This is a genomic window from Hoeflea sp. AS60 (genome assembly GCF_038900115.1).
GTDB lineage: Bacteria > Pseudomonadota > Alphaproteobacteria > Rhizobiales > Rhizobiaceae > Hoeflea.
Genome location: NZ_JBBMQP010000002.1, coordinates 1,193,975 through 1,250,386 on the forward strand (window position 1 = coordinate 1,193,975; position 56,412 = coordinate 1,250,386).

The 56,412-nt window shown below is 57.9% G+C and carries 55 protein-coding genes and 1 tRNA gene (2 of these 56 only partly in view); 21 read left to right on the forward strand and 35 right to left on the reverse strand.

The genetic code is table 11. The features are described from left to right. From dnaE to clpP, 5 genes are all read right to left on the reverse strand, one after another. Window positions 1-861 carry the start of a DNA polymerase III subunit alpha gene (gene dnaE / locus WNZ14_RS16065; RefSeq protein WP_342869628.1) on the reverse strand. 2,703 nt of this gene lie to the left of the window's left edge, so only the first 861 of its 3,564 coding nucleotides appear in the window; its start codon is at window positions 859-861; the stop codon falls past the left edge of the window. 602 nt (window positions 862-1,463) lie between these two features. Further along, entirely contained in the window at window positions 1,464-1,736 is a 273-nt protein-coding gene (gene hupB / locus WNZ14_RS16070; RefSeq protein WP_342869629.1) for a DNA-binding protein HupB, read from the reverse strand. A 287-nt stretch (window positions 1,737-2,023) separates the two neighbouring features. Further along, the gene (gene lon / locus WNZ14_RS16075; protein WP_342869630.1) at window positions 2,024-4,456 is read right to left on the reverse strand and encodes an endopeptidase La; all 2,433 of its coding nucleotides are present in this window, start codon (window positions 4,454-4,456) and stop codon (window positions 2,024-2,026) included. Window positions 4,457-4,819: 363 nt separating this feature from the next. Beyond that, a complete protein-coding gene (gene clpX / locus WNZ14_RS16080; RefSeq protein WP_342869631.1) occupies window positions 4,820-6,100 on the reverse strand; it encodes an ATP-dependent Clp protease ATP-binding subunit ClpX in 1,281 nt (426 codons plus the stop codon). 318 nt (window positions 6,101-6,418) lie between these two features. Next, window positions 6,419-7,045, reverse strand: coding sequence for an ATP-dependent Clp endopeptidase proteolytic subunit ClpP (gene clpP, locus WNZ14_RS16085; protein WP_342869632.1), 627 nt, complete (start codon window positions 7,043-7,045; stop codon window positions 6,419-6,421). A gap of 531 nt (window positions 7,046-7,576) precedes the next feature. Here clpP and WNZ14_RS16090 point away from each other — a divergent pair. Then, window positions 7,577-8,170: a hypothetical protein gene (locus WNZ14_RS16090; protein ID WP_342869633.1), complete on the forward strand. Its 594-nt coding sequence runs from the start codon at window positions 7,577-7,579 to the stop codon at window positions 8,168-8,170. Window positions 8,171-8,394: 224 nt separating this feature from the next. Further along, window positions 8,395-9,522: a cytochrome P450 gene (locus WNZ14_RS16095; protein ID WP_342869634.1), complete on the forward strand. Its 1,128-nt coding sequence runs from the start codon at window positions 8,395-8,397 to the stop codon at window positions 9,520-9,522. A 12-nt stretch (window positions 9,523-9,534) separates the two neighbouring features. Here the strand turns inward: WNZ14_RS16095 and WNZ14_RS16100 are convergent, their stop codons facing one another. The 3 genes from WNZ14_RS16100 to WNZ14_RS16110 form a co-directional block, all read right to left on the reverse strand. Next, entirely contained in the window at window positions 9,535-10,548 is a 1,014-nt protein-coding gene (locus tag WNZ14_RS16100) for an NAD(P)H-binding protein (RefSeq protein ID WP_342869635.1), read from the reverse strand. A gap of 19 nt (window positions 10,549-10,567) precedes the next feature. Further along, a complete protein-coding gene (locus WNZ14_RS16105) occupies window positions 10,568-10,912 on the reverse strand; it encodes a cupin domain-containing protein (RefSeq protein ID WP_342869636.1) in 345 nt (114 codons plus the stop codon). A 99-nt stretch (window positions 10,913-11,011) separates the two neighbouring features. Further along, window positions 11,012-11,305, reverse strand: coding sequence for a hypothetical protein (locus tag WNZ14_RS16110; protein WP_342869637.1), 294 nt, complete (start codon window positions 11,303-11,305; stop codon window positions 11,012-11,014). Between the two features lie 287 nt (window positions 11,306-11,592). Between WNZ14_RS16110 and WNZ14_RS16115 the strand changes: the two genes are divergently transcribed. Next, window positions 11,593-12,543, forward strand: coding sequence for a formate/nitrite transporter family protein (locus WNZ14_RS16115; protein ID WP_342869638.1), 951 nt, complete (start codon window positions 11,593-11,595; stop codon window positions 12,541-12,543). A 200-nt stretch (window positions 12,544-12,743) separates the two neighbouring features. Here the strand turns inward: WNZ14_RS16115 and WNZ14_RS16120 are convergent, their stop codons facing one another. The 3 genes from WNZ14_RS16120 to WNZ14_RS16130 form a co-directional block, all read right to left on the reverse strand. Beyond that, window positions 12,744-14,027: an O-acetylhomoserine aminocarboxypropyltransferase gene (locus tag WNZ14_RS16120; RefSeq protein WP_342869639.1), complete on the reverse strand. Its 1,284-nt coding sequence runs from the start codon at window positions 14,025-14,027 to the stop codon at window positions 12,744-12,746. 246 nt (window positions 14,028-14,273) lie between these two features. Then, window positions 14,274-14,711 carry a hypothetical protein gene (locus tag WNZ14_RS16125; RefSeq protein ID WP_342869640.1) on the reverse strand — a complete coding sequence of 146 codons (438 nt, stop codon included), beginning with the start codon at window positions 14,709-14,711 and terminating at the stop codon, window positions 14,274-14,276. A gap of 206 nt (window positions 14,712-14,917) precedes the next feature. Continuing rightward, on the reverse strand, window positions 14,918-15,454 hold the full coding sequence (locus WNZ14_RS16130; protein ID WP_342869641.1) for a CoA-binding protein: 537 nt from the start codon (window positions 15,452-15,454) through the stop codon (window positions 14,918-14,920). Between the two features lie 138 nt (window positions 15,455-15,592). Between WNZ14_RS16130 and WNZ14_RS16135 the strand changes: the two genes are divergently transcribed. Beyond that, window positions 15,593-15,973, forward strand: a complete 381-nt coding sequence (locus WNZ14_RS16135; RefSeq protein WP_342869642.1) for a hypothetical protein — start codon at window positions 15,593-15,595, stop codon at window positions 15,971-15,973. 21 nt (window positions 15,974-15,994) lie between these two features. Here WNZ14_RS16135 and WNZ14_RS16140 read toward each other — a convergent pair whose 3' ends face one another. Both WNZ14_RS16140 and WNZ14_RS16145 read right to left on the reverse strand, forming a co-directional pair. Continuing rightward, window positions 15,995-16,429 carry a VOC family protein gene (locus WNZ14_RS16140; protein ID WP_342869643.1) on the reverse strand — a complete coding sequence of 145 codons (435 nt, stop codon included), beginning with the start codon at window positions 16,427-16,429 and terminating at the stop codon, window positions 15,995-15,997. 132 nt (window positions 16,430-16,561) lie between these two features. Then, complete coding sequence (locus WNZ14_RS16145; protein ID WP_342869644.1) at window positions 16,562-17,386, reverse strand: enoyl-CoA hydratase; 825 nt, start codon at window positions 17,384-17,386, stop codon at window positions 16,562-16,564. 161 nt (window positions 17,387-17,547) lie between these two features. Here WNZ14_RS16145 and WNZ14_RS16150 point away from each other — a divergent pair, with 161 nt between their 5' ends. The 3 genes from WNZ14_RS16150 to rpsI all read left to right on the forward strand — a co-directional run bounded on the left by WNZ14_RS16150 (window position 17,548) and on the right by rpsI (window position 19,206). Continuing rightward, window positions 17,548-17,985 (forward strand): PaaI family thioesterase, encoded by a 438-nt coding sequence (locus WNZ14_RS16150; protein ID WP_342869645.1) that lies wholly within the window; start codon window positions 17,548-17,550, stop codon window positions 17,983-17,985. 271 nt (window positions 17,986-18,256) lie between these two features. Continuing rightward, a complete protein-coding gene (gene rplM / locus WNZ14_RS16155) occupies window positions 18,257-18,721 on the forward strand; it encodes a 50S ribosomal protein L13 (protein WP_339761625.1) in 465 nt (154 codons plus the stop codon). Window positions 18,722-18,723: 2 nt separating this feature from the next. Continuing rightward, window positions 18,724-19,206 (forward strand): 30S ribosomal protein S9, encoded by a 483-nt coding sequence (gene rpsI / locus WNZ14_RS16160; RefSeq protein ID WP_342869646.1) that lies wholly within the window; start codon window positions 18,724-18,726, stop codon window positions 19,204-19,206. Between the two features lie 227 nt (window positions 19,207-19,433). Here the strand turns inward: rpsI and WNZ14_RS16165 are convergent, their stop codons facing one another. The 3 genes from WNZ14_RS16165 to WNZ14_RS16175 form a co-directional block, all read right to left on the reverse strand. Further along, window positions 19,434-19,652 (reverse strand): LuxR C-terminal-related transcriptional regulator, encoded by a 219-nt coding sequence (locus WNZ14_RS16165; RefSeq protein WP_342869647.1) that lies wholly within the window; start codon window positions 19,650-19,652, stop codon window positions 19,434-19,436. Window positions 19,653-19,780: 128 nt separating this feature from the next. Continuing rightward, a complete protein-coding gene (locus tag WNZ14_RS16170; protein WP_342869648.1) occupies window positions 19,781-22,012 on the reverse strand; it encodes an EAL domain-containing protein in 2,232 nt (743 codons plus the stop codon). Window positions 22,013-22,664: 652 nt separating this feature from the next. Further along, a complete protein-coding gene (locus WNZ14_RS16175) occupies window positions 22,665-23,762 on the reverse strand; it encodes an acyltransferase (protein ID WP_342869649.1) in 1,098 nt (365 codons plus the stop codon). A gap of 193 nt (window positions 23,763-23,955) precedes the next feature. Here WNZ14_RS16175 and speB point away from each other — a divergent pair, with 193 nt between their 5' ends. Then, window positions 23,956-24,906, forward strand: coding sequence for an agmatinase (gene speB, locus WNZ14_RS16180; RefSeq protein ID WP_342869650.1), 951 nt, complete (start codon window positions 23,956-23,958; stop codon window positions 24,904-24,906). An 88-nt stretch (window positions 24,907-24,994) separates the two neighbouring features. Beyond that, window positions 24,995-25,924 (forward strand): N-acetyl-gamma-glutamyl-phosphate reductase, encoded by a 930-nt coding sequence (gene argC / locus WNZ14_RS16185; protein WP_342869651.1) that lies wholly within the window; start codon window positions 24,995-24,997, stop codon window positions 25,922-25,924. Between the two features lie 6 nt (window positions 25,925-25,930). Here argC and WNZ14_RS16190 read toward each other — a convergent pair whose 3' ends face one another. Beyond that, window positions 25,931-27,067, reverse strand: a complete 1,137-nt coding sequence (locus WNZ14_RS16190) for a COX15/CtaA family protein (RefSeq protein ID WP_342869652.1) — start codon at window positions 27,065-27,067, stop codon at window positions 25,931-25,933. Window positions 27,068-27,253: 186 nt separating this feature from the next. Here WNZ14_RS16190 and WNZ14_RS16195 point away from each other — a divergent pair, with 186 nt between their 5' ends. Next, window positions 27,254-27,472 (forward strand): DUF2842 domain-containing protein, encoded by a 219-nt coding sequence (locus tag WNZ14_RS16195; protein WP_342869653.1) that lies wholly within the window; start codon window positions 27,254-27,256, stop codon window positions 27,470-27,472. A 159-nt stretch (window positions 27,473-27,631) separates the two neighbouring features. Beyond that, entirely contained in the window at window positions 27,632-28,858 is a 1,227-nt protein-coding gene (locus WNZ14_RS16200) for a GNAT family N-acetyltransferase (RefSeq protein WP_342869654.1), read from the forward strand. Between the two features lie 39 nt (window positions 28,859-28,897). Here WNZ14_RS16200 and WNZ14_RS16205 read toward each other — a convergent pair whose 3' ends face one another. Further along, window positions 28,898-30,994, reverse strand: coding sequence for a Wzz/FepE/Etk N-terminal domain-containing protein (locus tag WNZ14_RS16205; protein ID WP_342870258.1), 2,097 nt, complete (start codon window positions 30,992-30,994; stop codon window positions 28,898-28,900). Window positions 30,995-31,254: 260 nt separating this feature from the next. Here WNZ14_RS16205 and WNZ14_RS16210 point away from each other — a divergent pair, with 260 nt between their 5' ends. From WNZ14_RS16210 to WNZ14_RS16225, 4 genes are read left to right on the forward strand one after another with little or no spacing between them, the layout of a single operon-like run. Further along, a complete protein-coding gene (locus WNZ14_RS16210) occupies window positions 31,255-31,830 on the forward strand; it encodes a polysaccharide biosynthesis/export family protein (protein ID WP_342869655.1) in 576 nt (191 codons plus the stop codon). Window positions 31,831-31,834: 4 nt separating this feature from the next. Next, window positions 31,835-33,016: a glycosyltransferase family 4 protein gene (locus tag WNZ14_RS16215; protein ID WP_342869656.1), complete on the forward strand. Its 1,182-nt coding sequence runs from the start codon at window positions 31,835-31,837 to the stop codon at window positions 33,014-33,016. A 48-nt stretch (window positions 33,017-33,064) separates the two neighbouring features. Beyond that, on the forward strand, window positions 33,065-34,630 hold the full coding sequence (locus WNZ14_RS16220) for an undecaprenyl-phosphate glucose phosphotransferase (protein WP_342869657.1): 1,566 nt from the start codon (window positions 33,065-33,067) through the stop codon (window positions 34,628-34,630). 59 nt (window positions 34,631-34,689) lie between these two features. Then, a complete protein-coding gene (locus tag WNZ14_RS16225) occupies window positions 34,690-35,895 on the forward strand; it encodes an O-antigen ligase family protein (RefSeq protein ID WP_342870259.1) in 1,206 nt (401 codons plus the stop codon). Window positions 35,896-35,949: 54 nt separating this feature from the next. Here the strand turns inward: WNZ14_RS16225 and WNZ14_RS16230 are convergent. Then, window positions 35,950-36,026: transfer RNA gene (locus WNZ14_RS16230), tRNA-Pro, on the reverse strand. 90 nt (window positions 36,027-36,116) lie between these two features. Next, complete coding sequence (locus WNZ14_RS16235; protein WP_342869658.1) at window positions 36,117-36,794, reverse strand: nitroreductase; 678 nt, start codon at window positions 36,792-36,794, stop codon at window positions 36,117-36,119. Between the two features lie 209 nt (window positions 36,795-37,003). Here WNZ14_RS16235 and WNZ14_RS16240 point away from each other — a divergent pair, with 209 nt between their 5' ends. Continuing rightward, window positions 37,004-38,872, forward strand: a complete 1,869-nt coding sequence (locus tag WNZ14_RS16240; protein ID WP_342869659.1) for a pilus assembly protein — start codon at window positions 37,004-37,006, stop codon at window positions 38,870-38,872. Between the two features lie 175 nt (window positions 38,873-39,047). On the opposite strand, the gene WNZ14_RS16245 is transcribed toward WNZ14_RS16240, so the two are convergent. Then, window positions 39,048-39,314, reverse strand: coding sequence for a hypothetical protein (locus WNZ14_RS16245; protein ID WP_342869660.1), 267 nt, complete (start codon window positions 39,312-39,314; stop codon window positions 39,048-39,050). Window positions 39,315-39,327: 13 nt separating this feature from the next. After that, window positions 39,328-40,467, reverse strand: coding sequence for a GNAT family N-acetyltransferase (locus WNZ14_RS16250; RefSeq protein ID WP_342869661.1), 1,140 nt, complete (start codon window positions 40,465-40,467; stop codon window positions 39,328-39,330). Between the two features lie 167 nt (window positions 40,468-40,634). On the opposite strand from WNZ14_RS16250, the gene WNZ14_RS16255 reads away from it, so the two are divergent. Then, a complete protein-coding gene (locus tag WNZ14_RS16255) occupies window positions 40,635-41,633 on the forward strand; it encodes a LysR family transcriptional regulator (RefSeq protein ID WP_342869662.1) in 999 nt (332 codons plus the stop codon). Next, window positions 41,630-41,833 carry a hypothetical protein gene (locus tag WNZ14_RS16260; protein WP_342869663.1) on the forward strand — a complete coding sequence of 68 codons (204 nt, stop codon included), beginning with the start codon at window positions 41,630-41,632 and terminating at the stop codon, window positions 41,831-41,833. Before WNZ14_RS16255 ends, WNZ14_RS16260 begins: the two co-directional genes overlap by 4 nt. A 46-nt stretch (window positions 41,834-41,879) precedes the next feature. On the opposite strand, the gene WNZ14_RS16265 is transcribed toward WNZ14_RS16260, so the two are convergent. The 6 genes from WNZ14_RS16265 to WNZ14_RS16290 form a co-directional block, all read right to left on the reverse strand. Beyond that, the gene (locus WNZ14_RS16265; protein ID WP_342869664.1) at window positions 41,880-42,419 is read right to left on the reverse strand and encodes a MerR family transcriptional regulator; all 540 of its coding nucleotides are present in this window, start codon (window positions 42,417-42,419) and stop codon (window positions 41,880-41,882) included. 285 nt (window positions 42,420-42,704) lie between these two features. Then, window positions 42,705-43,028 carry an integration host factor subunit alpha gene (locus WNZ14_RS16270; RefSeq protein ID WP_342869665.1) on the reverse strand — a complete coding sequence of 108 codons (324 nt, stop codon included), beginning with the start codon at window positions 43,026-43,028 and terminating at the stop codon, window positions 42,705-42,707. A 172-nt stretch (window positions 43,029-43,200) separates the two neighbouring features. Beyond that, window positions 43,201-44,172 (reverse strand): beta-ketoacyl-ACP synthase III, encoded by a 972-nt coding sequence (locus WNZ14_RS16275; RefSeq protein WP_342869666.1) that lies wholly within the window; start codon window positions 44,170-44,172, stop codon window positions 43,201-43,203. Window positions 44,173-44,181: 9 nt separating this feature from the next. Continuing rightward, window positions 44,182-45,240 (reverse strand): phosphate acyltransferase PlsX, encoded by a 1,059-nt coding sequence (gene plsX / locus WNZ14_RS16280; RefSeq protein ID WP_342869667.1) that lies wholly within the window; start codon window positions 45,238-45,240, stop codon window positions 44,182-44,184. A gap of 96 nt (window positions 45,241-45,336) precedes the next feature. Next, window positions 45,337-45,900: a DUF177 domain-containing protein gene (locus tag WNZ14_RS16285; RefSeq protein WP_342869668.1), complete on the reverse strand. Its 564-nt coding sequence runs from the start codon at window positions 45,898-45,900 to the stop codon at window positions 45,337-45,339. Next, window positions 45,900-46,448: a ubiquinol-cytochrome C chaperone family protein gene (locus WNZ14_RS16290; RefSeq protein WP_342869669.1), complete on the reverse strand. Its 549-nt coding sequence runs from the start codon at window positions 46,446-46,448 to the stop codon at window positions 45,900-45,902. The genes WNZ14_RS16285 and WNZ14_RS16290 overlap by 1 nt, the downstream gene beginning before the upstream one ends. A 136-nt stretch (window positions 46,449-46,584) precedes the next feature. On the opposite strand from WNZ14_RS16290, the gene WNZ14_RS16295 reads away from it, so the two are divergent. Then, window positions 46,585-47,097: an outer membrane protein assembly factor BamE gene (locus WNZ14_RS16295; protein WP_342869670.1), complete on the forward strand. Its 513-nt coding sequence runs from the start codon at window positions 46,585-46,587 to the stop codon at window positions 47,095-47,097. A 237-nt stretch (window positions 47,098-47,334) separates the two neighbouring features. On the opposite strand, the gene WNZ14_RS16300 is transcribed toward WNZ14_RS16295, so the two are convergent. The 4 genes from WNZ14_RS16300 to ribH all read right to left on the reverse strand — a co-directional run bounded on the left by WNZ14_RS16300 (window position 47,335) and on the right by ribH (window position 51,957). After that, window positions 47,335-49,488, reverse strand: a complete 2,154-nt coding sequence (locus WNZ14_RS16300) for a sodium-translocating pyrophosphatase (RefSeq protein WP_342869671.1) — start codon at window positions 49,486-49,488, stop codon at window positions 47,335-47,337. 257 nt (window positions 49,489-49,745) lie between these two features. After that, complete coding sequence (locus WNZ14_RS16305; protein WP_342869672.1) at window positions 49,746-50,984, reverse strand: MFS transporter; 1,239 nt, start codon at window positions 50,982-50,984, stop codon at window positions 49,746-49,748. Window positions 50,985-50,989: 5 nt separating this feature from the next. Beyond that, the gene (nusB, locus tag WNZ14_RS16310; RefSeq protein WP_342869673.1) at window positions 50,990-51,505 is read right to left on the reverse strand and encodes a transcription antitermination factor NusB; all 516 of its coding nucleotides are present in this window, start codon (window positions 51,503-51,505) and stop codon (window positions 50,990-50,992) included. Beyond that, complete coding sequence (gene ribH / locus WNZ14_RS16315; RefSeq protein ID WP_342869674.1) at window positions 51,502-51,957, reverse strand: 6,7-dimethyl-8-ribityllumazine synthase; 456 nt, start codon at window positions 51,955-51,957, stop codon at window positions 51,502-51,504. Before ribH ends, nusB begins: the two co-directional genes overlap by 4 nt. A gap of 269 nt (window positions 51,958-52,226) precedes the next feature. Between ribH and WNZ14_RS16320 the strand changes: the two genes are divergently transcribed. Together WNZ14_RS16320 and WNZ14_RS16325 are read left to right on the forward strand one after the other, a co-directional pair. After that, on the forward strand, window positions 52,227-52,943 hold the full coding sequence (locus WNZ14_RS16320; RefSeq protein ID WP_342869675.1) for a DUF2161 family putative PD-(D/E)XK-type phosphodiesterase: 717 nt from the start codon (window positions 52,227-52,229) through the stop codon (window positions 52,941-52,943). Window positions 52,944-53,081: 138 nt separating this feature from the next. Beyond that, window positions 53,082-54,467: an O-antigen ligase gene (locus WNZ14_RS16325; RefSeq protein WP_342869676.1), complete on the forward strand. Its 1,386-nt coding sequence runs from the start codon at window positions 53,082-53,084 to the stop codon at window positions 54,465-54,467. Window positions 54,468-54,496: 29 nt separating this feature from the next. Here WNZ14_RS16325 and WNZ14_RS16330 read toward each other — a convergent pair whose 3' ends face one another. The 3 genes in view from WNZ14_RS16330 to nrdR are tightly spaced (at most 4 nt apart) and all read right to left on the reverse strand, a layout consistent with a single transcriptional unit that may run on beyond the window. After that, window positions 54,497-55,111 carry a riboflavin synthase gene (locus tag WNZ14_RS16330; RefSeq protein WP_342870260.1) on the reverse strand — a complete coding sequence of 205 codons (615 nt, stop codon included), beginning with the start codon at window positions 55,109-55,111 and terminating at the stop codon, window positions 54,497-54,499. Between the two features lie 4 nt (window positions 55,112-55,115). Beyond that, window positions 55,116-56,219: a bifunctional diaminohydroxyphosphoribosylaminopyrimidine deaminase/5-amino-6-(5-phosphoribosylamino)uracil reductase RibD gene (gene ribD, locus WNZ14_RS16335; RefSeq protein ID WP_342869677.1), complete on the reverse strand. Its 1,104-nt coding sequence runs from the start codon at window positions 56,217-56,219 to the stop codon at window positions 55,116-55,118. A 4-nt stretch (window positions 56,220-56,223) separates the two neighbouring features. After that, window positions 56,224-56,412, reverse strand: partial view of a transcriptional regulator NrdR gene (nrdR, locus tag WNZ14_RS16340; RefSeq protein WP_342869678.1) — the end only. The gene runs 294 nt beyond the window's last position; 189 of the gene's 483 nt are visible here — the last part of the coding sequence; the start codon falls outside the window, past its right edge; it ends in the stop codon at window positions 56,224-56,226.

Sequence of the window (56,412 nt, forward strand, 5' to 3'; positions counted from 1 at the left end):
TTCGAAACGGGACTTGAGGCAATTGTCGACGCTGAGCCGAGGGCGGCGGTCGTCCGACATGACGGCATTGGATGCCACAGCCATCAACGCATCATGGGCTTCAAAATCATCGGGCGTGGGGAAAAAAGCCTCGTTGGTGGCCACGAGCGGAACTTCGGCGTCATAGGCGAGTGCGATCATCTTGGCTTCATGAGCCCGATCGTATCCACCTTGGCGCTGCAACTCAAGATAAAGCCGGTCACCGAAAACCTGTTTGAGTGTATCGAGACGCGCCCTCGCCTGTTCGGGGTGCCCTTCGCGCACGGCATGATCGACCGGGCCGCCAGCAGATCCGGTGAGCGCTATCAGTCCTTCGGCGCCCTCCTGCAGCCAGGACAGCATGATATGCGGGCGGTCGCTGTTGTCACCGCCAAGATAGGCCTGACTAACAATGGCCACGAGCCGGTCATAACCGGCGGGCGTTGCGGCGTACAAGACAATGGATGGAGCCTTCTGCAGGTGATCGCGGTGAGACCGGCGATCGCCGGATTGACCGTCCTCCATATCGATATCAAGCTGGCATCCAATCAGCGGCTGAATACCCGCTTCCATGGCCTTGATCGAAAACTCGAGCGCCCCGAAAAGATTGTTGGTGTCGGTGATCGCAAGCGCCGGCTGGTCATCGGCTACCGCCCGCTTGAGCAGTGTCTTGATCGGAAGCGCGCCTTCGAGCAGCGAATAGGCGGAATGTACCCGCAGATGAACGAAGCCAGGCCAACTCCCTGCTCCACGTTCGTCAGCCTGCTTGGCGCGCCCGCGCGCCTGCCCTGTTCCCGCAGCCAGATTGGCCAGCAGTTTCGCCGACTTGTTTTCGCGTGCCATTGATGCCCTCTGCCGTCTGATCCGCAGTCCTTCACCGCAACAGTGCGACCGAAGACTCAAACTTCAATTGTGAGGACCCGGACCATAAAGTCCAGAGCACGCGCGCCTAAATCAGCAGCGGTTTATAGTTCAGTGGTATTGCATTTTCATCGAGGACCGGAACGCGCCTTACGTAAAGCGGGAAACTCCCAAACCCTCACCACCATTCAAATGCGGCGCTTGGCTTGCCGCGCAACAGTCTACAGCAAACCAGCATCAAATTTCAGCGCAATCAGAACGCCATTGCGAGAACGGCGAAGCTCGCTACGAACAGGGACATGGAAACGAATGCGGCAATGTCACGGGCAAATGCGGTCATGATCAACTCCTGTTAATTCCCTCTATGTATTACTTATGTTCCATATTTGTTCTCTTGTCAATTGCATTAACGTGATTTTTCCGCACCTGAAGTTTCCACTGTTTTCGACTCGTGGATACCGTCAGCGTGCCCGTGGCGCCCCTCGCAGTTCGGCTTTCAATTGCGCCGCACAGCCATGATCAGCCCAGCAAAAAGCCCGGACGCTGGCGCCCGGGCTCTCAAGTGTTGTGCTTGAAAAAGCAGCTTAGTTGCAAGCGTCCTTGAGACCCTTGCCGGCCGAGAACTTCGGCACGTTACGTGCAGGAATATCGACTTCCTTGCCGGTCTGCGGGTTGCGGCCCTTCGAGGCTTCGCGACGCGAAACGGTGAAGTTGCCGAAGCCGATCAGACGCACGTCGCCGCCATTCTTGAGCTCTCCGGTGATGGTTTCGAAAACTGCTTCCACAGCCGAAGTTGCATCGCCCTTGGTGAGGCCTGACTTTTCGGCAACAGCTGCCACGAGTTCATTCTTGTTCATTTCCGTCCCTTTCTGGCGTTATGTCGACTCATTTCGTTCGATGCGGTGATCCTACGCATCTCGACGTCCCGCGCAACCAAACTCCCCGGAAACCCGGGCTTTATAAAGGCTTTTCACAGGGAATTCGTTACTTTGAGGTTCGCCGAAAGGGCGAAACCCTCTTAAACCCTGTTGCGTTCCTCAAAGGCGTCCTCATTTGGAACATTGCTCTTGGGAATGGCGGCCCGAGATAAAAATACGGGCGGAAGATTCTCCCGCCCGTTTCATCTTTTTACTGCAACCAAAAGCTAGTGCGCGATGGTCGCCCCACCGTCTTCGCCGGCATCTGCTGAAATCGGGGTCTCCGGCTTGGCGTCGGGATCCCAGGTAATCGCCTCCGGCATTCTGACCAGCGCGTGGCGCAGCACATCGCTCATTTTCGCAACGGGAATGATTTCCAGTCCGTTCTTGACGTTGTCAGGAATCTCGGGGAGATCCTTGGCATTGTCTTCCGGGATCATCACGGTCTTGATGCCACCGCGGAGTGCTGCGAGCAACTTCTCCTTGAGGCCGCCGATCGGAAGCACCCGGCCACGAAGCGTGATTTCGCCAGTCATGGCCACATCACGGCGCACCGGAATGCCGGTCATGATCGACACGATCGCCGTCGCCATGCCCACGCCTGCCGACGGACCATCCTTCGGCGTAGCGCCTTCGGGAACGTGAACGTGGATGTCGCTCTTGTCGAACAATGGCGGCTCGATGCCGAAATCAACAGCACGCGAACGGACATAGGATGCCGCAGCGGAAATTGATTCCTTCATCACGTCGCGCAGATTGCCGGTCACGGTCATCTTGCCCTTGCCAGGCATCATGACACCTTCGATGGTCAGCAATTCGCCGCCAACTTCGGTCCATGCAAGCCCGGTGACAACGCCAACCTGGTCGTCAAACTCGGCTTCGCCGTAGCGGAAGCGGGGCACGCCGAGATAATCGGACAGATTTTCGGCAGTCACGCTGACCTTCTTGACCCCGGTCTTGAGGATCTCGGTCACAGCCTTTCGCGACAGCTTCATCAGCTCACGCTCGAAGTTACGAACACCGGCTTCGCGGGTGTAGGTCCGGACGATCTGCAACAGGGCTTCGTCGGTGACGTCGAATTCCTCGGGCTTGAGCGCATGATCGCGAACGGCCTTAGGAAGCAGATGTCTGCGGGCGATCTGCTGCTTTTCATCTTCCGTGTAACCAGCGATGCGGATCACTTCCATGCGGTCCATCAGAGGCGCCGGAATGTTGAGCGTGTTGGCCGTGGTGATGAACATCACGTTGGACAGGTCATACTCAACTTCGAGATAGTGATCCATGAAGGTCGAGTTCTGTTCCGGATCGAGCACCTCGAGGAGAGCCGATGACGGGTCGCCACGGAAGTCCTGACCCATCTTGTCGATCTCGTCGAGAAGGAACAGCGGGTTGGTCTTCTTGGCCTTCTTCATCGACTGGATGACCTTGCCGGGCATCGAGCCGATATAGGTGCGCCGGTGACCGCGGATTTCGGCCTCGTCTCGGACGCCGCCCAAAGCCATGCGAACGTATTCGCGGCCGGTCGCCTTGGCGATCGATTTGGCGAGCGAGGTCTTGCCGACGCCAGGAGGTCCGACGAGGCAGAGAATGGGCCCCTTGATCTTGGCAGACCGTGCCTGCACCGCAAGGTACTCGATGATCCGCTCCTTGACCTTTTCCAGGCCAAAGTGATCGACTTCAAGCACCTGCTCGGCCGCATTGAGGTCAATCTTGATGCGGGACTTCTTGCCCCAAGGCAGACCCAGCAGCCAATCGAGATAGTTGCGCACGACCGTGGCTTCCGCCGACATCGGGCTCATCTGCTTGAGCTTCTTGAACTCGGCATCAGCCTTTTCGCGGGCTTCCTTGGACAGCTTGGTCTTGGCGATGCGGCCTTCCATTTCGGCCATCTCGTCACGGCCGTCCTCGCCGTCGCCGAGCTCCTTCTGGATCGCCTTCATCTGCTCGTTCAGATAATACTCGCGCTGGGTCTTCTCCATCTGCCGCTTGACGCGGGAACGGATGCGCTTTTCGACCTGCAGAACCGAGATCTCGCCTTCCATGAAGCCGAGCGACTTCTCGAGGCGGCCCTTGACCGAAACGGTCGAGAGCATGTCCTGCTTCTCAGGGATCTTGATCGACAGGTGCGATGCGACGGTGTCAGCTAGTTTCGAGTAATCATCAATCTGGCTGGCAGCACCGACAACTTCAGGCGAAATCTTCTTGTTGAGCTTGACGTAATTTTCGAATTCGGAAACCACGGAGCGCGACAGGGCTTCGATCTCGACAGGATCTTCCTCGGGCTCTGCGAGCTCGACGGCGCGGGCTTCATAATAGTCTTCGCGATCGGTGTACTCCACGATCTCGGCGCGTGCGCGCCCCTCGACCAGTACCTTCACAGTACCGTCAGGCAGCTTCAGCAGCTGCAGCACATTGGCAATGGTGCCGATCTGATAGATGCCAGCGGGTTCGGGATCGTCGTCGCTTGCATTGATCTGGGTGGCAAGCATGATCTGCTTGTCGGAACCCATGACTTCCTCAAGTGCGCGGATCGATTTCTCGCGACCGACAAACAGCGGCACGATCATGTGCGGGAACACAACGATGTCGCGCAAAGGAAGAACGGGATAGGTACCTGCCTCTTCGGGGGCCTGTGATGAACTCACCTTTTTATCCGGCATGTATTTTCCTTTCGTGGTCTGTTCCGACCGATTGGCAACGCGGCACACGGCCCCGGTTCATCCAGCAACCGCCATTTGCGTCCTTGTAAGAGGCACAAAGCCCTTTCCAGTCTAATTGGAGAACCGGCGCCCCGGTTTCAAGTCAGATCAACTCCGATGAATTGTTTCATCACCGATTCGTGACACTATTAGAGAACGAAAGTGGCGGGAAGCTGGATTGACAGGGAAAACGCTGACGGAAGGGCCCGCCCGAAACGACACGGCGCCCGCCCCACCCTGGCCCCGTATCAGAGTATTTCGAATGCGAACGGGCCCCGAAGGGCCCGCTCAAACTGATCTCAAACGTGTCTTGCCAACGTCAGATCATGCTGACGCTGAATCCTTGGTCTCGCCATCGCGCTCCGCATAGATGTAGAGGGGCCGGGCATTGCCGGTGACAACCTCGTCGGAGATGACAACTTCGCGCACCCCTTCCAGGGTCGGCAGTTCGAACATGGTGTCGAGCAGGATCTTCTCCATGATCGAGCGCAATCCACGTGCGCCTGTCGCCCGGATGATGCCACGCTTGGCGATTTCCTTCAGAGCGGTCTCGTGGAAGGTGAGTTCCACATCTTCCATCTCGAACAGGCGCTGATACTGCTTGACCAGAGCGTTCTTCGGCTGGGTCAGGATCTGGATCAGAGCGTCTTCATCAAGATCTTCCAACGTTGCAAGCACCGGCAGACGACCGATGAATTCCGGGATCAGACCGAACTTGACCAGATCTTCAGGCTCGAGTTCGCGCAACACCGCGCCAACACGACGTTCGTCCTGGGCACGTACATTGGCACCGAAGCCGATCGAGGTTTTCTCGCCGCGTGCGGAGATGATCTTGTCGAGCCCGGCAAATGCGCCACCACAGACAAACAGGATGTTGGTGGTGTCGACCTGCAGAAATTCCTGCTGCGGATGCTTGCGACCGCCCTGCGGAGGCACGGAGGCAACGGTGCCTTCCATAATCTTCAGCAATGCCTGCTGCACGCCCTCGCCCGATACGTCTCGGGTGATCGACGGATTGTCCGACTTGCGAGAGATCTTGTCGACCTCGTCAATGTAGACGATGCCGCGCTGGGCGCGTTCGACATTGTAGTCCGCCGATTGCAGCAGCTTGAGAATGATGTTCTCGACATCCTCACCGACGTAACCGGCTTCGGTCAGCGTCGTCGCATCTGCCATTGTGAACGGCACATCAATGATCCGCGCCAGCGTCTGAGCCAGGTAGGTCTTGCCGCAGCCGGTGGGGCCGACGAGCAGGATGTTGGACTTGGCCAATTCCACATCACCGGACTTCGATGAGTGGTTGAGGCGCTTGTAGTGGTTGTGAACAGCCACCGACAGGATCTTCTTGGCCTGATGCTGGCCGATAACGTACTCATCCAGAGTGGCAATAATTTCTTGCGGGGATGGCACACCATCGCTGGACTTCACCATCGAGGATTTGTTTTCCTCGCGAATGATATCCATGCACAGTTCCACGCATTCATCGCAGATGAACACTGTGGGACCGGCGATAAGTTTGCGCACTTCATGCTGGCTCTTGCCGCAGAAAGAGCAATAAAGGGTATTCTTTGAATCGCCGCCGTTGCTGCCGCTGACCTTGCTCATTTCACTTTCCTTCCCGCAATCCAGACATCAAGGCCTGGATGTATGGCGCCTGACCACCCCAACGCCGTGACGTTAAGGCTTACAGGCAATTTCGGGGTACAATCCCGGCTAAACAGGTAACCAGTCCTGAGGCCGGTGGCAACGAATCCCCGTCAATCTGACGATGCTACGCCAGAGAAATTGAACATAGACTTAACGTCCATACTAGCGTGCTCTCGCACTTGCGCCACCCCAGACACATGGAAACATGTTGCAGGAGTAGCGCAATGGCCTTGAAAACGACGCCAGTTTAGAGACAAAAAGGCTAAATCCCGTATGTTAAGAGTCCGTCTCGATGTATTCGCGCTTGTCGATAACGCGGTCAATCAGACCAAATCCAAGCGCTTCGTCCGCTGTCATGAAGTGATCACGATCCAGCGTTTTCTCGACTGTTTCATAATCCTGACCGGTATGGGTCACGTAGATATCGTTCAAGCGACGCTTCATCTTGATGATGTCCTGCGCGTGGCGCTCGATATCGGACGCCTGCCCCTGGAACCCGCCTGAAGGCTGGTGCACCATGATGCGGGCGTTGGGCGTTGCAAAACGCATATCCTTGTGACCGGCACACAAGAGCAGCGATCCCATGGACGCAGCCTGACCGATGCAAAGTGTCGACACCGCAGGTCTGATGAACTGCATGGTGTCGTAAATCGCCATACCCGCAGTCACCACGCCACCGGGCGAGTTGATGTAGATCGCGATTTCCTTTTTCGGATTTTCAGCTTCTAGAAACAGAAGCTGGGCGCAGACAAGCGTCGCCATGTGATCTTCGACCGGGCCGGTGATGAAGATGATCCGCTCCTTGAGGAGCCGCGAATAGATATCGTAGGACCGTTCGCCGCGGTTTGTCTGTTCAACGACCATGGGCACCAGGGCCATGGCGTTATCAACTGTATTTTTCATTGCGCTTCCCTTGTCAAACGGCCCGGCAGACGCCACGGTCCACAGGGAATCAGTCTCTTTGAACCCACTACATAGAGTGTGCCCCCCCGCCGCTTCAAGACGCAAGGCGTCGAAACAGCTCCGGGGAGTTGTTCACGACTGACGTTAAAGTGAAGTTACGGTTTTGAAATTGTCTTCAATTCCGCACCATTTATCCCGCTTGACCGCTCGCCTGTGCGCAACTCGCCGGGTGCGAACCCTAGAAATCGTCAAAATCCGCCGGTCAAAGGCTTGGCCCGATAGCGCGGGTATTGCCGGCAAGCTCGTCATAGCCGAACCCCCTGGGCGCAGGATGATTACTCTGCCCTGCCGCTGGCTCATCGCCGCATTCTCTGACCCAAATTCATTTCATCCGCTCTCAACATAGATTTCAGCGAATGAGCAAAAGTTAACGTTTTACTTTCCTTGGGCGCAAGAGTGAGTCACACTCATTGTCATATGTCGCGGAGACGGCCCCAAGAATGCCGCTGCCGCAACAAGGGAGCGTGTATCATGTCTGAGTTCTTGCCTATTCGCCGCGGCATTCTTGCAGCCCTTCTTGCTGTATCCGTCGCTTCGCCTGCCCTTGCTGGCAACAATACACTGGCCTGCTATCAGCAGGTTCATCAACCCGCAGTCTACAAGACCGTACATCAGCAAGTGGTTGTCAGACCGGGCGGCGTGGTCCACGAAACCATTCCCGCCCGTTATCAGCAGGTCACCGAACAGGTTCTGGTTTCGCCAGAGCAGGTCATCGCGCGCCATGTTCCGGCTGTGACCAGAACAGTGCATCAGAAGGTCATGGTTCGGGCACAATCGGTCGGCTGGGAGTGGCGCCATGTCCACGGGGTCAAGACGCTGTGCAAGGTGGTTCGTCCTGCGCAGTACGCCACCCGGGCTCAGACCGTGATTGTGCAGCCCGCGCGCACCGTGCATGAGCGGGTTCCCGCGCGGTACGCCCACCGCACCCGCACTGTGCTGGTTCAGCCCGAGCGCACCATCGCCCGTCAGATCCCGCCTGTGATCAAGACGGTGGCACGCACGGTCGAGGTTCGCCCGGCATCAGCCGGTTGGGTGCAGGTCTCAGGCAAACGCCGCTGCAATTGATGTCCTTGATCAAACAGCAGTGATGACAAGACGCCGCCTTGGGTCGAACCGGGCGGCGTTTTTCGTGGATTATCCCCCGGGATTTGAAGCCAGGCGCCCTGCATCGCATTTTCCTCTGCGCTTATCCCCGATAAGTCTGTCCCATGACCACACACCACCTCTCCGTTTCGTAGGATCCCCGGGCATCTGACTTCGTTCAGGACCCTTACGCTTTTTACGATCGCATGCACCGCGCCTCACCGGTCTTTCTCTGGCGGGAATACGGCATGTGGTGCGTGGCGGGCTATGATCAGGTCAATGCGCTCCTGCGCGACCGGCGTCTGGGCCGGGAGAACCGTTGGGGGGCGCCGCTGAACCCGGTCGAGGGCCGCGGCCACCTCACCGACTTTGACAGGATCGAAAGCGGATCGCTGCTCGAACGCGAACCGCCAGCCCACACGAGATTGAGGACGCTGGTCAATCGCGCCTTTGTTTCGCGTTCTGTGGAGAGGCTCCGTCCGCGGATCAATGCCCTCGCCCATGACTTGATCGACGCCTTGCCCACCGATCAGCCGTTCGACCTTCTGCCGTCTTTCGCAACACCTATCCCGCTTACCGTGATTTGCGAGTTGTTGGGTGTGCCGGTTGAGCGGAGCACTGATCTGCTCTCGTGGTCGCATGCGATGTGCGAAATGTATGTTCCGCAGCGCTCGCGAGAAACCGAGGACAAGGCCAACCGCGCCTCGGCCGATTTCGGCGCATTTTTGACCACGCACATCGAAGAGCACAGACACAATGGCGCCGATGACCTCTTGTCGGCGCTGATTGCGGTGCGCGACACCGGTGAAAAACTCTCTGATGCAGAACTTATCTCCACTTGCGTGCTGCTGCTCAATGCCGGGCACGAGGCAACCGTGCATCAGACCGGCAATGCGGTGAAATCCATTCTGGATCAGGGCGGCGACCCACGGCGCTTTTTCGCCACGCCGGAACTTGCGGCAGCGAGCGTCGAGGAAGCACTCAGGTTTGACGCGCCGCTGCACATGTTCACCCGCTACGCCTATGAGGCGGTCGATCTGGGACCCGTCACGCTGAAGCCGGGCGAACAGGTTGCGCTATTGCTCGGGGCCGCCAATCGCGATCCGTCGGTCTTCGAAGTACCGAATGAATTCCGCCCCGGTCGGGCTGACCAGAAAAATGTCAGTTTCGGTGCCGGCCTGCATTTCTGCATCGGCGCGCCGCTGGCGCGGCTCGAAATGCAGGAATCGCTGTCAGTGTTTTTTTCCCGCCTGCCCGAGCTCAAATTGAACGCCGCGCCGCGTTATCGCGACAGCTATCACTTTCACGGACTTGAGAGCCTGATGCTCAGGTAGCCCATTCGGCTTTCAGAACACCGCGTGATCGCCGCGATCCACCACGGCTTCGCCGCTGATCAGCTTCTCGTAGAAATCAAACAGGGTTTCCGAGCCATAGGACGGTGTGGCGTCCGCCTCATAGCGGCCGCTTGCGGGATCGAGAACCAGCATGGATTCTGTCGCATAATAGCGGCCGATCCGCGCCAGTTCCGCCTTGTCCTTCAGGCGCGGCACTACTCGCCCCAAGGCGCCAAGCGTAAAGATGATGGTGTCAAGCAGCGCCACTGGAACGTGCTTGAATTTGGGCTCCCGGCCCAGCAGTCGAAATAAACGCTCCCCCTGCTCGCGCGGCGTGATCGCATCGCCCGGACCGCCGATCGGCAGGATCCGGTTTTGACGATCCTTGTCATCAAGACATCCGGCAATGAAGCGGCCGAGATCGGCGTCGCTGATCGGCTTGCAGGCGGTAAGCGTACCGTCGCCAAAAACCAGAAACGGCTTGCCGAGTTTGACCCGGTCGATCTGCCCGGACAGCGACTTGAAGAAGGCAGTCGCCCTGACGATGGAATAGGTCATCCCCGAAGCAACCAACTCGGCCTCAAAGGCAAGTTTGGCCTTCTGAAACGCGAGCAGCGGCCTTTGCACACAGATCGCCGAGAGAAGCACCATGTGCTTGACGCCAGACACCTTGGCAGCCGTCAGGGCATGGGAATGAGCCTGGTAATCGATCGCCCAGGCGTCGCTCGGCGAGCCGGTGCGAGACGCAAGGCAGGATACCAGAACGTCAAATTTCTCCCCGTGAAAGCCGTCACGCATCAGAGAACCCGGATCTGTCACATCGCCAAAGCGAAGTGCGGCGCCATGTAGGAGCCTTGATGGCTCGTCAGCTTTGTGGGTGCCTCCAAAGCCTGCGCCGGAGCGCACGAAACACACCACTTCGTGGCCGCAATCCACCAGCGCCCTGACCGTTGCGCGACCGATTGTACCGGTCCCCCCAAGGACAAGAACCCGTTTGGGATCCGGCGATCGGTCGACTTCGGGCATGGCAGTCAAATCGCCAGCCTCACAGCCTGATCACGTAGTCTTTGCGAGTCGTTTCAAGCACTTCCCAGCTTCCCTTGAAGCCTGGCCTGAGGATGAAACTGTCTCCGGCCTTGACCGTGACAGCCTCGCCGCCGTCCTCGGAAATCACCGAAACACCTTCCAGAATATGGCAATATTCCCATTCGTCGTACGAGATCCGCCATTTGCCGGGCGTCGCCTGCCAGATGCCGCAGTAGAGCCCGTCACGCTCTTCAAGGTTCCAGGTGGTGTGCACCGGATCGCCAGCAAGGACTTTCTCGGGATCAGGTCGTGAGACTTCAGGCTCTACCGAGGGGCTGACGGAGATGAGATTTGCGGTGGCCATAATAACTCGCGGTAGCTGGACTGGCCTTCAAGAATGCCCCGATGTGGCTCAACAAAGCAATCCCAAGTTCACTCACTCCAGCTTGGAGTGGCATGCCGCCTAGCAGACCTGGGTGCCGCACTCACTGATGGTGAAATTGTCAGCAGGATCGGTCAGCGATCCATCAAACTGACGGCCGTCGGCACACTGGGCGCGAGCCTCGAGGGTTAGCCGTCCTGCCAGTTCGCCCTCTTTCATATTGACATAATATTCGACGGAGCAATCCTTCTCGACGGCCAGTTGCCGGGAGAGCTGGTCGACCCAGGCAGGGTTGGCGGATTGGCCGAACACAGCCGTCGTCAAGGCCAGCGTTGTTGCGGCAGTGAGAAGAATTCGAAGATTGTTGCGTGGCATAAGGGCCTCCACTGAATGAGTTCAGTCAAAGCCTAATGCTTCGCAATCATGGGTGTATTGTTCGAGATCAATTTGGCGCGAATGATGTATCATGGGATTTTCTTAGGAATAGCCAATGAGCGCTTTCCGTTCGGATTTCAAAATTGATGGAACAACAATACGTCGAGAGTGTTTATTATCTCGCCTGCACTAATTGACTGGTTTCGGCGCGCCTTCGTGGAGACCAGCTGTCTCCGGAAACGCCCACCCGCTTAACTATTGAAGTATCGAGGCGACAGGAGAGTGCCATGATCGACGACAATCAAAACCGATCCCCATCGTCAGATGCCTCAACAAGGACCAAGGAACAGGACGCCGAAATTCGTGCCAATCTAGAGGCGCGGGAGGCTCGCGAAAATACACCGACGCAGACAGAGAAATCACTCACCCGTGAAGAACGGCAAGAGGTGGCCGCAAACGGCAGGCTCTCGGCCCTGACAGTCTACTCGATCATTTTGCGCGAGGGCGAAGAGGAGCTGCATCGCCCGAAGACCTCGCTTTGGTGGTCTGGTGTTGCCGCCGGCATCGGAATTTCGACTTCGGTTCTCGCCGAGGGTATCATTCGCACCGGCGTCGGGGCTGACGCACCTTATCTCTCGATTATCGAAAGCATTGGCTACACCTTAGGGTTCGTGCTGGTGATAATGTGCAGGCTTCAGCTGTTCACCGAAAACACGATCACGGTCGTGTTGCCAGTTCTCACCAGCCCCAACCGGCACAAATTTTTCCTGACTGCACGTCTGTGGGCTATCGTGTTTGCAGCAAACATGTTCGGCACGTTTGTCACAGCGGCTCTCGCTGTTCATGGCGGCATCCTGACCGATGAAATCCTGTCTTCGATTTTCGAGATATCGCGTCACGTGGCGGAAGTGCCGCCGATGGAAGCTCTGTTGCGGGGCATTCCAGCGGGTTTCTTCATTGCCGCACTCGTCTGGATGCTACCCTCTGCCAAGGGCTCGGAAGTCATCGTCATCATGCTGTTTACCTGGCTGATTGCGGCAGGTGAGTTTACTCATGTGATTGCAGGGTCAAACGAATTTTTCAACCTGGTGATGATCGGTGAGATGGGTATCGTTTCCGCTTTCACACATCATATCTTCCCGATCCTCATTGGCAATATTCTGGGTGGAACGGGCCTGTTTGCAGTCCTTGCCTATGGCCAGGTTAGCCAGGAAATCCAAGGCGACGGTCAACCCTGATGAGGCAGAAGTCCGCTAAGGTTGGCATCATATCGCCTATCTGATTGTGATTGATTCCGACACGCCACACCAGTGGTTCCAAATGAAAGCAACTGCGGGATCACCAGGAAAGTCTTTGAGGCCCGGCAAGACCCGGATCAAACGCGAACGGCCCGGCAATTCTTGCCGGGCCGTTGAGTTCCATTCGTCAGACCAAGACCTCAGGCCTTTGCGAGCGACTGCTCCAGATCGGCGATGATGTCATTGACGTCCTCGATGCCGACCGACAGACGCACAACGTCCGGGCCTGCGCCGGCTGCAACCTGCTGTTCAGGCGTCAGCTGGGCGTGGGTGGTCGAGGCTGGGTGGATGACCAGCGAGCGCGTGTCGCCGATATTGGCCAGATGCGAGAACATCTCAAGGCCTTCCACGAACTTGACGCCCGACTCGTATCCGCCCTTGAGGCCGAAGGTGAAGACCGCGCCGCCGCCCTTGGGAGCATAGCGCTGCTGCAAGGCGTGGTTTTCGTGCTCCGGACGACCGGCATAGGACACCCAGCTGACCTTGTCGTGCTGGGCAAGCCAGTTGGCGACTGCGAGCGCGTTGTCGGAATGACGCTGCATGCGCAGAGCCAGGGTCTCGACGCCGGTCAGGAGCATGAAGGCGTTGAACGGCGAGATCGCCGGGCCAAGGTCACGCAGGCCGAGCACGCGGCAGGCGATGGCAAAGGCGAAATTGCCAAAACTCTCGTGCAGCACGATGCCTCCATATTCCGAACGCGGCTCGGAGAGCATCGGGTATTTGCCGGATTTGGACCAATCAAACGATCCGCCATCGACAATCACGCCACCCATCGAGTTGCCGTGGCCACCGATGAATTTGGTCATCGAATGAATGACGATGTCGGCGCCATGCTCGATCGGCTGGGTCAGGTAGGGCGAGGCCATGGTGTTGTCGACGATCAGCGGCAAGCCGTGCTTGCGGGCGACTTCGGCAATGGCATTGATGTCAACGAATGTGCCGCCCGGATTGGCCAGGCTTTCGATGAAGATCGCCTTGGTGCGATCGTCGATCTGGCTCTCGATGCTCGACATGTCGGCCGGATCAGCCCAGCGCACCTGCCAGTCGAACGACTTGAACGAATGGCCGAACTGGTTGATCGAACCGCCATAGAGCCGGTTTGCCGCGATGAAATTGTCGCCAGGGCTCATCATGGTGTGGAATACCAGCAACTGGGCTGCGTGACCGGACGCCACTGCAAGGGCCGCGGTACCGCCTTCAAGTGCGGCAATCCGCTCCTCAAGCACAGCCTGGGTCGGGTTCATGATGCGGGTGTAGATGTTGCCGAATGCCTTCAGGCCAAACAGCGAGGCTGCATGATCCGCGTCGTCAAAGACGAAGCTGGTGGTCTGATAGATCGGTGTGGTGCGTGCGCCCGTTGCAGGATCCGGCTGGGCCCCCGCGTGAATCGCAAGCGTATTGAAACCTGGCTGATTGTTCGGCATGGACCTCTCCCCTTTGCCCGAGATAACTGTGGAAGCGGTTATCTCGCATGTGCGCGTCGGGGTCAAAGAAGAATTTTGCGCCGCGGGGCCTGAGAAACGCTCATGACTGTTCCATTTGGCATCAAGAATGAAAAATCATTCCACCTACCACGAGGCCTGCGAAACAATCAAACAGCCGGCCGACTGGCACCGGAGACACAGCAATCCATATCAACGGTCTGGTAATTTCGCTCTCATGTGCCCAAGCTAGCAGCTCGGCACGCGAGACAGCAGCCAGTCCCGCGAAGGCCGAACCGTCTCGGGCAAATCCTGCAGCACATCATCAATCACTTCCGCTGACACCGTGCCCACCTCGCAACCATAGTCCTCGATATCGCCTTCAGGGTGATCCGTCTGCCATTCAAGATAGTCCTGGCGCTCAAAGGCAACGGCGGCGGCAATGCCGGCGATGGGGACCACCACCAGCGCACGGCGCAACCGCGCCTTGGCCTTGGTGCGCAGTACTGCTGCGGCAATTGCTTTTCGATTGGCGATGGCTGCGGCGGCGGCACTTGCAGTCATGGTTGTGACCTGCGCGGTCAGTGAAACCGCCCAGATCCCCATGCTGATCGCGGTTGTCGCGAGCGAAACGGAAAGCACCGCGAGAAAGCTTGCTGTGCGCAGAAATGCAAAAATCCGCCTCATGATGATCAACCTGCATCCCGCATTGCATTGCTCCACCTGAACACCGGACCGGCGAACCTTCTGGATCTCATTGTTCAATTCAATAAATCAGAAGTGTGGCGGCTCTTCATGCCGACAGCCTTGCAGACTTCCTGCCATCCGATCGATGCATCTGCGAGCCTCACTCATCGTCCACTGGGAATTCAAAAACCGACAATCGTCCTGCGCTAGTCCTTGCCCTCAGGTGGAACCCGCAGCCCATAACTTTGGTATCCGGACCGCATTACAGGCTTGCGCGATGAGATGAGACCAGAATTCACCCCGTTCCAGCCTATTTCACCCGACAGGCGCGCATACTCGATCTTCGGGCAGCGGTTCATCACCACCTTAATGCCTGCGGCTTCGGCGCGGGCGGCGGCCTCATCGTGGCGGACGGTCAGTTGTGTCCAGATCACCTTGGGCAATGGGTCAAGCGCCAGCGCTTCCTCGACTATGGCGGGCACTGCGTCGGAGGCGCGGAAAACGTCGACCATATCGATAGCAACGGGAATGTCGGCAAGCCGAGCATAGGTCATCTGACCAAGGATCTCACGGCCTGCCTGCCCAGGATTGACCGGAATGATCTGGTAGCCCTTTGCCAGCATGTATTTCATCACGAAATAGCTCGGCCGGACATCGTTGGCCGAGGCGCCGACGACGGCAATGGTTTTGACCGACTGCAGGATACCGGAAATATAGGTGTTGTCGTAGCTGTCGTGGTTCATCTCAGGTTTTCCGGACTGTTGGTCCTTGCGTTGTCGCAACGCGCATGTGTGACGTCAAGCACCGTCCATCTTGCCTTCGTCCTGATACGCGCCACAATTGTCCTTATGCTTATGTCTGACGCCCCTATGGAGAACCCCATGACGAAGACAACCAAGCCCATTCGGACCATGCTGCCGATCGCGACGCTGCTTGCAGCAACCCTCGCCGCCAGCATCTCTCCGGCAAATGCAATCAGCCGGATCGAAACCACAAAGACGGATTGCAGCGCCATTCGTGCGACGCTGATGCGTGAAGGGGCTGCGATTCTGAGATACAAGTCGAAGCGCGGGCTGCCGCTCTATGACCGCTACGTCAGTTCGTCGCTGATGTGTCAAAGTCCGTCTGTTGGCGCCTGGGCTCGTGTGCCCGCCCGCGACACCAATTCCTGCCGTGTGATCCGCTGTGACCCACATGGCCGCGATGACGATGAAAACGGCCTGCTCAACTTTCGCCCGCTGCTTCGCATCACAACACCCTGATTTTGCACCATCAAACGGTTGCTACTCCGGCAAGCTCATGTGACCGTCCTTGTCCAATTCCATGAAAGGATTATGGGCAAGTTCCCAAAGGTGGCCATCCAGATCGGCGAAATAGCCGGAGTAGCCACCCCAGAATACCTCATGCGGCTTCTTCACCGGTCCCGCACCGCACGCCATCGCAAATTCCCAGGCGGCATCGACTTCGGCGCGCGAGGAGAGATTGTGCGCCAAGGCCACGCCTTCAAAGCCTTGCGGCCGGGTCGGCTCAACCGAGGCATCGGCGGCCAAGGCATCGCGGCCGAACAGGCCCAGCACAGTGCCTTTCATATGGAAAAAAGTGACGTTGTCATTGGAAGCTGAAGAGCGTTTGAAGCCGAGCCGTTGATAAAACGCGGTCGAGGCGGCCACATCAGCAACGCCAAGCGTGATCATGCTGATACGCGGATCAAAACTCATCGTCGGACACTCCCATAGCCGCCCACAAAGGTTCTACGGCCCCATTGCGGACCAATGCAGAGAAAGAACATAAAGAGAACAAATCAGCTTCTCACGTAGAAGTCAAGCGGCGCTTCGCCTCAGGCTCTTGCCCTATTCGCCTGTCCATTCCGGCTTGCGCTTGGCGATGAAGGCGTTCATGCCTTCCTCGGCATCGCGGGCCATCATGTTTTCCACCATCACGCCCGCCGTATACTCATAGGCATCCTCCAGCGACATTTCAGCCTGCCGGTAGAATGCCTCCTTGCCGATTTTCACTGTCAGCGGTGATTTGGAGGCAATGATTTCGGCATATTTCAACACCACCTGATTGAGGTACTGGCGCGGGACAATGCGATTGATCAGGCCGAACTCGCGCGCGGTCGAGGCGTCAATTGTCTCACCGGTGAGCAGCATTTCCATGGCCTGCTTCCGGTTTACATTGCGGCTGAGCGCCACCATTGGCGTCGAACAGAACAGGCCGATATTGACGCCCGGGGTACAGAAGGCCGAGGTGTCGGTGCACATTGCCAGATCACAGGACGCCACGAGCTGGCATCCGGCTGCGGTGGCCAGCCCGTCGACCTCGGCGATCACGGGCACCGGCAGATGCACAACGGTCTGCATCAGCTCCGCACACAGTTTCATGGTGCGGACGAAAAACGCCCTGCCCCGGTCCTCCTCGGCGCGATGAACTGTCAGTTCCTTGAGATCATGTCCGGCAGAGAACAATTGCCCCGGCGTGGCGGAGGCAATGATGACAACCCGGATCGATTTGTCTTCGCGCGCAGCATCCAGTTCGGCCTTGAGCGCCTGCATCATGGCAATCGACAGGACATTGGCGGGCGGATTGTTCATTTCCAGGCGCAATACGCTGTCCAGCTTTTGAACTTTGACCAACGGTGCCGGCACATCCGGTTTCAATTCGACGACGTTCATTGCGTGGGAACCCTTTCCTGATTTGCCAACAGTCTAGCCCGCGCAGCAGGCGACGAGAACCCGTCATGCGTTGACCAGCCAATCAATTTCCGCAACGTTGGCTCGAGTACAGATTCTGGCCGGGCGCTTGAGCCTCGCGCCTCCCCAACAGGAAACAGCCCATGTCCGCACCGGTCGCGCCCGTCATGTCCGCCCCAGAGGTATCCGCCTATCTTGATGAGGTGTTTCCCCAGATCAAGGCGAACGGCGACGACATTTCCGTGCTTGAGGTGTCTCCGGGAACTGCGGAAGTCCGCCTTGATGCCAACGACAGGCACCTGCGCCCCGGCGGAACGGTGAGTGGCCCCACCATGTTCATGCTTGCCGACCTTGCTGCTTACGCTGTGATCCTGGCCCATATCGGCAAGGTCGCGCTGGCGGTTACCACCAACCTCAACATCAACTTCCTGATGAAGCCCGAGCCCGGCGCGCTGGATGCCACCGCCACGATCCTGAAACTGGGCAAACGCCTGGTGGTGACCGACATTGCGATCCGTGATTCCGGCGGGGAAATGGTGGCACACGCGACCGCAACCTATTCAATTCCACCGCGAAATTGATCCAGACAGGCGACATTCTATACGGTATTTAAATACCGCATATCCAAGCCATTGTTTTTGCTTGTCAATTTTGACATGCGAAGCAATACGACTGCTTGACGGCATTTTCCGCCTCGCCTATAAGCAGCCAGCGTCGGCACCTTTACGGGTCCGGCGCAAAAGTTGGTGCGGGTAGAGGACTTCTGACTTCTCCCGAAACAACACAAGCAACAAGAAACGTCCGGCAGCTGATTTTATCGGGTCCGGATCCTGAATTGAAGAGAGACCTCAAATGAAAACCTTCTCGCAGAAGCCTGCAGAGGTGGAAAAGAAGTGGTTGATAATCGACGCGACAGATCTCGTCGTCGGCCGTCTTGCCACTGTTGTTGCCAACCGCCTGCGCGGCAAGCACAAAGCCACCTTCACCCCCCACGTTGACGATGGCGACAATGTCGTGATCATCAATGCCGAAAAGGCTGTCCTGACCGGCAAGAAATACACCGACAAGAAGTATTACTGGCACACCGGCTATCCCGGCGGCATCAAGGAGCGTACTGCGCGCCAGATTTTCGAAGGTCGCTTTCCTGAGCGGATCATCGAAAAGGCTGTCGAGCGCATGGTTCCGCGCGGCCCGCTTGGCCGTCGCCAGATGAAAAACCTGCGTGTTTACGCCGGTGCGGAACATCCGCATGAAGCCCAGCAGCCGACCGTTCTCGACGTCGCCTCGCTGAACACCAAGAACAAAAGGAGCGCCTGATTATGGCTGAACTCAATTCGCTTGAGGAGCTCGGCGCGTCCGTAGCCGCTGCTGAAGCTGCACCGGCTGCACCCGTGCATGTGCGCAAGGTCGATGACCTTGGCCGTTCCTATGCCACCGGCAAGCGCAAGAACGCGATCGCTCGCGTCTGGGTCAAGCCAGGCACAGGCAAGGTCACTGTCAACGGCCGTGATTTCGTTACCTACTTTGCACGCCCAGTGCTGCAGATGGTTGTCCAGCAGCCTGTCGTCGCCGCTGCCCGTCAGGGCCAGTTCGACGTCGTCTGCACGGTCACCGGCGGCGGCCTTTCCGGCCAGGCCGGCGCTGTCCGGCACGGCATCTCCAAGGCACTCACCTATTACGAGCCGGGCCTGCGCGCGGTTCTCAAGAAGGGTGGCTTCCTGACCCGCGACAGCCGTGTTGTTGAACGTAAAAAGTACGGCAAGGCCAAGGCCCGTCGTTCGTTCCAGTTCTCCAAGCGTTAATTCGGCCTGGACGACACTGCGAATTATTTTGGACGGGGCTTCGGCCCCGTCTTTTTTTGCTCGGTCTGAGCCTATGGCAGCTGACCGCGCCTCTTCCAGGATCACACTCGCCCTCCCCGACCGCCGCAGCACCTTGCGCGCACCTGCAGGAAGGGAACCCAACTTGACAAGACAGGCGTTGCAGGGAGCAACCGATCCATCGCGCAAAGCTGCAAAGACCGTTGTTTTCAAACGATTGTTAGGCCCAGCCTTGTCGCCTTTGCCATCGCTGCAAGTCTGTTGGGACAATTGAGTTTCAAAACCGCAATTGTAATAAGGGATGCCACTTCGGAAGGAGCCAGTTCAAGCTCGGCGCCGATTTCTGCATCTGTCTTGCCCTCGGCACATCTTCCAAGACAGTTCAATTCCGATCTCGTCAGAGGTGAAAACCCAGTAACAATCTCCATGCATGCATCCTTCCCAAGCCGCATCAACTCATGGGCTGGAGGATAGATGTGTTGCTGTAAATCACATTGATTCAGATCATTCTAATATACGGTAATTGCATTTGGAGTTCACAGCAGCCCCAATAAGCTCAACGCTTTGCATCAAGACCCGCATCTCTTGCTTGTGGTGGAGCGAATTGCGCAACAAATTGAATGAAGTTTTGCGCATCAAGCGGCTTGGAGAAAAAGTAACCCTGGCCGAACTGGCTACCGAGAGCTGTCACAAAATCAAGCTGACCTTCGGTTTCAATACCCTCTGAAATCACTTCGATGTTCATTGATCGCCCAAGACCCATAAGCGCCTGAACTATCGCTGTGTTGCTTCCGTCTTGACCGAGGCCAAGGACAAATGACTTGTCAATCTTGATGCAGTCGATCGGATAGTCACGCAGATGACTAAGCGAGGCGAAGCCTGTTCCGAAGTCATCAAGTGCTATCCGGATGCCTTCCCTCGACAGACGCTCCAGAACATCACGGACATCAACGCTGTCACTTCCGAGAAAGACGCTCTCTACAACCTCTATCTTGAGATCACGCGGCGACAGACCGTATGCGGCAACTCCGTTCAACACCTGATCCACATAGGTCTCTGACTGGATACACGAGGACGACGCGTTCACGCTGACAAAATCGATACCGAGACCGTCGCGCTTCCACTGGGCGAAATCCTTAAGCGCAAGATCGAGCATCACTTGATCTATTTCGTGAGCGCTTTGCGGTTCAAGCAAGGCTTGCCAGAAGTCGGCAGGACCTGAAATCGTGCCGTCAACATTGCGAACGCGGGCAAGCGCTTCCACACTGCTCAACTGGCGTGTCTGCAGGTCAATGATCGGCTGATAGAATGGCTCCAGCCTTTGTTCCGAGATCGCTGACCTGACGAGCCGGATCGACAGCCGCTTCTGTTCAAGAGTATTCGAGATTGCAGGTTCATAGGCTTTCGCCTTGCCACGCCCGTTCTGCTTGACGTGGTACAAGGCCAGATCTGTTTTCAGCAGCAGGTCATCCTCGCTCGCGGTTCTGCACTCGTGTGATGCGATGCCGATCGACGCGCCAACTCGAATTTCGTGCTGCTCATGCTTTATCGGCAGATTGATCGCGGCAACCATTTTGGTTGCAAGCCTCTCTGCAGCCTTGCCGTGGTTTTTGGTTGTCAGAAGAACGGCGAATTCATCTCCACCCAGTCGCGCGCAGAATCCGGTGTGGGGGGTCGCCTGCTCAATGCGTCTGGCGATGGTTCGCAGGACTTCATCACCGGCCAGGTGACCAATACTATCGTTGATATCCTTGAAGTTATCGAGATCAATCATCAGCAAGGAGAGCTGATCATTTTCCCCAGCTTGGGCATTGATCCGCTGTTTGACTTCTTCATGAAACGAACGCCGATTGGCTATCCCCGTCAAGCTGTCCAGATGTGCAGCACGCCATAACATCTGATCGTGTTCGTATTGCTCGGTAACGTCCTTCACTATTCCGATCAGGAATTTGACGCCGTCGTCGCCGTATTCAATTTCTCCGCTTGACCGAACGCGTCGCTTGTTCCCCTTCGCCGTGATGAAGTCGGTTTCGCATTGATACGGTATGCCGGACTCGATACACGCGTTGATCTTTTCTACCAGTCCCTCCCTTTCGTATTCAGGGTAGAAGGAAATAGCACCTTCGAGATCCGGGGGGGCATTGCCGTCAAGTTCGTGAATAGCGAAAACCTGTGGCGACCATTTGGTAATGAGGCGCTGGGTATCGAGCGACCAGGCACCGATTTTGGATATTCTCTCAACCTGGGAAAGCAACTTGCCACGCTGGCGCGCATTCCGCTCGGCAATCCTCGCCTCGATCGAAGCGACATGTGCACTGATGAGTCCAGCCACGACGTTTCGAAGCTTTTCGAGCTGAACAAGCTGGGCTTCGGTGGCCTTTCTAGGTTTGCTGTCGATCACACAAAGCGTCCCGACATTGGTCTTTCCGTCAAGAGAAATCGGCATTCCGACATAGTAGCCGATATGAGGGTTACCAGTCACAAGCGGGTTGTCGCGAAACCGCTCGTCTAATCTTGCGTCTTCAACCTCAAACACCTCATCGCCAAGGATCGTATAGGTACAGAATGCCAAATCACGGCTGGTCTGACTGTCCTTGAACCCGTGCCGTGCCTTGAACCATTGACGATCCTTATCCACGAATGAAATCAAAGCCGTCGGAGCCTCGAAAATTGCAGCAGCCATATCGACGACAGAATCAAATTCTGGCGTGATCTCGGTATCCAGAATTCTCAGCTTGTGAAGCGCTGCTAGTCTCTCGATCTCGTTCTTTGGAAGGGGGAAATTCATAAGGGGACCTGGCGGGCGGAACTCAATTGAGGAAAGGTGCGGAAGACGACTGGTCTTGGCATTCGGACCAATCAAATCAGGCGGCTGTCATCACGGCAGCACCCGCTGTTCGGACCAGACTTGGCTTGGAGAGACATTGGCCGGATGGCTGTTTGGCCTTCCTAGAGACATCACCATATCCGGTTGCATCAGATAAATTCTGTTTCTCAGCGAGAGGTTTTACCTTCGTATCAAACTCGACCAGAGCAACGGAAAGACTAAAGGCCTCAATGACCTGTATTGATCTGAACCTCTCAGGGGTGCCTGACATACAAGATACCTTTCCTCAGCACACTTCATCCAAGACGAAGTGTGTCCTTAGGTAATTTGAACAACTCGGGTTCAACCTTGCGCCGACAAATATAACGAAAGCCTAATGAATAAGCTCGATAACTTGCCCTTTTGGGACCTAATTCGGGTTCTGCAGTGCAACAAACCCTGACAGGATCAAGGCATGGGGTGGCTTGCCTAAAAATGCGAGAAGCCGAAAATTGCAGCTTCCATAGGCACGTTTGGCTCATACGGGGAAGTCGAGGTTAGATTGCAGCCGAAACTTGGAACGGGAGAAGCCATCGGCGAGCGCACAGGAAAGGCATGCCCGGCGCTATGCTGACTATTCGGCAGGCTCGGAAACCGGCACGACTTGAATGGACGCGGTTGTCGACGGACGGCTGAGCTTTCGCAAGGTCCATCTCGAAAGCGGCGCTTCGATGATCATGTAATAGGCTGCGGCGCCCAGGATCGCGACGCTGGTCATGATCAGATAATGTACCTGCCAGGGCAGATCGCCCATCATCGTCTGCGGAATGACGTGTTTTATGTAAAGCGTGATGACAAAGACATGGGTGAGATAGAGCGCATAGGACCAATCTCCCAAGCGCGTTAGCACAGGACTCCTGAAGCTCAGCGTTCCAAGTCCACCATAGAGCACCGCAGCTGACGGAATTCCCCAAAACAGCATCCGCAAGTCGCCTACAGGCCTCTCCCATTGCGCAATCAGCAATAGCGCTCCCATGACAAAGATCGCCAGTTGGACAAGGGATCGCGCTTCCTGAGGCCGATGGGACCAGGCCCGGTATACCAGAATACCGAAAACAAACTCGAGAAGGATCGGATCTGTGTAAAACGCCAAGCTGAGATTGGCGGGTTTCAACACTTGGCCAAGACCGACCAGACCGGCCAACAAAACGGATGCCCCTATCAATCGCCGGTCACCAAACAGACCTGCGGTGAGCGCGACAACTGCGTAAAAGAAAACCTCATAGTTCAGCGTCCACCCAACCACGAGCAGCGGAGCTGTGCTGGCGTCACCATGATCAAGCGCGACGAAGGACAGCGAAGCCAGAAGCGTTTGAAGATCGGCTGTCGTTGAATTGAACAGGCTCGGCAGTACCAATGCCAACGCGAAGACAACAAGGGTGATAACCCAATAGGCCGGCACCACCCGCGCAATGCGCCTGATCCAGAATTCCCTGCCGTCAAAGTCTCCGGGGCGGGCGACAATCATCGCCATCACAAAGCCGGAGATGACGAAAAAAAGGTCCACTCCGGCGGCGCCGACATGGTCGATCCGCTCCGGATCGAGCCCCCATGTCACCTGCGAGAGTGCAGAAATGTGGTATAGAACAACAGCCAACGCGGCTGCCGCACGCAAATATTGTACGGAGTAGAGCGTCTCTGACGACACAGATGAAGACCGGGCTGCGCTCATGCTCTATTCCGTCGCTTGGCTCGGGAACAGATTCCCGAAAAGCCAAATTACCCGATAAAGCTTCCAAAACTCTAAAAGCCGCTCAATCCAACCATGGAACGCCCAGACACCACACCCTGAAGCCATGACTTTATCATGCCATCTGTTTGGTTTAGACAGAACCGGCATTCATACTCGCGTCCGGAACCAGACCATGTCCAACAAATCCATCGACCACGCCTTCACCGCCCGCACGCTCACGTCGGCGGCGAGCGACCCGACCTACGCGGGCGCCCTGTCTTTCATGCGGCGCAAATACACAAAGTCGCTCAAGGGTGCAGATGCGGTGGTCTGGGGCATTCCCTTTGACGCCGCGGTGTCGAACCGGCCCGGCGCGCGCTTTGGCCCGCAAGCGATCCGACGCGCAGCAGCCATCATGGACAATGATCCGCAATATCCGTTCGACCGGAATCTTTTCGAAGCCATGGCGGTGATCGATTATGGCGATTGCCTGCTCGACTACGGCAATCACCAGAAGACCCCGGCCACGATCGAACGCGAAGCAACGAAAATCCTGGCCTCAGGCGCATTCCTTATGAGTATGGGCGGCGACCATTTTGTCACCTGGCCGCTGCTGAAAGCGCATGCCGCAAAACACGGGCCGCTAGCGCTGGTGCAGTTCGATGCGCATCAGGACACCTGGTTCGATGACGGCAAGCGGATCGATCACGGCTCCTTCGTCGGCCGCGCGGTCCGCGATGGCGTGATTGACCCCACCCGCTCGATCCAGGTCGGCATCAGGACCCACGCGCCCGATGATTGCGGCATCCGCATCCTCTACGGCCACGAGGTCGAGGATATGACTGCCACTCAGATTGCCCAGACCATTCTCGAGCATGTCGGCGATGCGCCCTGCTATGTCACGTTCGACATCGATTGCCTTGACCCGGCGTTCGCGCCCGGGACAGGAACCCCGGTCGCCGGGGGGCCATCGAGTGCCAGGATGCTCTCGGTGCTGCAGAAGCTCGGGGGACTTGATATCAAGGGCGCCGATATTGTAGAAGTCGCTCCAGCCTATGATCACGCGGACATTACCGCGATTGCCGGAGCCGCTGTCGCCATGCACTATCTCGGACTTCTCGCAGAACGCCGCTCGCGACGATAATTTCGCGCCAGCCCCATTTGCCGCTTCGGACATTGAGTCCGGGTGGCTGCACAAGTCCCTGAATTATATGCATGAACGGAGAAGCCCGATGGCTCCCAAGGTTTTCATTGACGGTGAACACGGAACAACAGGTCTGCAGATCGTATCGCGGTTGCAGGACCGGAACGATATCGACCTGATGTCGATGCCCGCCGAGCAGCGGCGGGATGCCGATGTGCGGACGAAGTTTCTGCGCGAGGCCGATGTCGCGATCCTTTGCCTGCCCGATGACGCTGCGCGGGAAGCCGTGGCTCTGGCCGCGGATGCCGGAACCCGGTTCATTGACGCCTCGACCGCGCATCGGAGCAATCCCGACTGGGCCTTCGGGTTTGCCGAATTGTCGCCCGCTCAGGCCAAAAGGATCGCCGGCGCACAGTTCGTCTCCAACCCCGGATGCTATTCGACCGGCGCCATTGCGCTGATCGCTCCTCTGGTGGCCTCGGGTCTGCTGCCAGTCGATTATCCGGTAACCGTGAACGCAGTGTCTGGCTACACCGGCGGCGGCAAGCAGATGATCGCGCAGATGGAAGATGAAACCCGCGACGATGCGATCCGGGCGGCCTATTTTGCCTATGCGCTGACACTGGCGCACAAGCATGTGCCTGAAATCATGACCCACACCGGGATTTCGCGGCGGCCGATCTTCACGCCAGCGGTGGGCCGTTTCGCACAAGGGATGCTGGTCAATGTGCCGCTGCATCTCAACCTGATGACCGGTAGTCCGTCGATGGCGGATATCCATGCCGCACTCAAGGCTCACTATGGTGACGGCTCGGTCGTCGAGGTGGTCTCACTCGACGAAACAGCCGGTCTCGCCCGGCTTGATCCGGAAGAGATGACCGGCACAGACCGCATGAAGCTTTATGTCTGCGGCAAAGAGGGCGCGGGCCAGGTCAACCTGGTGGCGTCGCTGGACAATCTCGGCAAGGGCGCTTCGGGCGCCGCGGTGCAGAATCTCAACCTTATGATCGGCGCCTGAACGACGTCAGGTCCTGACTTCCACGGCGGTCTCGAATGGGTACGCGCCGTGGAACCCGCGCCAGTGGGCGACGGCAAAGCCAAGCACAACCACGGCCCAGCCCTGGTGCACAAGCGCCCAACCGACCGGCACCTGGGTCAGAATGACGACAATCCCGATCATCGCCTGAATGGTGACCATGCCAAACAGCAAAACCGCGCGGCGGCAATGGGTGCTTTCCCTGCCACGCCGGATAAACGCCACCATGTGCCACAGTGTCAGGGTGAACAGCAGATAGCCGCCGAGACGATGGACGAACTGCACGGTGAGCTCGTTTTCGAAGAAATTGCGCCAGACCGGTGAAATCTCCATAAGCCCTTCGGGTACGATCGCGCCGTTCATCAGCGGCCATGTGCTGGAGGCAAGGCCAGCGTCGAGACCGGCCACCAGGCCGCCAAGATAGATCTGCACCAGCACGAGGCCCGCCAAAGCCCCTGCCCCGCGCTTGAGCCCGATGCTTGGGACCGGATCGGTGGAATGCGGCGCAAGTCCGCGCATCACCCATACAATCGCCGCGAAAATCAGGCAGGCAAGGGTCAGGTGGGTGGCCAGACGATACTGGCTGACATCGACGCGGTCGACCAGACCTGAGGCGACCATCCACCATCCGACAGCACCTTGAAGCCCGCCCAGCACCAGAAGCCCGAACAAAGGCCAGCGCAGCCGCTTCTCAATCCGTCCGGTGACCAGGAAAAACAGGAACGGCAGGCCAAACAGCACGCCTACGCTGCGGGCAAGAAACCGGTGCGCCCACTCCCACCAATAGATCGTCTTGAACTCATCAAGGCTCATGCCCTTGTTGATCAGCTGGTATTCGGGGATCTGCCGGTAGAGCTCGAGTTCTTCCTGCCATTCAGCTTCACTCATCGGCGGAATGACGCCGTGGATCGGCTTCCACTCCGTGATCGACAGGCCGGAATCGGTGAGCCGCGTAGCGCCGCCGACCAACACCAGAGCCAGAATTGCGACCAGCACGATGGAGAGCCAGATCCGCTGCGCTGTACGATTTCGGCTGATGCGGTGCTGCTCCGCAATCACCGTATTCGCCACTGGCGACTGGTTATCCTGAAGGTCAGCATGCGGAGCGGCGGTACTGGCAGTCATCGACGTTTTCTTCCTGTGAACAACTGTCGGACATGTGCACCACGCCTTGCTGCAAGGCAAGGGTCATGGCTTTGCGGCATGCCGTCGCGGCACAGGCCGGAATCCTGCTTTTCCTTGCGTTCAGGCTCAAAGCCGCTATGTCGGTGCCTATACCGATCAGAACGCATACACTCACAAGGCCTGCCCATGCCCGTCCGCCTCAAGAAACTCATCGGAACCGTGATCATCGTCGCGCTGGTGGTCCTCTATGCACTGGTTGCCACAACCATCGCCACCTACCGTCTGGCGGAATCGGCCTGGTACATTCATCTGCTCTATTTCCTATTCACCGGTGTGCTCTGGGTGGTGCCTGCGATGTTCGTGATCCGCTGGATGGAGCGCCCTCCGAAAAACAAACAGGCCTGACATCCTGTTGCGCTTTAGAGGACGCAGGATAGCAGCGTTAACGCCGCATTAGCCTTCAATCGCGCTTTTTGCTGCAAAATCACCGTTATTTACCCGAATTTTGACACTCTGGCACCATGCTGACGGCAAGAAGCATGAACTCCCGAGAGCGTTGAAATCATGGCAAATGCACAGGACATACCCGCGCTGCTGGCAACAGAGACAAAGCGCGCCAAATCCGATGCAAACCTCCTAGCAGCGCAGCTGACATCTAATCCGGCATCAGTCTTCGATCTTTGGCAGGAGATGGAAGCCGATGCGGCGGTTACGTTTCATCAAAGCCGGGCCTGGGTCGAAGCCTGGGCCGAGGGAACAGGCGCCGAACTCTCCATCGTCACGCTGGAACAGAACGGTATTCCATTTGCGGTCCTGCCGCTCGAAATCGAACAGATGGGCGGCCTAAAAATCGCACGTTTCGCCGGCACCGCCTATTCAAATGAAAATACCGGTCTGGTTGACACAAACACGCAAGGGCGCATCGAAGCGGTTTCCAGCGTTGAGCTTGCCACAGCGTTGTCACAGGCGGGACTGGCCGCTGACATCGTGCTGTTCGACAAGATGACAACCGAAGCTGCGGCACGTAAGCCGTATTCTGCGCTGCCGCGGGTTTTCCATCAAAACCCCAGTTTCCAGCTGCCGCTGTTTGAAGATTTCGGTGCAGTGCTCGCACAGATCAACGGCAAGCGCAGGCGCAAGAAATTCCGCGTCTCGGAGCGTCGCCTCGCAGCTCTGGGCGGTTATCGGCACCTTACGGGTGACACCAATGCTCAGGCCTTGCGCCTGCTCGATACCTTCCTTGAGCAAAAGCCGGTGCGTCTCACATCGCAGGGGCTTCCAAACGTCTTCGCCGATCCAGGCATCCGCGCTTTCCTCCGCCAGCTTGCAACCACACGTGATGCAGATGGCAAGCCGGCACTCGACCTGCACGGCATAGAGCTTTCCGGTGGCGAGCATGCCGGTCAGATCATCGCGGTTGCCGGACTGACCATCAAGGACCGTCACGTCACCTGCCAGTTCGGCTCGATCAATGAAGACATCGCCGCAGACGTGAGCGCCGGAGAATTGCTGTTTTTCCTGATGATCGAACGTGCCTCGGCCGCTGGCCATCAGGTTTTCGATTTTGGTGTTGGCGACCAGCTCTACAAACGCTCCTGGTGTCCGCAGCGGACCGAACTGGTGGATTGCTATGTGCCGCTCAATTTCAAGGGACGCCTTGCAGCTCCCGTCATAGCAGGCATGATCCAGCTGAAACGTGCAATCAAGACATCACCGGTGCTGCACCGTATTGCAGCACGGGCGCGTGGATTCATGGTTCAAAAATCCCGGCCCCAGCCGGAAACCGACTGAGAACGGGAACCCCAGCGTTAAGCCGGCACCGGTTTCAGCTCAGGCCGCTGTGCTGCGGCTTCCCAAGGGGCTTACCGGCTGACCAGGTGTCATCAACAACACGTCCTCAAAGCCCTGAGCGCTAAATTCTTCCAGCAATCCGGCGACTTCGGCTTCATCGGAACGAAGGATCGAAAGCACGATCTCGCCGCGTTCGGCACGGGCGATCCGCGCGATTGAAGCTGCATCTGCAGCACCGCATTCGACAATGACCAGATCATAGGCTTCCGTCAGCGCGTCAATGATCATCGGCAGACGGTCGATGGCACGCATGGCGCGGCGGGCATTGGCATTACCGCGCGGAATGATGTGTGCCGACGACAACCGGTCAGGGTGGATGGAGTCGGCAATGCTGATTTCACCGCACATCAGATCTGTCAGTCCGGCAAGGCGCACGGATTCTGCCATCAACTCGGTCGGGCACGCCGACCCGGTGAGATCGATGAGCACTGTTTTCAGTCCGTCGCCAGCTACCGTGCGGGCGAGCATGACGGCTGCCGCAGATCCCTCATCGCCCTCGGGCGACACACAGAGAGCCACCGGCGTCACGTCGGTGACCAGTTGCTCTGCGACGGCTTCCACGCTGAAATCATCAGCGTCATTGGAAATGTAGGGTCGCGCTTCTTCACTTTCCTGTGCAACCGCCGCCGGGATGGCCGCTGCACTTTCTGCTGCGAAGACCTGACCGCTGGAAGGATCACGCACCAATCCTGTCGATGGCCGCAATGCGCGCCCTGAAAACAACTCGCCCAACATCACGCCGATCGACGACAAAAGGAATGCCGCGAGCGCAGATACCAGAATGATGGGTCCGGTTTTCGGAAAGTAGGCGTCGGAAGCTGGCACGGCGCGAGAGATAACCCGCGCATCTGCCGGCAGGGCCTTCGGCTCTGTGCGCGAGGCTGCCTCGCGGTAGCGACCGAGGTAAGTCTCAAGCAGTTCACGTTGGGCCGCAGCTTCGCGTTCAAGCGAGCGCAGTTCAACGGCTTCCTCGCCCTCACGGGCCGATCCGGCCTTCAACTCGTTGAGCTGAGCGGTCAACTCCTCTTCGCGAATGCGTGCCACTCTGGCATTGCTTTCGAGACTTGAAAGCACCTTGCGGACTTCTCCCAGAGCCTGCTGTTCGATATCAGCCAATTGCGCACGCAGGCCCTTCATGCGTGGATGCGCCTCGAGAAGCGTAGTCGACAGATCGGCGAGTTGCGCCCGAACGTTGCCTTCGCTTTCGCGCAGCCGCTGAATGACCGGTGAGTTGAGGACATCGGCCACCGCGTCAACGGCCTGACCGTTCTTGAGCGCATTGCGCACTGACTGCGCGCGGGCTTCCGAGTCTGCCCGTTCCGCCCTGACGCGGCTCAGTTCCGTCGAAATATCAGACAGTTGCTTGGAAGCAATCGTGTCCTGCTGATTGACCAGCAGGAGGCCGGTCTGGGCGCGGTATTCAGCGACCCTGCTTTCGGCTTCGCGAACCTTGTCACGCAGCTTGGTGATTTCGGGCTCCAGCCAGGCACTGGCGTCGGTGTTGCTTTCAAGCTTTGCGCCGGATTGGGACGCGAGGTAAGCGTCGACAAGCGCGTTGGGAACAGCGGCCGCCAGCGCCTCATCCTCCGACGAGAACTCGATGCCGATAACACGCGATTCCGGCACGGCATACACATCGAGCTTCTTGTTGAACTCCTTGAGGATACGTTCTTCCGCCGGCACATCCAGAGGGTTTTTCTTGAGCCCAAGCATGACAAGCAGATCGCCAATGGCCGACGTGTTGGCAGCAGGGTCAAATTCTGCACGTGAAGACAAGTCGAGCTGTCGCGCCACCTGCTTGATCAGATCGGTTGAGCGGAGGATCTCGACCTGACTGGTTACCGCACGATCATCAAACGCCGGTTCTGCAGCCTGCGAATTCTGATCGCTTGAAAAGATCGGCTGACGGGTCTCGATCAAAAGCCGGGTTTCCGACTTGTAGAGCGGATTGAGCAAACCGGTGACAATGAAGGCCAGCCCCGCTGCCGCAGCGGTCAAGCCCCCCACAAGCACTCTCTTCTCCCAGACAGCCTTTACCAGGCGTCCGAGGTCAATATCCACATCAGGTTGTGTCATTGGTGAGACAGACATGCGCAGCTACTCCGTACTTGTACTGACCGCCAAGCGTAAATGAACATGGTAACGCAAGGGTTAAAGGCATGGTCAGAGTTCCTTAACCTTAGGACCGCCCTTCCACCGGAGCGGGAATTTGTACTGTCCGCAGCCGCTGATGATCGGATCAAGCTAAAAAGCATCGGAGTTTTACCAGCCGTTAACCCTAATGGATCGATAACGGGTTTCGAATTTTGCACGTTTCGCGTGGAGCACGTAAAAGTATGAAACCCGCCAAGTCCAAAGCGACACACCTTCTGGCGGCCGCCATGACCGCGGTCATGCTGGCAGGTTGTTCCGGTTATCAGCCGGCGCCGCGGGCATTCCATGAAGCCGTGATGCAGCCCTACCGGCTTGATGCCGGCGACCGTTTGCGCGTGACCGTATTCGAGCAGACCGGTTTGACCGGGACCTACACGATCGACCAGGCGGGATACATCGCCTTCCCGCTCATCGGTGCGGTGGCGGCGCGTGGCCGTACGTTGCAGGAGCTTGAAGGCAACATCGCCGCAAGCCTCAGGCAGGGGTATTTGCGCGATCCCGACGTTTCCATTGAAATAGACCGGTATCGGTCATTCTTCATCATGGGCGAAGTCGGCCAGTCCGGGCAGTACTCCTATGTCGCAGGCATGACCGTTCAGAACGCCATCGCCATTGCGGGCGGTTACTCGTCGCGGGCAAACCAGCGCAATGTCGACATCACTCGCAACATCAACGGGAAAATCATGACTGGCAGGGTGCGGATCACCGATCCGATCCTTGCTGGCGACACCATCTATGTGCGTGAGCGGCTATTCTAAACTCATGGCATCAGAAAAACCCTTGCGGATCCTTCATTGCTTCAGATCGCCTGTCGGCGGTATTTTCCGCCACGTGCGGGATCTGGCGGAAGAGCATGCCAAGGCCGGCCACCAGGTCGGAATCCTTTGCGATTCCACCACTGGTGGCACTTACGAGGATCAGCTTTTTGAAACCATCATGCCTCACCTTGCGCTTGGGCTTACACGTCTGCCCATTCGCCGGTCGCTGGGGCTTTCCGACATCACGACAGCGGTAAAAACCTTTAGTGAAGTCAAGAATTTGCAGCCTGATGTGTTGCACGGACACGGCGCCAAGGGCGGCGCTTTCGTGCGACTGATCGGCTCACGGTTACGGGTATCAAGGTCTTGCGTTGCCCGTTTTTATTCCCCGCATGGAGGAAGCCTGCACTACAGTGCGGGAACACTTCGCGGTCATGCCTACTTTGCGATCGAGCGACTGCTTGAACGCTGGACAGACAGTCTGGTGTTCGTCTCCGATTACGAGCGGCGAACCTATGAGCAGAAGGTCGGGGCTCCCCGCACCGAATGGCGCCTGATCCACAACGGCCTCAGGGCACACGAATTCGAACCTGTAGACAACAATCCCAATGCCGCGGACTTCCTCTACATTGGCATGATGCGCGATCTCAAGGGGCCGGATGTGTTCATCGAGGCGCTTCGTCGCGCCGAGCGATTGGCCGGAAGACCGTTGCGTGGCGTCATGGTTGGCGATGGCGAAGACAAACCGCGCTATCAGGCCCGGCTGGATGCTCTTGGCCTGGGCACCCGGGTCACAATGCGCGATGCCATGCCTGCACGCGACGCTTTTGCGCTTGCAAGGACGGTTGTCATCCCCTCTCGGGCTGAATCAATGCCCTATATCGTTCTCGAAGCGGTTGCCGCAGGCAAACCGGTGATATCCACCAAGGTTGGCGGCATTCCCGAGATAGTCGGTGACGGATTCGCCGGGTTCGTGCCGCCCGGCGACAGCGAAGCCCTGGCGGTTGCAATGGCCCGCGCCATAGCCGAGCCAGAGTGGCTCTCCGCAGCGATGCCGACAATGGACGCTTTTCGCGCAAACTTCTCAGCACAAACAATGGCTGAGCGCATGACCGAAGTCTACCGAGATTGCCTCGAGGGTCGAATGCGGGACAGCTCAAACAGCCACCCGTCAAGCCTTTCTTAGGGAGCGCGTGGTATCCCGGTAGTCTGAGTTTCCGGGGAGAGTTCGACCGTGAACAAGTTCGACCGCGATGACGCGTTCAATTCCGAAGGCATCCGCAAGGCAATGGCCGACGTAAAGGTCAAGCCGAGCCTCAAGGGCGCGGATGGCAAACCGGTTGTTGAAATGAGCCGTCTGGCGCGCCAGACGGCGAACCGGCTATCGGAGGAAAACTATTCCCCGACGATGATCATCGGATCCCTGCGGCTGGCGGAATTCTGCCTGCTGGCCCTGACAGGCTTCATCGTCCACGCACTCTATGTCGGCATTTCCAGCGAAGAGACGATGAAACTCTACATTCCGGCCATTCTGATCGGCTCGGTACTTGCCGTGCTGCTGATCCAGATTTCCGATGGCTACCAGGTTCCGGCGCTCAGAAGCATATTGCAGACATTGCCCAAGGTCCTGACCGCTTGGACCATCGCATTCGCGATAATCGCCCTGCTCGTGTTCTTCACGCAATACGGCCTTGCCTTTTCACGCTTCTGGTTCGCAACCTGGTACATCTCGGGCGCGGCAGCGCTTTTTATCGGCCGCAACGTTGTTGCCTACAGTATTCGGCGCTGGGCCAGAAACGGGATCATGGAACGCCGTGCAGTGATCGTCGGCGGCGGCGACATTGCCAAGACCCTGATCCGTTCGATCGAGCAGGATGCAGAGAACGACATCAGAATTTGCGGCTTCTTCGATGATCGTGACGACCGTCGTTCGCCGCCGATGATCGCCGGGTATCCGAAACTGGGCAACATCGACGCGCTGGTGGAATTCGCGCGCATGGCGCGGATCGACATGCTGATCATTGCCATGCCGCTGAATGCGGAATCGCGGGTGCTGGAACTTTTGAAAAAGCTCTGGATCCTGCCGCTCGACATCCGCCTTGCCGCCCACGCCAACAAGCTCAGATTCCGGCCACGCTCCTATTCCTATGTCGGCGTCGTGCCGATGCTCGACATCTTTGACCGTCCGATCACCGATTGGGATTCCGTGGCCAAGCGGATCTTCGACATCTTCTTTTCGCTGCTGGCGATTGTCCTTCTCTGGCCTGTCATGATCGGCGCCGCGATCGCCATCAAGCTCGATTCCAAGGGCCCGGTCCTGTTCAGGCAGAAACGCCACGGTTTCAACAACGAAGTCATCGACGTGCTCAAGTTCCGCTCGATGTACACCGAGCAGTGCGATCCCACGGCCCGGGCCGCGGTGACCAAAGGTGATCCGCGTGTCACCAAGGTGGGACGGTTCATCAGGAAGACGTCTATCGACGAACTGCCGCAATTCTTCAATGTGCTGCGCGGCGATCTGTCCCTCGTCGGCCCGCGCCCGCATGCAGTTGTCGCAGCTGCCCATGACCGGCTTTTCGCAGAGGTCGTTGACGGCTATTTCGCGCGCCACCGGGTCAAGCCGGGCGTCACTGGCTGGGCGCAGATCAACGGCTGGCGCGGAGAAATCGACAATGACGAGAAGATCAAGCAGCGCACCGCCTGTGATCTCTACTATATCGAAAACTGGTCCTTGCTGTTCGATCTCAAGATCCTGTTCCTGACACCGCTCAAACTGCTCAACACGGAAAATGCGTATTGACCAGCGCCACCCTGCAAGGACCTGTCGCAGTCTTTCAGCCGCAGCGTGCGGCGATCTCGATGATTGCCTCGATGCTGGTGGCCTTCGGCGTGTTTCTGTCCGGGTTCGTGATCAACGAGCCTGCGCCGTATGAACTGTTTCTGGTCGCACTGATTGGCATCTGGGCCGTTTTCGGGCTCAGGCTTTCCAGGCACATTGCGCCGCTTATTGTGCTGTATGTGACCTTCAACATCGGCGGCATGTTTTCGATCCTGACGATGGACAACGTCAAGGACACACCGATGTACATCGCGGTGTCGCTGTTCCTCGCCTTTACCTCGATGTTCTTCGCCGCGATCATTGAAGCAGACCACCGGCGCCTGCTGCTGATTTTCCGTGCCTATGTCGCGGCCGCCATCATCACCGCGCTTCTGGGGATACTCGGCTATCTTGGCGTTCTTCCCGGCGGCGAGGTGTTCACCCGCTATGGCCGTGCGATGGGCGCGTTTCAGGATCCTAACGTGTTCGGCCCATATCTGGTGCTGCCGGCGCTTTATCTCATGTACGGGCTGCTGACGGGCACGCTGAAGGCCGCACCATTGCGTGTCGTGGGCCTTGTGATCCTCGCGCTCGGCGTGTTCTTCTCGTTCTCGCGCGCGGCCTGGGGCCTGCTGCCGATCACGATGGTTCTGCTGGTCACGACGATGCTGATCAAGGAACGCACCGGCGCTTTCCGGCTCAAGATCCTGGTGATGACGCTGGTCGGGACGCTGCTGCTTGTCGGTGCAATCATCGTCGCGCTGCAATTCGACCAGATCGCAGATCTGTTTTCCGACCGCGCCAAGCTGGTGCAATCCTATGACGGCGCTCGGCTCGGCCGCTTTGAGCGCCATGCCATCGGCTTTCTGATGGCGATGGAACATCCGCTCGGCATTGGTCCGCTCGAGTTCGGCCTGATGTGGGGCGAAGACACCCACAACATCTGGCTCAAGGCGCTGATGGATTACGGCTGGCTCGGATTCGTGAGCTATGTGACGCTGATCGTCTGGACGCTGGTGCTGGGTTTCCGCTTCCTGCTGCGCGAGCGCCCCTGGCAACCTTACCTGATGCTCTCCTACATCGTGCTGGTCGGTCACGCGATCATCGGCAACGTCATCGACACCGACCACTGGCGGCATTTCTATTTGCTGATGGGGATCGTCTGGGGATGCATTGCACTGGAAATGCGCTGGCAATCAAGGCTGCGGGCCGAGGCCCGAATGCCAACAAGGCCCCTGCCCGCCTGAAGTCCACCCGCCAGAACGCGCGGCGTTGTCCAAGGCTATCTGTATTGTTGAAAATGGTCGGAGCGGCGGGATTCGAACCCACGACCCCTTGTCCCCCAGACAAGTGCGCTACCGGGCTGCGCTACGCTCCGACTGGAGACAGGGCTTAGATCATCAGTGTTTTGCGGGCAAGAGCAAAATGTCCCACCCACGGGAAAAACCGGGAAAAGCCCCTCAAGCCCTCAGTCTTCAAATCCCAGGAATCGTGTCACGTTCTCCACCGGGCGGCGGCGGGAGACGACCGAGTTTGCGACAAACTCCTCGTCGGGCCAGCCGAGTGCGACACAGGTCAGGATCACCTGATCGTAGGGGATACCCGCCACTTCGCGCACCACCGGGCTTTGCATGATGCCCTGGCCGTTGATCACCGCGCCAAGGCCCCTGCTCCATGCGGCGAGCACCAGCCCGTACGTCATGGCGCCGGTATCGAAATGGGCGATGGTGTTGCCCAACAGATCCCTGTCAAAACACACGACCACGGAGACCGGCGCATCAAACTGGCGAAAGCCGCGCATCACCCAGTCCTGCCGGCGCTCGGCGTCATGGCGCTCGATGCCCATGGCTTCAAACAGTTGCACCGCGATCTCGATCTGGCGCTTGCGGTGCTCGCCTTCATAGGCGGCGTAATCCTCGATCTCGCGGCTGGGCGTCACGCCACCGAGCATGCGTTCGGTGTTTCCCTTGCGCACCCGTTCCAGAGGCTCCCCCGTCAACACATGCAGGTGCCAGGGTTGCGTGTTCATGGAAGATGGTGCGCGGTTGGCGAGCGCAATCACCTCTTCCAGCAAGTCCCGCGAAACAGGTTTGTCGAGAAAGCCGCGGATGGAACGCCGTTCCTGCATCGCCTGGTCGAGATTCATGAAACTACCCTTCAGATGAAATTTGAGTGCTGCCGGACGGCTTTGCGTCTCTACCGGTAGACGAACCCGCCGTCATTTTCAAACCGGCACACGAAAGCGAGAGCCGATCATGACAGGCCATCGCAAACTGCGTTGCAACTCAAGCACCCGGCCATCAGCTCCCCGGTTCAAGACGCGCTTCGCCTCCCAAACACACGCCATGATCATATGTGAACAATGCAGAAATTCCACAAGCACGAAGACTTCCAGACGGGCCAAATTTCCAAGCCGCTCCATCGCGTGAAAACATCAGCTTATTAAAATGTTTCCTTATATTAGAAAGCCATTTTTTAACATTTGCGATTACAGTCCCAAGACCAAACAAAAAGGCCCGCGATGGCGGCTGGACACTCTGCAGGAACCGGCGCTGCCAAGAACCGGAAGCAAAAGTGGGAAGAGGACAAAGAGACATGAAGATCAATACACCCATCTGGCGCGATACTTCCGGTAACTTTGGACTGACCTTCGGTATCCTGGCTGTGCCTCTCCTTATGGCCGGCGGGCTTGCAGTCGATTATGTCGGCTTGAGTGTGGAAAAGAGCGAATTGCAGAACGCAGCCGATGCCGCTGCGCTGGCTGTGGCTCGCGAGGGCAACATCAGTGAAGATAAAGCGCTTGAGATTGCAAAATACACCATCAGCGCCAACTACGGGTTTACCGCTGCGCAGGTCTCGGTCGTGCAGAATGGTGGCGTCGCAAAGGTTCATGCAAGCATGGAGAAGGGGTTGGTATTTGGCAACTTCATGGGAAAGAGTTCTGCCCCTGTAGCCGTCAATGCCGAAGCCACCTATGCTTTCACCAAATACGAGATCGCGCTGGTTCTTGACACGACGGGATCGATGGCCGGCGGCAAACTGGCATCCATGCAGAATGCGGTGATCGGTCTGGTTGACGGCATGATGGGGATGGGTCTGCAACCGGACCAGATCAAGTTCGCGCTTGTCCCTTATGCGGGTTTTGTCAATGTCGGCCCGGATTATGGCCCGGTGATCAACGGCGCGGGCAAGGTGCAGAAACCTGCTGCTTCCTGGCTGGATCAGGACGCCAAGGCACCAATCCCACAATCAGACTTGCCATCAGAGTTCAGCCGGTTTGCAATGTTCAGGCACCTGAAGGTAGATTGGCCGGGTTGCGTTGAAACCCGTGTAGCCAATGGCAAGGCACTGCATGATGTGGACGATACGGTCCCCGACGTTACAGACAAGAACTCGCTGTTCACTCCGTTCTTTGCCGTGGATGAACCAGACACCCCCTATAAATATCCCAATTCCTACCTTTCTGATGTCGGGAAAGGAGTCGGAAACAAGAAGAATCCGACTGAAGCGGACAAGGAAGATCACCTCATCCGCTACGGGCGGACGGGTAATTATACCAAGCCCAAGAACACTGACGATGCCATCGCTCAGGTGATGAAATGGAGCAACCCGAAAACCGACTTTTCGCCGTCCAGCTACTATTCCAACAAGAACGATCCCAAGGGACCGGGCTTTGGCTGCGAAGTGGAGCCGTTGGTGCCGCTGACCACGAAGGCGAACGACATTACCAAGACGGTGAAGAACCTTCAGGCCAATGGTTCCACCAACATGCTGGAAGGCGTGATGTGGGGCTGGCGGGTGCTTTCAAGCCGCGAACCGTTCACAGACGGTGCGGCCAGCAGTGACAGCTCGGTTGAGAAGATCATGATCTTCCTGACCGACGGCCAGAACTCCTTAGGCAACCTTAACAACGATCTGGGCTCCGGCTACACCAGCATGGGCTATCTCGTCGACGGACGTCTGGACAATCTGACCGCAGCCTCGAGTGGCCAGACCAACGATGCGCTCGACAAGAAGACACTTTCAGCCTGCACGAACGCAAAGAAAGACGGGATAGAGATCTACACGATCCGCCTTGAAGAACCCGATATGGGCACCGGGACATTGCTTTCGGAGTGTGCATCAAGCAAGAGCCACTTTTTTGATGCCCCGTCACGCAGCCAGCTGGCCCCGATCTTCGAGGCCATCAAGAAAGGGGTCGTCAAGCTTCGGCTGACCTCTTGAGAAACGCTCAAATCTAGCAAGCCAATCAATACAAAGAGCCGGGATCACCATCGGGATCCCGGCTCTAATGCGTGCGACAGGAATTCCCGCTGGGCGCATCCCCTATTTGAAAACCGGGCGGGCGCGCCGCGTACGGTGGCGTCAACCCTGCGCCCGCCCGGTAAACCGCTGGTCGTTAGGCTTCCCCGGCGGTTTTTGAGGTCAGAACAAAGACATTGTCGCTTCGTTCCGAGAACGCAAGTTTCATCTTGAGCCGCAAAAGCGTTTCAAGATTTGTATCACATACCCTTGAAGGTTCCTCCCCCTCCCAATCGAGCGCTGTCTGCAACACCGCCATATTGATGAGGCGGCTGAGATCGCCCAGCTTCATGCGATCAGCTTCCTCCCGGCAGGTAACCAGCGTGCGAATGATCCAGGCGTAGGAACCGGCGTCAGAAGTCATCAACTCTTCCTCTTCAAGCCTGTGCGCGCAGCATGGGGGACTGACGCTGCGAAGACGCTTCAAGCGGTCCAGGCACATGCCAGGCTCCCTCAGGCCTGATCAGGCGATAAGGATCGTCCTTGAGTGACAGCGCAGTCGCCGAGGGTTCAATGTCATCGACCATCTCGACAAAGACATGGTCTGAGAAAGCGAATGGCGCGCCGTTTTCCTTGAGCTTGAAACCGAAGTGCTGCCAGAAGGAGAGATAATCCTCACGCGCGTGGCCGTAGATGCGCCGGAACCCCTTTTCCTTGCACAATGCCACGCTGGCGCGCACCAGATCGAATGCAGTCCGGGAGGTCCGGAACTCCTTGCGAACAGCGAGACGCTCCATTTTTGCGAAATCACCGAAAAACCTCAGACGCATGCAGCCTGCCGGCTCATTGTTGACGAGCGCCAGCAAATGGGTCGCGGCGAGATCATTGCCGTCGAATTCCTCGTCATAGGGACAGGCCTGCTCACCGATATAGACCGCAGAACGGACAGCAGCGACACGCATCAAGTCTTCGAGACCGTTGACCACCCGGATTCCGGTCGGACGCAGGGCGACATCGTGAGTGGAATAGCGCGGCTGACGCAGCGCCAGCGTTTCGGGCCGTCGCGGGATCATGTAGAAATCCGCGATAAACCTGCCCTCGTGCCAAACGCCCTGTTCAAAACCGCGTCGAACCATTGCGCGATGACCACGCAGGGTAAACGAAGTGGAGATGATGTCGGCCTCGGCATAGTGCGGGGAATCGAAGCGGTCCATCACCCGGTTGATCCCGGCAGCAAGCACGCCCGGTGTAAAGCTGGCCCAGACATAAATGGCGGCAGGACGTTCGTGCTGGCTGACCAGATATTCATTCTGAGGATCGAGCAGGTTAAGTTGGCCGTCAAACAGTGCTGTACGGCCAGCCTCATTGAGCAGCAAGGCGGACATGAAGCCTTCCGGTCTGCCTCTGCCACGCCGGGTGAAAAGCCATATGGCGTCGGCGTTCTTTTCTGCAATGCGGATGACCGTTTCGGGCTCGGCCAATCGGCCGATCACCTTGCCGGCGGCTTCAAGAAGACGTGGCACCTCGGCGTGTTCCAGACGGTTGGTCACCGTCACCATGGCTGCGGCGCGCTGCATGCGCTCTGCTTCCAGAGCAGCCTCTGCCGCCAATACGCTTGCATTTGATTGTGAAAAACTATTTTGTGGTGTAGCTGTCATGGCCATATACCCCTCTTAATTGGGGGTACAATAGTCCTGTCGGCCTGATTTGACTTTGGCAAACAATGTAACAGAGAGTTCCACCTATGGAACACCAATGGCGCAATGCCGATTGGAACAGTATCCGGGTTTTCCTGGCGGTCGCGAGACAATGCAGTTTTCGCAAAGCGTCGGAAGAGCTCGGCATGTCTGTCAATACCGCGCGACGTACGGTCTCCCGACTCGAAGACCAGCTTGGCTATCCGCTGCTTTTTCGTGAAGCAGAAGGCGTCAGGCTGACTGACGAAGGCCGCCGGGTGGTGCTTGCAGCGCGCGATGTGGAAAATTCGGTGTCCGATATGTGGCGCGTCGCGGCCATGGCGGAACGCGAGGCAACCGGTCCTATCCGTCTCGCCATCACCGAGGGACTTGGCAGTTTCTGGCTGACACCGCGTATTGTCGATTACATGAACGACACCGGCGCCCAGAACAGGATCGAACTGCAATGCGCCATGCGCTCGGTCGATGTCCTGCGCATGGAGGCGGATATCTCGGTGCAGCTCGAGATGCCCAACCGGCCTGAACTCAAGGTCAAGCGCCTGGGCTATCTGCACATGACCCCGTTTGCCAGCACAAGCTACCTCGAGAAATTCGGGCGCCCCAAGACCGTTGCCGACATGGTCAATCACAGGGTGGTCGAACAGCAGACGGATCAATTGCGCGGCTATGAGCTGGACAAGGTGTTCGGACCCAAGATCGCCGAACGCATGGTACGGATGAAGACCAACTTTTCTTCGGCACATTACTGGGCGGTCGCCAAGGGCGCAGGCATCGGGCTGATGCCAAACTACGCAAGGGCCATCGGTGGAGACGTGGAACATGTCGATCTCGGCTTTGATTTCCGTGTCGAGATCTGGCTCGCGACTCATCCCGAGGTCGCGAAAAGTTCGCGGCACAGGGCTTTCATCGACTTCTTGACTGACAGCTTTGATGACCGCAAGTTTCCCTGGTTCGGGCCGGAAACGATGAGCCCCAAGCAGATCGAGAAGCAATTCTCGCGGGAAGATCTCAAATCATATTTCGAAGGGTTCACCGCCCGCTCATGACCGTTCGCCGCCGTCTCCCGATCGACCCGGAAATTGTCACGTTGGCGACGAACGACGAACGCGATCGCATTGCCATGGTCATCATGCAACTCGAAATGGCGCTGGCGCTGGCCAGATTCAAGGGGCTGACGCAGCTGGTATCCCACCTCGAAGCGGCAATCGATGAAGCGCAGACCCTTCAAAGCAGACAGCTGAACTGACGCCACTCATGTTAGAGGATGGTCGCCCGGTCCGAGGCGATGCGGCTCAACGCACCTGGTCAAGCAGGCGCTTGCATTCCAGAAGATCGTAAAGCGCCTCCTGCAACAGTGCCCGGTCATCCCGTTTGAGCCCACCTGCCCCGCCTTCAGGCAGATCTGCCTCCGACTTGCCTGCGTCGCTGCCCAATCCGAAAAAGCGACGGGTAGATGGCAATCTTGGCTTGCCGACTAGCTGATCTTCCTCGGCAGCGGGCGCGCGTGGAGCCGGCTTCTCCTCGACCATGGCGGCAGAGAGTGCTTCAACCGCGGCCATGTCTCCACTGCCTACGGCAATGACAAACTTGTTGCCATTCTGCTTGAGCAACTTCTGCACGCCCTTGATCGTGTAACCCTGATCATAAAGAAGAATGCGTATGCCCTTGAGCAGCTCGATGTCATCGGGACGGTAGTAGCGGCGGCCACCACCGCGCTTCATCGGCTTTATCTGGATGAATCTGGTTTCCCAGAACCGCAACACGTGTTGCGGAAGATCCAGGTCTTCCGCAACCTCCGATATTGTCCGGAAAGCGTCAGGGCTCTTGTCCATTGGGCCACTCCGATCTCTAGAGCGCCGTGCGCTGGATAAACTGCACAAAAAGACGCTGTAGCATTTTCAAATTGGTTCGCACCAACCACCTCCGGTACGACACGACGCCGGAAAGCGACCAAGGAGCTTCACGACATGCCATCACGAATCGCGGTGACTGGTTTTGATGTGAACACTATTTCAGATGTTTGCGGCAGAAATATCAAGTGCCACCTTAGCCGTTAGCGGCATTGGCAAATTCTTCTGCCCTGGTTTCGACGCACAACGTCAGGCTGCGCAAACCGCTCAGGGCTTGGCTTTGTCCTTGCGTACAGCGTGGCCTTTGAGAACACGGCTCTTGAGGACATTGGATGCCTTGAAGGTCATCACACGGCGAGGGCTGATCGGGACCTCTTCGCCGGTCTTTGGATTGCGGCCGATCCGTTCCTTTTTATCGCGCACCTGAAATGTGGCAAAGGAAGAAAGCTTGACGCTGTCACCACGGACAATCGCGCCGCACACTTCATCTATGACCATCTCAACGAGTTCCGCTGATTCAGTCCGCGAAAGTCCGACTTTGCGGAAGACCGCTTCAGCAAGATCAGCTCTGGTAATCGTTTTACCACTCATTTTTTCCAACCAAACTGGTCAGCTTCCCCGCCGCCCATAGATGCAGTCTGGTAACTTTATGGATCATGTTCCTCAAGGTCAAGCAACTCCCGCAAATGTAACCGTTTTCCTTCGACCGCGTGAAAACAGCGGTGCGGGAATGGTTAATTTTCTGTTTTGAAAAGCGTTGAGACTACCAGCGCAAAAGCACCGAACCCCAAGTGAAACCACCGCCCATGGCTTCAAGCAACACCAGGTCACCTTCCTTGATCCGGCCATCGGATGCGGCTTCGGCGAGCGCCAGCGGAATCGAGGCCGCAGAGGTGTTGCCGTGATGATCAACGGTAATCACGACCTTGGCGTCGTCGATCCCGAGCTTGCGGGCCGACGCGTCGATGATCCGGCGGTTTGCCTGATGGGGAACGAACCAGTCGATATCATCCGAGCCGAGGCCGGTGGCTGAATAGGCGGCCTCGATCACATCCGTGATCATTCCGACCGCATGCTTGAAAACTTCACGGCCCTGCATGCGCAGATGGCCGACAGTGCCAGTGGTCGAGGGGCCGCCATCGACATAGAGCTTCTCGCGGTGGGCGCCGTCAGACCGCAAATGGGCTGTGAGAACACCACGATCAGCTATGGTCCCCTCACCTTCTGTGGCTTCCAGAACGATGGCGCCGGCGCCATCACCAAACAGCACGCAGGTTGTCCGGTCGTCCCAGTCCAGAATGCGCGAGAAGGTCTCCGCACCGACGACAAGAACCCGCTTGGCAAGGCCAGACTTGATGTAGCTGTCTGCCGTGGTGACCGCAAAAACAAATCCCGAGCAGACGGCCTGCAAATCAAAGGCCGCACCGTGGTGCATTCCAAGCCGGTTCTGAATATTGACCGCGGTCGCCGGAAAGGTGTTGTCAGGGGTCGAGGTGGCGCAAATGATGAGGTCGATATCGGCCGGCGTCATGTTGGCGCGTTCAAGCGCCTGGCGCGCAGCCATCTCGCCCAGGGAGGCGGTCGTTTCACCTTCGCCCGCAATATGGCGTTGACGAATACCGGTGCGCTGCACGATCCACTCGTCGCTGGTTTCAACAACGCCTTCCAAATCACGGTTTTTCATGATGCGCTCGGGGAGATGAGCCCCGAAACCACGGACAACAGAACGGATCATGCTTGCATCCTAGCTGGAAGAACTGTCCACAACCGAAACAGCCAAGGCTGAGCGGCGTGTATGATAAAGATTAAGATCATGTTCAATTTTGGACTTCAAACCATTGCGGGCCATGTCGTAACCGACATCAACAGCTGCGGCAAAGCCCTCGACGTCAGCGCCACCATGGCTCTTGATGACAATGCCATTGAGCCCGAGAAAGACACCGCCATTGACCTTGCCGGGGTCCATTTTCTCGCGCAACAGGTCGAATGCGCCCTTGGCAAAAATGTAACCAATTCGGGCCATCAGGGTTCGTGACATCGCCGCGCGCAGGTAGCTCGCTATCTGACGGGCGGTGCCTTCGGCGGTCTTGAGCGCAATATTGCCCGAAAAGCCTTCGGTGACGACCACATCGACTGTTCCCTTGCCGATATCGTCGCCTTCGACAAATCCAAAATAGTCAAAACTTGGCATCGCAGCCTCACGGATCATGCGGCCGGCTTCCTTGACTTCTTCCTGACCCTTGATTTCCTCGACACCGATGTTGAGAAGACCGACCGTCGGTTTTTCAATCTCGAACAGCGCCCGCGCCATGGCGGCGCCCATCATGGTGAAGTCGATCAGTTGCTGGGCGTCGGCCCCAACAGTTGCACCGACGTCGAGAACAATGCTCTCGCCCCTCATGGTCGGCCAGATCGCGGCAATGGCAGGCCTGTCAATATTTGCCATGGTGCGCAGACAAAAACGCGACATCGCCATCAGCGCGCCGGTATTGCCCGCAGAGACGCAAACGTCCGCATCGCCGGTCTTGACCGCTTCGATAGCGCGCCACATCGATGAGCGGTAGCGCCCGTGGCGAAGCGCCTGGCTTGGCTTGTCGTCCATGCTCACAGCGACTTCGCAGGCCACGAACGTGGACGCTTCGCGCAGCGCAGGAAATTTAGCGAGTATGGAAAGGCACTCGTCTTCGAGACCAAACAGCGTGAAGCGGATGTCCGGATGACGCTCCAGCGCCTTTGCGACGCCGGGCACGACAACCTTGGGGCCATGATCGCCCCCCATCAAATCAACCGCAATCCTGATCACGCCCCGTCCTTTATCCCCGGCTCTACAGGCCGGATTTGTGGGCAGAAAATACCCGTTTTCGCACTGGGCACAACCGATTTGTCATCACGTTTGGAGCTAACCGGCGGAATCGTCGCGCTTGAGACCCTGTAGAACTGCAAAAGGCGACGGTTTTTTGTCCGTGGCTGGATCGCTTTCCAGACGATCGGTGTAATCGAGCCCCTGCTTGCGCGGATAGGGATCGATGCAAAGCGCTGCAAACTCGGCTGCAACCGCCCCGACATCTATCGAATCGCCGCTGAAAACCTCCGGCAGGTCCGGGCCGTCGGGATCAAGGAACATTTCGCCTTTGCCATCAAGGGTGCGTTTTGCCAACCGTGAGTTCTCAGGAAGAAAGACGGCCTCCATGTCTTCCTCGATCTGTTGCGCGACCGGCTCCAGTGTGACCACACAGTCCTGGACAATCGAGGAGCTGACGTGGCCCTTGACCCTGATGCCGTCGCGCTTCCAACGACCCAGCACCAGTTCAGCTTCAAAGTTCAGCACCTCGGGCACGCCCCATTGCTTGCCCAACCGTTTGAGATCGGCCTGATCGGCAGAAATTCGCACCGTGATCGGATTGGCCGACACATGGCTGACCTTGACCTCGAAAGAAAACGCAGCGTCGTCCGGGCCGGTCATCACAATACCTCTCGTGTCGCGGTTTCGAATTTCAGCTGTCCAGCAGCCAGCGTTTCTTCAGAAGCGTCTTCAAGCCTCTGCGCGGTCGCAATCATCCAGTCCGCAAGCTCCTGCATGGGCGGCGCCTTATCTCCGGCCTCCGGGTGCAGATTGCGCTTGAGCGCATCCACTAGGCCCTGGCCATCCCGCGTATCCAGCGCCTGAGTGTAGGAATTCACGCGACCGTAAAACATTTTGGCGAGTTTTTTCATCCGTTTGGGCACGCCCATGTCCCCGATACCAAGCTCGCGGATGGAGTGATCGACGTCTTCGAAAAAGGCGTCGAGAAGATCCTGAGCCAGCCCCCTGGTGGCCTCACCTGCTGACCCGGTGCGGCGCAGATAAAGGATGAGATGAATTGAAATCATCTCGAACCGGCCCATGACCGTGTCGGGCACACCCATCGTTTCGTAAAAAACCGGAGAGCGGGCAGCTTCAGTGATGCTGGCATACTGCCGTTCAACCACAGCCCGATTGGCCTTTTTTCGTTTAAACAGGTTCCAGATCATGAAAATGCCTTCAATGGCCGATGGTTATCATCGCAACTGCGAGAGACTGGCGTGTTGCATCCGTGCGGAAGCTGGTTTACCGAATGGGACGCAAAACGCAATGGCTGCGGCTGGCAAGCTCGCGTGCCAAAGGGAGATGTCGTTGACGATAAGAGTTTTCAAGGCAACCGGACGGAATTTGCGTCTCGGTACGGCAATTGCCATAGTCTCAACGATCGCGCTGGGCGGCTGCACCACTGGTGAAGTCTTCAACCAGGGTTATGTCCTCGACCAGACAGCGCTTGACCTGACGCCTGTCGGTTCCAGCCGCGAGCAGGTACTGTTGTCACTCGGCACGCCGTCGACCACTGCAACGTTTGACAATGAAGTCTTCTACTACGTGTCCCAGAAACGCACACGTCCGGCGATGTTCATGAAGCAGAAGCTGGTCGATCAGACGGTGCTGGCGGTCTATTTTGATGAGGATGGCACGGTCAAGCAGATCGCCAACTACACGCTGCAGGATGGCCGGGTCTTCGACATGATTTCCCGCACGACACCGACCGGTGGCGTCGACAAGTCCTTCCTGGCGCAGGTTATCGCTGGTGCGGGCAGTGCGGAATCGGCCCAGAATTCGGCAAGAAACATTCTTGGCGGCGGTCGGAACTGATTGTTTAACGTCCACGGATGCGTTGGGCCCGGATAGGTCGCGTGGCTATCCATCATCGCGCGATCTGTTCGATCAAGCGTAAATTGGAACCTGTGCCAATCGCCCCGGCGGGCTGAACGCGTTTGAAAACGCGGAAATGAGGAACAAGATCAGTCCGGTGAATGCGCTGAACAACAAAGAACCCCGCGGAAACTGCTTTCCGCGGGGTTCTTTTTTCAGGCAATCAACTGCCGTCGGTCAGTGCGCGAGCACTGCCAGCAGCAGAAGTGCCACGATGTTGGTGATCTTGATGGCCGGGTTGACGGCCGGGCCAGCGGTGTCCTTGTAAGGATCGCCAACGGTGTCACCGGTCACGGAAGCCTTGTGGGCATCCGATCCCTTTTCGTGCTTGACGCCATCCTTGTCGACAAAACCGTCTTCAAAGGACTTCTTGGCGTTGTCCCATGCGCCACCGCCCGAAGTCATCGAGATGGCAACGAACAGGCCATTGACGATCACACCGAGCAACGAAGCACCGAGTGCTGCGAAGGCCGATGCCTTGGAACCGGAAATCAGCAGCACGCCGAAATAGACGAACAGCGGCGCCAGAACCGGCAGAAGCGACGGCACGATCATCTCGCGGATCGCTGCCTTGGTCAGAAGATCCACCGCGCGGCCATAGTCAGGCTTCTGGGTGCCTGCCATGATGCCCGGGCTTTCCTTGAACTGCCTGCGCACCTCTTCCACGATCGAGCCGGCAGCACGGCCCACAGCCGTCATGGCGATACCGCCAAACAGATAGGGGATGAGACCGCCGAAGATCAGACCGGCAACCACGTAAGGGTTGGACAGGTCGAACGAGATCTCGCCCATATCCTTGAAGTAAGGATAGAGCGTCGAGCCTTCGGCATTTGCCTTGGCGGCAAAGAACTGAAGGTCGTTCGAGTAGGCTGCAAACAGCACCAGGGCGCCAAGACCAGCCGAGCCAATGGCATAGCCCTTGGTCACGGCCTTGGTGGTGTTGCCGACAGCGTCGAGCGCGTCAGTCGCCTGACGGACTTCCGGCGGAAGACCAGCCATTTCGGCAATGCCACCGGCATTGTCGGTCACGGGACCGAAGGCATCGAGAGCCACGATCATGCCGGCGATGCCGAGCATGGCTGTAACTGCGATACCGGTGCCGAACAGGCCGGCAAGCTGGTAGGTCGAGATGATGCCGCCAACAATGACGATCGCTGGCAGTGCGGTTGATTCAAGCGAAATGGCCAGTCCCTGGATCACGTTGGTGCCGTGACCCGTGACCGATGCCTGGCTGATCGAGTTGACCGGACGCTTGTTGGTGCCGGTGTAGTACTCGGTGATCACCACGATGAGCGCGGTGACGATCAGACCAACAATGCCACAAATGAACAGGTTGGTACCGGTGATGACCATGCCGTCGATAACGGCGATTTCACCCCAGCCGATGGTCATTGATGTTGCACCGCCCAGGCCGATGATCGACAGAAGACCGGTGACGATGAGGCCCTTGTAGAGAGCGCCCATGATCGAGCCGTTCTGGCCGAGCTTGACGAAGAAAGTGCCGATGATCGATGTGATGATAGAAGCGCCGCAGATGGCCAGCGGATAGAGCATGGCCGAGCCGAGAATGTCGGAACCGCCAAAGAAGATGGCTGCGAGAACCATGGTGGCGACAACGGTCACCGCGTAGGTTTCAAACAGGTCGGCCGCCATGCCGGCGCAGTCGCCGACATTGTCGCCGACGTTGTCGGCGATTGTGGCCGGGTTGCGTGGGTCATCTTCGGGAATGCCGGCTTCGACCTTGCCAACAAGGTCACCGCCAACGTCGGCACCCTTGGTGAAGATGCCGCCGCCCAGACGCGCAAAGATTGAAATCAGCGAAGCGCCGAAGCCGAGAGCCACCAGCGCGTCAATAACCTGGCGGCTGTCGGGTGCCAGCGCCATCGGGCCGGTGAGGATGTAGTAGTAGACCGAGACACCCAGAAGCGCGAGGCCAGCCACCAGCATGCCGGTGATAGCGCCCGCCTTGAAGGCGATGTCGAGGCCGCCGGCCAGATTGACCGCCGATGCCTGCGCCGTACGCACATTGGCGCGCACCGAAACATGCATGCCGACATAACCTGCAGCGCCCGAAAGGATCGCGCCGATCAGGAAGCCGATCGCGGCGGTTGCTCCGAGAAGCGCGTAGGTAATGATGACGACGACCACGCCGACGATGGCAATGGTTGTGTACTGACGGTTCAGGTAAGCCTGAGCGCCTTCACGAATGTAGCCCGCGATTTCCTGCATGCGTGCGTTGCCCTGATCGGCAGCCATCACTGAGCTTGTGGCCCATATGGCGTAAACAACGGAAAGCAATCCACAGGCGATCACAGCAAAAAGAATTGTCATGCTGATTTCCCTCCAATTTGACCGGAGTCCTCCCCCCGGCCAGAACTCCGCGGCGAAAGGCATACAGACCACACGTCCGCAAACCCTGCCGCATCGCGGCGGATGATTGCGATAGAGGTGGGGTAACGTCAAGGGCGCATATAGTGTTATTGCCCGGCCGCAGCCAATAAGCGCTGGGAAAGGTTGCTATAACTCCAAGCTGGGAGCCGATCAACAAGAAGTCCGGCTTCAGCGTACAGGCATAGACAAGCAGCTGATCAGAGTGAGCGGCGGCGCTCGTAAAGGATCTGAACACCCAGCGCCAGCAGGCAGAACAGCGCCACAGGCCAGAACAGGCTATTCAGCGCGTCCCAGCCCCAGGCGTTGAGCACCTTGCCAGACATCAGCGACGAGAAGGCAACAATGCCGAACAGTGTGACGTCATGAAAGCCCTGCACCTTGTTCTTCTCGGACGGACGATAGGTCGTGGTCACCATGGTCGTCGCACCGATGAAGCCGAAATTCCAGCCGATACCCAAGAGCACCAGAGCCAGCCAGAAATTCCACAGCTCGATCCCCATATGCGCGACAATGGCGCAGCCCAGCAGGATGACAAGACCGGTGGCGGTGATGGTGTCACGGCCAAAACGTGCAATCAGCTTGCCGGTGAAGAAGCTCGGCGCAAACATCGCCATTACATGCCACTGGATGCCAAGCGTTGCGAGTTCGGGCGAGAAACCGCATCCGACCATGGCAAGCGGCGCACCGGTCATCATGAAGGTCATCAAGGCATAGGTCCCGACACCGCAGATCATGGCGGTGATGAAGCGTGGCTGGCTGATGATCTCGTAAAGCGGACGTGCAGGTGTCTCGTCGTGTCCCACATCACCCGGCCGTGTATCGTTGGGGATACGCAGGAACCACAGGATCGACATGGTGATCAAAGCCAGCGGAACGAGGGCTATGAAAGAACCGGCAAACATCACTGGCTCAAACAGCTCGCGCGTGAAAATCACGGTCTGCGGCCCGATGATGGCTGCGAAGACACCGCCTGCCAACACCCAGGATATGGCCTGCGCCTTGAAATTCGTCGGCGATCCGTCGGCTGCGGCAAATCTGTATTGCTGCACAAACGAGCCACCAAGGCCGATGAAGGCCATTCCGAAGGCAAACAGCCAGAACTCATGGCGAAACAGAGCGATGGTGGCGATAATGCCGCCGAGCGCGGTCATTGCCATGCCCGAGAGGAAGCCATAACGGCGACCGATCTGGCGCATCAACCAGGCTGCAGGCAGCGCACCGATGGCCACACCAAGATTGAACCCGGTGACCGGAGCGGTCGCCAGAGATTTGTCAGTGCCCAACAGGTAAAAGCCCGCAAGCCCGCCCATCGAAATGGCGATTGGTGCTGCGGCGCCGCCAAAGGCTTGTGCTCCGGACAGCAACAACGAGTTGCGGCGTGCCAGATTCTCGGCGTCCGTCGCACCAGCCAGCCCGACCTTGTCGAGAAACGCCATGTCTGTCAGTCCTTGACGGGTTTTTGATCGCCGCGGTACTTGCGCGCCAGACGGTCGAGCACTGCGTTGACGATCTTGGGCTCTTCACCATCGAAAAAGGCCCGCGCGACATCGACATATTCATTGACGATGACAGCGATAGGGACATCCTTCTTGGCGGAAAGTTCCCAGGCCCCTGCCCGCAGGATCGCGCGCAGGGTCGCGTCAAGACGCGACAGCGGCCAGTCTTCGGTCAGGCCGGCGCGAATAACCGGATCAAGCGCCCGCTGGTTCTCGACCACACCGGAGACGACGGCGCGGAACCAGGCCGGGTCGGCCGGACGGTATTGCTCGCCGTCAATTTCATTGCCCAGACGATGCGCTTCATACTCGGCAACGATCTCAAGCACGCCGGCACCACCGATATCCATCTGGTAGAGCGCCTGGACCGCAGCCAGCCGTGCAGCGCCGCGCTGATTGGCGGCCTTGATTTCCGGCTGGGACGCCGATGGTGAGGAGTTGTCTTCTGTCGCCACGATCAACCCGCCAGATTGTCTTTCAACGTAATCATCGTCAGCGCAGCGCGCGCCGCAAAACCGCCCTTGTCGAGCCGGTCTTTCTTGACCCGTTCCCAGGCCTGATCGGCGTTCTCGGTGGTCATGATGCCGTTGCCAAGTGCAAGGGATTCGGAAATCGACAACGTCATCAGACCACGGGCCGATTCATTGGCGACAATGTCAAAATGGTGGGTTTCGCCGCGAATGACCACGCCAAGGGCGACGAAGCCGTCGAACTCGGCGCCGCCTTCATCCATCGCGTCAAGCGCCATGGCAATGGCGGGGGGAATTTCGAGCGCACCTGGAACGGTGACAACTTCATAAGTCGCGCTGGCTGCTTCGAGCGCCGATGTCGCGCCATCCAGCAGCGCATCGGACATGTCGTCGTAAAAACGCGCTTCAACAATCAGCAAGTGCGGGGTCTTGGGCTTCGCCATGACGGCTTTCCTTTTTGCGGGCAGGTTTGCCACGCGTCGGGGTTCGGGAACGGAACCTGAGAAATGGGTCGGATCAGAGCGCGGTCAAACCACTTTGTCTGCGGCTTGGCAAGCAGAAATGGCCCGACAGCGCTCAACAACGGCCTTTTGTCTTTGGCATTGGCGGCCTGCATGTGCAATTGCGAGACAAATTCGGTTAAAACCCGCCCATGGACGGGCTCTCCAGGGCACCTTTGCGCGGACGTCACGACTCCTTTATGCAAACAGTCATGCGCGCAATCAAACCCAAAGAAACAGACCTCTATCCACCGGTCAAAGCCTTGCTCGAAGGTCAGGGCTATGTGGTCAAGGGAGAGATCGGCGCCGCTGACATCGTCGCAGTGCGCGAGGACGAGGATCCTGTTGTGGTGGAGCTGAAAACCGGGTTCTCGCTGTCGCTGTTTCATCAGGGCATCGAACGCCAGGCGCTCACCGATGCGGTCTACATCGCCGTACCGCGTGGAACCGGACGGGCATTTCAAAAGGCGATTGCCGCCAACACATCGCTGTGCCGCAGGCTTGGACTTGGCTTGATGACTGTGCGGCTGAAAGACGGGCTGGTTGAGGTGCATGCCGATCCTGCGCCTTACAAACCAAGGAAATCGGCGATCAAGAAGGCGCGGCTGCTCAAGGAATTTGCCAAACGGACCGGCGACCCCAATTCCGGAGGATCCACCCGGCAGGGATTGATGACGGCCTACCGTCAGGATGCCCTGCGCTGCGCCCGGGCGCTTTCGGAGCTTGGACCGACAAAGGCGGCGCAGGTGGCAAAGGCCACCGGGGTGGACAGAGCAAGAGCGCTGATGGCGGACAATCACTACGGCTGGTTCGAGCGGGTGGCGACCGGGATCTATGCGCTTTGTCCGAAAGGGTTTGAAGCGCTGGCGCTGCTTGGAGACCCTGATAGCGGTGCCGACCGGAAGCAACAGTCCGAAGCCAACGGCTGAGCCTGTATAGCCAAGCCAATGATCTTCAGTTGATGGTCGATTGTCGTTGCTCGAAGGGCGCGAAGGGCGCGAAATTTACCGTTGATTAACCATAAAGGCCGATGGTCGGAGCCTGACACCTCTCGCCCGGGCAATGGCATGCGCCACGTATCACCCCACATATCCGGACAGCGTCGCCCGGCCTGGTCTCCGATGCAGGAAGGTCTGGAGTTTGCCCGTCCCGGCGTCATCACACCCGGGCTTCTGCGGTTGTCGGCGATCGTTCTTTCAGCGCTCGGAATGGCACTGATGCTGATTTCCCTGCAACCGTTTGCCAGCGCCAGTCTGGTCAATGACACCGGCGGCGATGGCGGCAGCCTGGTCAATCAGGTCGGCTTTGTGGCCGCGGGACTGGTGTTCGCGGTTGCAATGATGTGCCTGGCCAGCCGTAAAGTTCTGGGCAGCCTGCTGACACCCAGTTTTCTGATGCTCGGCGTGGTTCTTGCCTATTCGGTTTCAAGAGCGCCCGATCCAGAATCGACGATCCGCGGTCTGATCCTGACGTTGATCGGGATGTTCATCGCGTTTTCGACCATCGTTCTGCCGCGCAGTGAAAAGGACTTTCAACTCGCTTTGCTCGCCGGTGCAGCTGCGGCACTGGCGTTGTCCTACGGCGGGCTTATTCTGGTTCCAGATCTGGCCATGCATGGCTACGACGCCTATGAGCCGCAGCATGCCGGACTGTGGCGTGGCCACTTCAGCCACAAGAACGTTGCCGGTCCGGTGATGTGCGTGATCGCAATTTTCGGCTTTTACCTGATGCGAACGGGCCACCGTTTTGTCGGCCTTGTCATTTTTCTGGCCGGGGCTCTGTTCGTGCTCAAGACCGGATCGAAAACCACCAGCGGTTTTTTCCCGCTGTCGATCATGATCGTCTTGATGGCAGGGCTGTTCGGGCGCAGCGGAGCAGCGGCCTTGGCATTCATGCTGGCGGTCTGCTCCGTAGGGATCATCACGCTCGGCTCGCTCTACAGTTCAGGGATCTCGCGGCTCATCGGCAATTTGCTGGGCGATGAGACCTACACGGGACGGACCACCTTGTGGGAGTTCAGCCTGTCGAAGATACCGGAAAAGCCGTGGCTGGGCTTTGGTCTGTACAATTTCTGGAGCACCGACAACGTGTTCCTGCTGGACAAGCCTTTTGAATCGGCGTGGGATTACCGTTTCATCGTTCACGGCCACAACAACTATCTCGATATTCTGCTCAATCTCGGGATCATCGGCGGCGCGGTGCTGTTCTGGGTGCTGTTTATCGGCCCCACGATCAATTACATGAAAGCGCGAAAGCTCCCCGGAAACCGCAAGATCGCCGACATGTTTTTCATGATCATCGTGTTTGCGGGGCTGCTCTCATTCCTCGAGACCTTTTTCCTCGCACGCAACGATTCACTGTGGATGATGCATATATTCGCCGTGTTCGGACTGCATCTTGCAGCCCGGTTCAGCATCGGCCAGCCCCCGGCTTCGCCTCAAATGAGGCGCTGACCTTCAGAGCCTCCGCCGTTTGACCAGGCTCAGGCGCGCTTCGCGGTTTCTGCAAGACGCGCAGCATAGCGCGCCATCTGATCAACCTCCAGATTGACCTTATCGCCAACCGCACGCTCTCCCCACGTGGTCACAGATAGCGAATGCCTGATCAGAAGAACGTCAAAATCAGTGTCGTTGACCGCATTGACGGTCAGCGAAGTGCCATCCAGCGCCACCGACCCCTTGGGCGCGATGAAGCGTGAAAGCGCTTCGGGTGCTCGCAAGGTAAAGCGGCGAGCCTCACCTTCATCCGTGATGGCAATGATCTCGGCTTGCCCGTCGACATGGCCGGAGACCATATGGCCTCCCAGTTCGTCGCCGATCTTGAGCGAACGTTCCAGATTGATCGGTGTCCCGACGGCCCAGGTCGCAATCCCGGTCAACCGCAGCGCCTCTTCCCAGGCCTCGACTTCAAACCAGCGGGCGTTGTCACCGTGTTCCGGAAGCGACGTGACGGTCAGGCAAACGCCGGAACAGGCAATCGAAGCACCGATGTCGATGGTTGCCGGATCGAAAGCCGTTTCGATCCGAAGGGCCACGCCCTGATCGCGCTCGGTGACAGTGGCCACACGGCCGATATCGGTGATGATGCCGGTAAACATGATTTCAGGCCCTTTCGTATTCATCCATCTCGTCGGCACCATATCTCATGGATGCAACCTTGCGGAAAGCCTCGGGGATGGTGTCCCGGGTGACCGGTGCGTTCACTGCATCGCCCTCAATTGCCCTCTCGCCCGTCAACAGGACAATCCGGTCAACCAGATCTTCGACAAGAAAGGCTTGCGCGACTTCAGCACCGCCTTCGATGAAAACCGTCGAGAGACCTCGCGCGGCAATATCGTCCAGCAGTTCCGGCAGTGCGATCTTGCCATCATGGGCGTCGCAAGCAAGGAACTCGGCGCCTGTTGCCGCGAGTTCTGCCCTGCGCGGATCATCCGGCGTAGAGGCAGTCGCGATCCACAACGGGACGTTCCGGGCGGTCATGGCCAGCCGCGACTGGCTCGGAAGTCTGAGGTGTGTGTCGAGCACCAGCCGGACCGGAGACCGGTCTCCTAGGCCCGGAAGCCGGCAGGTCAGATCAGGATCATCATTGATCGCAGTGCCAACGCCAATCAGGATCACATCCGACATGGCACGCAGGGCATGAACCTGATGACGGCTGATTTCGCCAGTTATCGCAACCTGCTGCCCGTCACGTCTTCCGATCTTTCCATTTTTAGATATCGCTAATTTTAGAGTGACATGCGCACGGTTCTTGATTCGTCTTGTGAGGTAACCAGCAAGATCGCTTTCCGCTTCCCGTGCCAGCACGCCCTCTTCCACCACAATGCCGGCTGCGCGCAATATGGCATAGCCGCGCCCTGAAACACGCTCATCCGGATCGGTCGCAGCGGCCACAACGCGGGCCACGCCGGCGGCGACAAGCGTCTTGGCGCATGGCGGCGTACGTCCGTGATGGGCACAGGGTTCAAGAGTAACGTAAGCTGTCGCACCCCGTGCCAGTTTACCCGCCTCGGCCAACGCCTGCGGTTCTGCGTGCGGGCGACCGCCGATGGCGGTCACACCGCGACCGACAATCACCGGCGTTCCGTCAATCTCGCGCACAATCAGTGTCGCAACCGACGGATTGGATCCCGTGCGCCCCTCATGCCAGCGGGCAAGACGGATTGCCGCCGCCATATAGCGACGGTCGAGCGCACTGACGGCCATGGTGTCAGATATCCCCGACAGAGCTGTCGCCGGCGATCCGTGCGGTCAGTTCGGCGATGGTCCGCTCGAAATCTTCCGGCCCGGAGAAGTCCCGGTAGACAGAGGCGTAGCGAACAAATCCGACATCATCGAGCGCCTTGAGTGCCTCAAGCACCAGAAGGCCAATACCGTCCGTGGCAATCTCGGTCTCGCC

Bases quoted from the DNA above. Each gene is read 5' to 3' on its own strand.
- WNZ14_RS16205 (WP_342870258.1), bottom strand. From the start codon at position 30,994: ATGACACAACCTGATGTGGATATTGACCTCGGACGCCTGGTAAAGGCT.
- WNZ14_RS16290 (WP_342869669.1), bottom strand. From the start codon at position 46,448: ATGATCTGGAACCTGTTTAAACGAAAAAAGGCCAATCGGGCTGTGGTT.
- WNZ14_RS16115 (WP_342869638.1), top strand. From the start codon at position 11,593: ATGATCGACGACAATCAAAACCGATCCCCATCGTCAGATGCCTCAACA.
- speB (WP_342869650.1), top strand. From the start codon at position 23,956: ATGTCCAACAAATCCATCGACCACGCCTTCACCGCCCGCACGCTCACG.
- WNZ14_RS16105 (WP_342869636.1), bottom strand. From the start codon at position 10,912: ATGGCCACCGCAAATCTCATCTCCGTCAGCCCCTCGGTAGAGCCTGAA.
- WNZ14_RS16095 (WP_342869634.1), top strand. From the start codon at position 8,395: ATGCACCGCGCCTCACCGGTCTTTCTCTGGCGGGAATACGGCATGTGG.
- clpP (WP_342869632.1), bottom strand. From the start codon at position 7,045: ATGAAAAATACAGTTGATAACGCCATGGCCCTGGTGCCCATGGTCGTT.
- WNZ14_RS16275 (WP_342869666.1), bottom strand. From the start codon at position 44,172: ATGATCCGTTCTGTTGTCCGTGGTTTCGGGGCTCATCTCCCCGAGCGC.
- ribD (WP_342869677.1), bottom strand. From the start codon at position 56,219: ATGGCCGTCAGTGCGCTCGACCGTCGCTATATGGCGGCGGCAATCCGT.
- WNZ14_RS16325 (WP_342869676.1), top strand. From the start codon at position 53,082: ATGCGCCACGTATCACCCCACATATCCGGACAGCGTCGCCCGGCCTGG.
- WNZ14_RS16090 (WP_342869633.1), top strand. From the start codon at position 7,577: ATGTCTGAGTTCTTGCCTATTCGCCGCGGCATTCTTGCAGCCCTTCTT.
- WNZ14_RS16140 (WP_342869643.1), bottom strand. From the start codon at position 16,429: ATGAGTTTTGATCCGCGTATCAGCATGATCACGCTTGGCGTTGCTGAT.
- WNZ14_RS16285 (WP_342869668.1), bottom strand. From the start codon at position 45,900: ATGACCGGCCCGGACGACGCTGCGTTTTCTTTCGAGGTCAAGGTCAGC.
- WNZ14_RS16260 (WP_342869663.1), top strand. From the start codon at position 41,630: ATGACCGTTCGCCGCCGTCTCCCGATCGACCCGGAAATTGTCACGTTG.
- WNZ14_RS16225 (WP_342870259.1), top strand. From the start codon at position 34,690: ATGATTGCCTCGATGCTGGTGGCCTTCGGCGTGTTTCTGTCCGGGTTC.
- WNZ14_RS16330 (WP_342870260.1), bottom strand. From the start codon at position 55,111: ATGTTTACCGGCATCATCACCGATATCGGCCGTGTGGCCACTGTCACC.
- WNZ14_RS16245 (WP_342869660.1), bottom strand. From the start codon at position 39,314: ATGACTTCTGACGCCGGTTCCTACGCCTGGATCATTCGCACGCTGGTT.
- WNZ14_RS16175 (WP_342869649.1), bottom strand. From the start codon at position 23,762: ATGAGCGCAGCCCGGTCTTCATCTGTGTCGTCAGAGACGCTCTACTCC.
- WNZ14_RS16320 (WP_342869675.1), top strand. From the start codon at position 52,227: ATGCGCGCAATCAAACCCAAAGAAACAGACCTCTATCCACCGGTCAAA.
- lon (WP_342869630.1), bottom strand. From the start codon at position 4,456: ATGCCGGATAAAAAGGTGAGTTCATCACAGGCCCCCGAAGAGGCAGGT.
- WNZ14_RS16110 (WP_342869637.1), bottom strand. From the start codon at position 11,305: ATGCCACGCAACAATCTTCGAATTCTTCTCACTGCCGCAACAACGCTG.
- WNZ14_RS16190 (WP_342869652.1), bottom strand. From the start codon at position 27,067: ATGACTGCCAGTACCGCCGCTCCGCATGCTGACCTTCAGGATAACCAG.
- WNZ14_RS16100 (WP_342869635.1), bottom strand. From the start codon at position 10,548: ATGCCCGAAGTCGACCGATCGCCGGATCCCAAACGGGTTCTTGTCCTT.
- WNZ14_RS16145 (WP_342869644.1), bottom strand. From the start codon at position 17,386: ATGAACGTCGTCGAATTGAAACCGGATGTGCCGGCACCGTTGGTCAAA.
- ribH (WP_342869674.1), bottom strand. From the start codon at position 51,957: ATGGCGAAGCCCAAGACCCCGCACTTGCTGATTGTTGAAGCGCGTTTT.
- WNZ14_RS16255 (WP_342869662.1), top strand. From the start codon at position 40,635: ATGGAACACCAATGGCGCAATGCCGATTGGAACAGTATCCGGGTTTTC.
- clpX (WP_342869631.1), bottom strand. From the start codon at position 6,100: ATGAGCAAGGTCAGCGGCAGCAACGGCGGCGATTCAAAGAATACCCTT.
- WNZ14_RS16120 (WP_342869639.1), bottom strand. From the start codon at position 14,027: ATGCCGAACAATCAGCCAGGTTTCAATACGCTTGCGATTCACGCGGGG.
- WNZ14_RS16165 (WP_342869647.1), bottom strand. From the start codon at position 19,652: ATGGAGATTGTTACTGGGTTTTCACCTCTGACGAGATCGGAATTGAAC.
- WNZ14_RS16235 (WP_342869658.1), bottom strand. From the start codon at position 36,794: ATGAATCTCGACCAGGCGATGCAGGAACGGCGTTCCATCCGCGGCTTT.
- argC (WP_342869651.1), top strand. From the start codon at position 24,995: ATGGCTCCCAAGGTTTTCATTGACGGTGAACACGGAACAACAGGTCTG.
- WNZ14_RS16300 (WP_342869671.1), bottom strand. From the start codon at position 49,488: ATGACAATTCTTTTTGCTGTGATCGCCTGTGGATTGCTTTCCGTTGTT.
- WNZ14_RS16270 (WP_342869665.1), bottom strand. From the start codon at position 43,028: ATGAGTGGTAAAACGATTACCAGAGCTGATCTTGCTGAAGCGGTCTTC.
- WNZ14_RS16135 (WP_342869642.1), top strand. From the start codon at position 15,593: ATGACGAAGACAACCAAGCCCATTCGGACCATGCTGCCGATCGCGACG.
- WNZ14_RS16200 (WP_342869654.1), top strand. From the start codon at position 27,632: ATGGCAAATGCACAGGACATACCCGCGCTGCTGGCAACAGAGACAAAG.
- WNZ14_RS16305 (WP_342869672.1), bottom strand. From the start codon at position 50,984: ATGGCGTTTCTCGACAAGGTCGGGCTGGCTGGTGCGACGGACGCCGAG.
- WNZ14_RS16150 (WP_342869645.1), top strand. From the start codon at position 17,548: ATGTCCGCACCGGTCGCGCCCGTCATGTCCGCCCCAGAGGTATCCGCC.
- WNZ14_RS16130 (WP_342869641.1), bottom strand. From the start codon at position 15,454: ATGAACCACGACAGCTACGACAACACCTATATTTCCGGTATCCTGCAG.
- WNZ14_RS16210 (WP_342869655.1), top strand. From the start codon at position 31,255: ATGAAACCCGCCAAGTCCAAAGCGACACACCTTCTGGCGGCCGCCATG.
- WNZ14_RS16215 (WP_342869656.1), top strand. From the start codon at position 31,835: ATGGCATCAGAAAAACCCTTGCGGATCCTTCATTGCTTCAGATCGCCT.
- rplM (WP_339761625.1), top strand. From the start codon at position 18,257: ATGAAAACCTTCTCGCAGAAGCCTGCAGAGGTGGAAAAGAAGTGGTTG.
- WNZ14_RS16295 (WP_342869670.1), top strand. From the start codon at position 46,585: ATGTCGTTGACGATAAGAGTTTTCAAGGCAACCGGACGGAATTTGCGT.
- WNZ14_RS16195 (WP_342869653.1), top strand. From the start codon at position 27,254: ATGCCCGTCCGCCTCAAGAAACTCATCGGAACCGTGATCATCGTCGCG.
- WNZ14_RS16250 (WP_342869661.1), bottom strand. From the start codon at position 40,467: ATGCAGCGCGCCGCAGCCATGGTGACGGTGACCAACCGTCTGGAACAC.
- WNZ14_RS16265 (WP_342869664.1), bottom strand. From the start codon at position 42,419: ATGGACAAGAGCCCTGACGCTTTCCGGACAATATCGGAGGTTGCGGAA.
- WNZ14_RS16170 (WP_342869648.1), bottom strand. From the start codon at position 22,012: ATGAATTTCCCCCTTCCAAAGAACGAGATCGAGAGACTAGCAGCGCTT.
- rpsI (WP_342869646.1), top strand. From the start codon at position 18,724: ATGGCTGAACTCAATTCGCTTGAGGAGCTCGGCGCGTCCGTAGCCGCT.
- WNZ14_RS16125 (WP_342869640.1), bottom strand. From the start codon at position 14,711: ATGAGGCGGATTTTTGCATTTCTGCGCACAGCAAGCTTTCTCGCGGTG.
- hupB (WP_342869629.1), bottom strand. From the start codon at position 1,736: ATGAACAAGAATGAACTCGTGGCAGCTGTTGCCGAAAAGTCAGGCCTC.